The 57,671-nt window shown below is 53.6% G+C and carries 44 protein-coding genes (2 of these 44 cut by a window edge); 17 read left to right on the top strand and 27 right to left on the bottom strand.

The annotated features are described in order from the left end of the window. The 3 genes in view from FH603_RS07610 to FH603_RS07600 are tightly spaced (at most 11 nt apart) and all read right to left on the bottom strand, a layout consistent with a single transcriptional unit that may run on beyond the window. Nucleotides 1-458, bottom strand: partial view of a TIGR02757 family protein gene (locus tag FH603_RS07610; RefSeq protein ID WP_186736868.1) — the 5' portion only. The gene continues 370 nt to the left of window position 1, outside the view; 458 of the gene's 828 nt are visible here — the first part of the coding sequence; its start codon is at nucleotides 456-458; the stop codon falls past the left edge of the window. Nucleotides 459-460: 2 nt separating this feature from the next. Further along, on the bottom strand, nucleotides 461-679 hold the full coding sequence (locus tag FH603_RS07605; RefSeq protein ID WP_186736867.1) for a hypothetical protein: 219 nt from the start codon (nucleotides 677-679) through the stop codon (nucleotides 461-463). Nucleotides 680-690: 11 nt separating this feature from the next. After that, a complete protein-coding gene (locus tag FH603_RS07600) occupies nucleotides 691-1,854 on the bottom strand; it encodes a septal ring lytic transglycosylase RlpA family protein (RefSeq protein ID WP_186736866.1) in 1,164 nt (387 codons plus the stop codon). Between the two features lie 157 nt (nucleotides 1,855-2,011). Here FH603_RS07600 and kdsB point away from each other — a divergent pair, with 157 nt between their 5' ends. Further along, nucleotides 2,012-2,752: a 3-deoxy-manno-octulosonate cytidylyltransferase gene (kdsB, locus tag FH603_RS07595; protein WP_186736865.1), complete on the top strand. Its 741-nt coding sequence runs from the start codon at nucleotides 2,012-2,014 to the stop codon at nucleotides 2,750-2,752. Nucleotides 2,753-3,000: 248 nt separating this feature from the next. Then, the gene (porX, locus tag FH603_RS07590) at nucleotides 3,001-4,575 is read left to right on the top strand and encodes a T9SS response regulator signal transducer PorX (RefSeq protein ID WP_186736864.1); all 1,575 of its coding nucleotides are present in this window, start codon (nucleotides 3,001-3,003) and stop codon (nucleotides 4,573-4,575) included. Nucleotides 4,576-4,691: 116 nt separating this feature from the next. Here porX and FH603_RS07585 read toward each other — a convergent pair whose 3' ends face one another. The 3 genes from FH603_RS07585 to galK form a co-directional block, all read right to left on the bottom strand. Then, nucleotides 4,692-5,372, bottom strand: a complete 681-nt coding sequence (locus FH603_RS07585; protein WP_186736863.1) for a cell division ATP-binding protein FtsE — start codon at nucleotides 5,370-5,372, stop codon at nucleotides 4,692-4,694. 133 nt (nucleotides 5,373-5,505) lie between these two features. Continuing rightward, the gene (fsa, locus tag FH603_RS07580; RefSeq protein WP_186736862.1) at nucleotides 5,506-6,174 is read right to left on the bottom strand and encodes a fructose-6-phosphate aldolase; all 669 of its coding nucleotides are present in this window, start codon (nucleotides 6,172-6,174) and stop codon (nucleotides 5,506-5,508) included. A gap of 87 nt (nucleotides 6,175-6,261) precedes the next feature. Then, nucleotides 6,262-7,425 (bottom strand): galactokinase, encoded by a 1,164-nt coding sequence (gene galK / locus FH603_RS07575; protein ID WP_186736861.1) that lies wholly within the window; start codon nucleotides 7,423-7,425, stop codon nucleotides 6,262-6,264. A gap of 254 nt (nucleotides 7,426-7,679) precedes the next feature. On the opposite strand from galK, the gene FH603_RS07570 reads away from it, so the two are divergent. The 3 genes from FH603_RS07570 (at nucleotide 7,680) to FH603_RS07560 (ending at nucleotide 9,792) form a co-directional block, all read left to right on the top strand. Further along, complete coding sequence (locus FH603_RS07570; RefSeq protein WP_342355212.1) at nucleotides 7,680-8,417, top strand: tetratricopeptide repeat protein; 738 nt, start codon at nucleotides 7,680-7,682, stop codon at nucleotides 8,415-8,417. A gap of 179 nt (nucleotides 8,418-8,596) precedes the next feature. Beyond that, nucleotides 8,597-8,953, top strand: coding sequence for a transmembrane 220 family protein (locus FH603_RS07565; RefSeq protein ID WP_186736859.1), 357 nt, complete (start codon nucleotides 8,597-8,599; stop codon nucleotides 8,951-8,953). Then, a complete protein-coding gene (locus FH603_RS07560) occupies nucleotides 8,950-9,792 on the top strand; it encodes a hydroxymethylglutaryl-CoA lyase (protein ID WP_186736858.1) in 843 nt (280 codons plus the stop codon). Before FH603_RS07565 ends, FH603_RS07560 begins: the two co-directional genes overlap by 4 nt. A 225-nt stretch (nucleotides 9,793-10,017) precedes the next feature. On the opposite strand, the gene FH603_RS07555 is transcribed toward FH603_RS07560, so the two are convergent. Beyond that, nucleotides 10,018-10,542 (bottom strand): DUF7935 family protein, encoded by a 525-nt coding sequence (locus FH603_RS07555; RefSeq protein ID WP_186736857.1) that lies wholly within the window; start codon nucleotides 10,540-10,542, stop codon nucleotides 10,018-10,020. A gap of 77 nt (nucleotides 10,543-10,619) precedes the next feature. Here FH603_RS07555 and FH603_RS07550 point away from each other — a divergent pair, with 77 nt between their 5' ends. Together FH603_RS07550 and FH603_RS07545 are read left to right on the top strand one after the other, a co-directional pair. Then, a complete protein-coding gene (locus tag FH603_RS07550) occupies nucleotides 10,620-10,895 on the top strand; it encodes an iron-sulfur cluster assembly accessory protein (protein ID WP_186736856.1) in 276 nt (91 codons plus the stop codon). Nucleotides 10,896-11,040: 145 nt separating this feature from the next. Continuing rightward, nucleotides 11,041-14,922, top strand: coding sequence for a sensor histidine kinase (locus FH603_RS07545; protein WP_186736855.1), 3,882 nt, complete (start codon nucleotides 11,041-11,043; stop codon nucleotides 14,920-14,922). A 96-nt stretch (nucleotides 14,923-15,018) separates the two neighbouring features. Here FH603_RS07545 and FH603_RS07540 read toward each other — a convergent pair whose 3' ends face one another. After that, nucleotides 15,019-15,666, bottom strand: a complete 648-nt coding sequence (locus tag FH603_RS07540) for an NUMOD4 domain-containing protein (RefSeq protein ID WP_186736854.1) — start codon at nucleotides 15,664-15,666, stop codon at nucleotides 15,019-15,021. 329 nt (nucleotides 15,667-15,995) lie between these two features. On the opposite strand from FH603_RS07540, the gene FH603_RS07535 reads away from it, so the two are divergent. Both FH603_RS07535 and FH603_RS07530 read left to right on the top strand, forming a co-directional pair. Beyond that, nucleotides 15,996-16,370, top strand: coding sequence for a CoA-binding protein (locus FH603_RS07535; RefSeq protein ID WP_186736853.1), 375 nt, complete (start codon nucleotides 15,996-15,998; stop codon nucleotides 16,368-16,370). Nucleotides 16,371-16,392: 22 nt separating this feature from the next. After that, nucleotides 16,393-17,124, top strand: a complete 732-nt coding sequence (locus tag FH603_RS07530) for a sulfite exporter TauE/SafE family protein (protein WP_186736852.1) — start codon at nucleotides 16,393-16,395, stop codon at nucleotides 17,122-17,124. 35 nt (nucleotides 17,125-17,159) lie between these two features. Here FH603_RS07530 and FH603_RS07525 read toward each other — a convergent pair whose 3' ends face one another. The 9 genes from FH603_RS07525 to FH603_RS07485 all read right to left on the bottom strand — a co-directional run bounded on the left by FH603_RS07525 (nucleotide 17,160) and on the right by FH603_RS07485 (nucleotide 30,900). Further along, nucleotides 17,160-17,564 (bottom strand): MaoC family dehydratase, encoded by a 405-nt coding sequence (locus FH603_RS07525; protein WP_186736851.1) that lies wholly within the window; start codon nucleotides 17,562-17,564, stop codon nucleotides 17,160-17,162. Between the two features lie 72 nt (nucleotides 17,565-17,636). After that, a complete protein-coding gene (locus FH603_RS07520) occupies nucleotides 17,637-18,695 on the bottom strand; it encodes a 3-oxoacyl-ACP synthase III family protein (protein ID WP_186736850.1) in 1,059 nt (352 codons plus the stop codon). Nucleotides 18,696-18,874: 179 nt separating this feature from the next. Next, complete coding sequence (locus FH603_RS07515) at nucleotides 18,875-19,390, bottom strand: hypothetical protein (RefSeq protein ID WP_186736849.1); 516 nt, start codon at nucleotides 19,388-19,390, stop codon at nucleotides 18,875-18,877. A gap of 31 nt (nucleotides 19,391-19,421) precedes the next feature. Beyond that, nucleotides 19,422-20,882, bottom strand: coding sequence for a SusD/RagB family nutrient-binding outer membrane lipoprotein (locus tag FH603_RS07510; protein ID WP_186736848.1), 1,461 nt, complete (start codon nucleotides 20,880-20,882; stop codon nucleotides 19,422-19,424). A gap of 26 nt (nucleotides 20,883-20,908) precedes the next feature. Next, nucleotides 20,909-24,061, bottom strand: coding sequence for a SusC/RagA family TonB-linked outer membrane protein (locus tag FH603_RS07505; protein WP_186736847.1), 3,153 nt, complete (start codon nucleotides 24,059-24,061; stop codon nucleotides 20,909-20,911). 479 nt (nucleotides 24,062-24,540) lie between these two features. After that, a complete protein-coding gene (locus FH603_RS07500) occupies nucleotides 24,541-25,563 on the bottom strand; it encodes a nucleoside hydrolase (RefSeq protein WP_186736846.1) in 1,023 nt (340 codons plus the stop codon). 177 nt (nucleotides 25,564-25,740) lie between these two features. Then, a complete protein-coding gene (locus FH603_RS07495; RefSeq protein ID WP_186736845.1) occupies nucleotides 25,741-26,223 on the bottom strand; it encodes a DUF4843 domain-containing protein in 483 nt (160 codons plus the stop codon). A gap of 67 nt (nucleotides 26,224-26,290) precedes the next feature. Beyond that, a complete protein-coding gene (locus FH603_RS07490) occupies nucleotides 26,291-27,778 on the bottom strand; it encodes a RagB/SusD family nutrient uptake outer membrane protein (RefSeq protein ID WP_186736844.1) in 1,488 nt (495 codons plus the stop codon). Between the two features lie 23 nt (nucleotides 27,779-27,801). Further along, on the bottom strand, nucleotides 27,802-30,900 hold the full coding sequence (locus FH603_RS07485) for a SusC/RagA family TonB-linked outer membrane protein (protein WP_186736843.1): 3,099 nt from the start codon (nucleotides 30,898-30,900) through the stop codon (nucleotides 27,802-27,804). Between the two features lie 143 nt (nucleotides 30,901-31,043). Here FH603_RS07485 and FH603_RS07480 point away from each other — a divergent pair, with 143 nt between their 5' ends. Next, entirely contained in the window at nucleotides 31,044-32,387 is a 1,344-nt protein-coding gene (locus FH603_RS07480; protein ID WP_235985441.1) for an amidohydrolase, read from the top strand. A 102-nt stretch (nucleotides 32,388-32,489) separates the two neighbouring features. On the opposite strand, the gene FH603_RS07475 is transcribed toward FH603_RS07480, so the two are convergent. Both FH603_RS07475 and FH603_RS07470 read right to left on the bottom strand, forming a co-directional pair. Next, nucleotides 32,490-33,326 carry an SDR family oxidoreductase gene (locus tag FH603_RS07475; protein ID WP_235985440.1) on the bottom strand — a complete coding sequence of 279 codons (837 nt, stop codon included), beginning with the start codon at nucleotides 33,324-33,326 and terminating at the stop codon, nucleotides 32,490-32,492. A 231-nt stretch (nucleotides 33,327-33,557) separates the two neighbouring features. Continuing rightward, nucleotides 33,558-36,806, bottom strand: coding sequence for a WD40/YVTN/BNR-like repeat-containing protein (locus FH603_RS07470; protein WP_186736841.1), 3,249 nt, complete (start codon nucleotides 36,804-36,806; stop codon nucleotides 33,558-33,560). A 298-nt stretch (nucleotides 36,807-37,104) separates the two neighbouring features. On the opposite strand from FH603_RS07470, the gene FH603_RS07465 reads away from it, so the two are divergent. Both FH603_RS07465 and FH603_RS07460 read left to right on the top strand, forming a co-directional pair. Next, the gene (locus FH603_RS07465) at nucleotides 37,105-37,416 is read left to right on the top strand and encodes a nucleotidyltransferase family protein (protein WP_186736840.1); all 312 of its coding nucleotides are present in this window, start codon (nucleotides 37,105-37,107) and stop codon (nucleotides 37,414-37,416) included. Beyond that, complete coding sequence (locus tag FH603_RS07460; protein WP_186736839.1) at nucleotides 37,410-38,330, top strand: pirin family protein; 921 nt, start codon at nucleotides 37,410-37,412, stop codon at nucleotides 38,328-38,330. The genes FH603_RS07465 and FH603_RS07460 overlap by 7 nt, the downstream gene beginning before the upstream one ends. Before the next feature lie 6 nt (nucleotides 38,331-38,336). Here FH603_RS07460 and FH603_RS07455 read toward each other — a convergent pair whose 3' ends face one another. The 8 genes from FH603_RS07455 to FH603_RS07420 form a co-directional block, all read right to left on the bottom strand. Next, complete coding sequence (locus FH603_RS07455; RefSeq protein ID WP_186736838.1) at nucleotides 38,337-38,855, bottom strand: heme-degrading domain-containing protein; 519 nt, start codon at nucleotides 38,853-38,855, stop codon at nucleotides 38,337-38,339. Nucleotides 38,856-39,058: 203 nt separating this feature from the next. Continuing rightward, nucleotides 39,059-39,505, bottom strand: coding sequence for a VOC family protein (locus tag FH603_RS07450; RefSeq protein ID WP_186736837.1), 447 nt, complete (start codon nucleotides 39,503-39,505; stop codon nucleotides 39,059-39,061). 52 nt (nucleotides 39,506-39,557) lie between these two features. Beyond that, complete coding sequence (locus tag FH603_RS07445; protein ID WP_186736836.1) at nucleotides 39,558-40,337, bottom strand: heme ABC transporter ATP-binding protein; 780 nt, start codon at nucleotides 40,335-40,337, stop codon at nucleotides 39,558-39,560. Continuing rightward, nucleotides 40,330-41,397, bottom strand: coding sequence for a FecCD family ABC transporter permease (locus tag FH603_RS07440; protein WP_186736835.1), 1,068 nt, complete (start codon nucleotides 41,395-41,397; stop codon nucleotides 40,330-40,332). Before FH603_RS07440 ends, FH603_RS07445 begins: the two co-directional genes overlap by 8 nt. Further along, nucleotides 41,397-42,266, bottom strand: coding sequence for a heme/hemin ABC transporter substrate-binding protein (locus tag FH603_RS07435; protein WP_186736834.1), 870 nt, complete (start codon nucleotides 42,264-42,266; stop codon nucleotides 41,397-41,399). The genes FH603_RS07440 and FH603_RS07435 overlap by 1 nt, the downstream gene beginning before the upstream one ends. 302 nt (nucleotides 42,267-42,568) lie before the next feature. Beyond that, complete coding sequence (locus FH603_RS07430) at nucleotides 42,569-44,911, bottom strand: TonB-dependent receptor (protein ID WP_186736833.1); 2,343 nt, start codon at nucleotides 44,909-44,911, stop codon at nucleotides 42,569-42,571. A gap of 96 nt (nucleotides 44,912-45,007) precedes the next feature. Continuing rightward, complete coding sequence (locus tag FH603_RS07425) at nucleotides 45,008-45,547, bottom strand: hypothetical protein (protein WP_186736832.1); 540 nt, start codon at nucleotides 45,545-45,547, stop codon at nucleotides 45,008-45,010. 3 nt (nucleotides 45,548-45,550) lie between these two features. Then, nucleotides 45,551-48,619, bottom strand: a complete 3,069-nt coding sequence (locus tag FH603_RS07420; RefSeq protein ID WP_186736831.1) for a VPS10 domain-containing protein — start codon at nucleotides 48,617-48,619, stop codon at nucleotides 45,551-45,553. Between the two features lie 426 nt (nucleotides 48,620-49,045). Here FH603_RS07420 and FH603_RS07415 point away from each other — a divergent pair, with 426 nt between their 5' ends. From FH603_RS07415 to FH603_RS07395, 5 genes are all read left to right on the top strand, one after another. Continuing rightward, complete coding sequence (locus FH603_RS07415) at nucleotides 49,046-51,460, top strand: TonB-dependent receptor plug domain-containing protein (RefSeq protein WP_186736830.1); 2,415 nt, start codon at nucleotides 49,046-49,048, stop codon at nucleotides 51,458-51,460. 99 nt (nucleotides 51,461-51,559) lie between these two features. Continuing rightward, nucleotides 51,560-54,790: a WD40/YVTN/BNR-like repeat-containing protein gene (locus FH603_RS07410; protein WP_186736829.1), complete on the top strand. Its 3,231-nt coding sequence runs from the start codon at nucleotides 51,560-51,562 to the stop codon at nucleotides 54,788-54,790. Between the two features lie 108 nt (nucleotides 54,791-54,898). After that, complete coding sequence (locus FH603_RS07405) at nucleotides 54,899-55,954, top strand: PepSY-associated TM helix domain-containing protein (RefSeq protein WP_186736828.1); 1,056 nt, start codon at nucleotides 54,899-54,901, stop codon at nucleotides 55,952-55,954. Nucleotides 55,955-56,184: 230 nt separating this feature from the next. Then, the gene (locus tag FH603_RS07400) at nucleotides 56,185-57,447 is read left to right on the top strand and encodes an efflux RND transporter periplasmic adaptor subunit (protein ID WP_186736827.1); all 1,263 of its coding nucleotides are present in this window, start codon (nucleotides 56,185-56,187) and stop codon (nucleotides 57,445-57,447) included. 56 nt (nucleotides 57,448-57,503) lie between these two features. Then, on the top strand, nucleotides 57,504-57,671 hold the start of the coding sequence (locus FH603_RS07395; RefSeq protein ID WP_186736826.1) for a TolC family protein. 1,302 nt of this gene lie beyond the right edge of the window; only the first 168 of its 1,470 coding nucleotides appear in the window; its start codon is at nucleotides 57,504-57,506; the stop codon falls past the right edge of the window.

The following is a 57,671-nucleotide window of genomic DNA, read 5'->3' as shown; positions in this document are numbered from 1 at the left end:
GACTCGACCGTCTCTGGCCTGTCAGACCCTGTCTCAGCAAAGCCGCTATCGGGCGATACCAGAAAGGCATCTTCCAGCGAGTCGTTTGTCTGGTAATACTGGCGGAAGAAGTGCAGAAAATACAGCGCGTCTGTTGTGTTGAAGGTGCGGTGTTTGAAGGCGAGGAAACGCTTAAGATCGCTCTCCTGGTGGTTTCGGACGAAATCGTATGGCGCTCCGTCCATGTGTTCGATCAGCTCAGCCGCCTTTCTCAGAATCACCGGCCGTTGTCCCCAGGCCAGCACTGCCGACCAGAACCCCATAATTTCGATGTCCTGTTTCTGACTGAACCGATGCGGGATGCTGATGGGGTCACGCTCAATAAATGAAGGCCGATTGTAAAAATCGGCCTTTGTATCCAGAAACTCGTGTATCAACTCCTGGGAAGTACCCGGTAGGAGGTTTCGTTCCTGCGTCATTTTTATCGGCTCTCTCCTCCACTGACGACCCAAGCCATGGCCCGGGAAACGCCGGAGAAAACGGCCAGAATCGCCGACATAACGAAGGTAAACACCGCAATGAACGGGTAGGCCAGTGTAAACATGACCGCAAAGGTTTTGTAGCCCGGCGATGCCTTCATGCGGGCATCACGCTCCTGATGACGTCGGGCAATACGCGCTTCTTTCGTTTCTTTTTCCATAACGGGGTTTCTTACCGAACAATGTAACTGACCTCAGCCCGGAAACGCCGGTCGTCGGGCGAAAGTTTCGCGAAGGCCTGCGCCGAGAGTTTGACCAGGATCTTATCGTTGACCCCGGTGTCGGGCAACCGACCAATGACCTTCACCCATAAACTCTGATTGTTGAACTCGTTACGCACCTGAACCAGGGTGCCGATGGGTGCTGTACGGTGAAGAGCCAGGTACTTGCCGGACCCGTCGGCTCCTTCGATCATCTCCGCCACGCCACTGCTCGATACCCGCCGGCCGCGTGTGGGCATGGGCGCGTCATTGCCGGGGCGCGGCAACTCAATGACTTCTACATCGGCGGGTTTGGTCGAAGCCGGGGGCGGTGTGGCCGTCGGAGTAGTGGTCCGCTCCGGCGTGACCGGCGTTTCGGTCCGGCGGTTTTCGGCTACCGGCTCATCGGGGGTGCGGGGCGCGGGCCGATTTGGTTTTGAGTCGGAGCGGCTGGTCGATGCGGGTTTTGTTTCAGCTGGCCTGGCGGGCGCTGGCCGTTCCGGCGCATCGGATTTAGCCACGGCAGGCGCTGGCGTGGGAATGCGGTCCTGGTACGCTTTTTCAGATACGATCAGGGCCTGCCCAATGAGTACGTTATCGTTAGACAGGTTATTCCATTTACGCACATCGGCCTGTGGAACCCCATAACGAACGGCTAAGCTATAGAGTGTCTGACCCGGTTCAACCACGTGGATACCGGCCCGCGCCGGGTCTTCGGCTTTTTTTGCCCGTGCTGCTGCGGGGGCATTGGCCGAATTATTGATCTTGGCTTCCCGGTCGACCTGTTTCTCTTCCTTGCGAATGGCTTTATCGATCGCTTTTACTTCTTTTCGGCTGAGGGCTCCGGCAGGAATTGGAATTCGAACGACCTGATCGTAGCGCATCGACTCGCCAAGGTTGGGGTTAGCCGCTTTCAGATCGGCTACCGAACGGCCGTAGCGTCGGGCAATAGAATAGAGTGTCTGCCCTTGATCAACACGGTGAAGGATAAATCGTTTGCCATCTTTTTTCTCGATACCGATAGAGTCGGCAACGGGCGCGGAGTCAGGTGTTGGTAACCGGAGAGGAGCCGGTGAGGCATGAGCAAAGCCACTTAACAAAAGCAGAGAAGCGGGTAGAATCAAATAATTTTTCATGGGTTGTTGCAGACGCAAAAGGGTGGGATGTTTCCCGACCTGCCACCTGTTCGAGGCTTATTATGTAAAATTAGGGTAAAATACGGCTGCTTTTTCCCAAAACGGTTTTTCATTGCTTTCCGTTTACTTTACAGCCTCAAATCAACTTTCAGTAAAAGTGGTTATTCTCGGAATCATTCCTGCCCGCTACGCATCGACGCGATTTCCGGCAAAGGCACTGGTCGACATCAACGGTAAAAGTATGATTCAGCGTGTCGTTGAGCAGGCCCGACAGGCTCTTTCGCTCAGCCGCGTAGTGGTCGCTACCGATGATGAACGAATCCGGGCGCATGTTGCCGATTTCGGGGGCGAGGTGGTCATGACCTCTTTGCATCACCAGAGTGGTACCGATCGCTGTCAGGAAGCCCTGCAACAATTAGGGGTTCAGGCTGATTATGTCGTTAATATCCAGGGTGATGAACCCTTCATACAGCCGCGCCAGATCGACATGCTGACGTCGGTGCTGGACGGGGTAACGGAACTGGCAACGCTTGTTAAAGTCATCGACGACCCGCAGACGCTACAAAATCCGAACACCCCGAAAGTTGTACTAAGCGCTACCGGCGAAGCGTTGTATTTTAGTCGGCAGCCAATTCCGTATCTGCGTGGCCAGCCGCTTGACGCCTGGTTAGCCAGTCATACCTATTACAAACACATTGGTTTGTATGCCTACCGGACCGATGTATTGGCACAACTCACCCAACTGCCGCCCTCGCTCCTCGAAAAAGCCGAAAGTCTGGAACAGTTACGCTGGCTCGAAAATGGCTATCGAATTCGTACCGTCATAACCGACTTGGACAGCCACGGCATCGATACGCCCGAAGATCTGGAAACAGTCAAGCAGTTGGTCAGTCGGTGAGTTGGTTAGTCAGTCAGTTGATCAGTTGGTGAGTCGGTGAGTCGGTTAGTCAGTCAGTTGGGTTTTGCGTCCGCCACTGACTGACTCACCAACTCACTAACTGATCAACTGACTTCCTTGTTAAAAAAGCTTAAATCCGAACCGTCCGAACAGAAGCGGACGTTTGCTGTTTAACTAACAGCGGTTTTTCTGTTTGTCTGGCCGCTGGGTATCGTGGCAGACTGGTACATTTTCCCAATAGAGAACTTATGCAAAATTATTCGATACTATGGGCCGACGATGAGATCGATCTCCTGAAGCCCCACATTCTGTTTCTGAAAAATAAGGGGTACGATGTCACCTCTGTCAACAGCGGAGCCGATGCGCTCGATGAAGTTGAGCAGACGAACTACGACGTTGTATTTCTTGATGAGATGATGCCCGGCATGACCGGTTTGGAAACCCTGGCTCAGATCAAACAGCTGCGGCCGAACCTGCCGGTGGTCATGATCACCAAGAGTGAGGAAGAGCATATCATGGAAGAAGCCATCGGCTCCAAAATCGCCGATTACCTCATCAAGCCCCTCAACCCCAACCAGATCCTGTTGTCGGTTAAGAAAATCCTGGATAACAAACGGCTCGTAACCGAGCGGACCAACATTGGCTATCAGCAGGATTTCCGGAATATCTCAATGCAGTATAACGACCGCATGACGTATGAGGAATGGGCCGATGTATACAAGAAACTCATCTATTGGGAGCTGGAACTCGATACCTCGCAGGATAAAAGTATGCTGGAGGTGATGAACATGCAGAAAAGCGAAGCCAATGCGACCTTCTGCAAGTTCGTGATCGACAATTACGAAGACTGGCTGAACGATCCCAAGATGGACAGCCCGATCATGTCGCACCAGCTGATGCGTAAGAAAGTGTTCCCGCTATTGAACCAGAATGGGGGAAGTGGCGAAGCACCGCTTTTCTTCCTGCTCATCGATAACCTGCGGTATGACCAGTGGAAGATAATTGAACCGCTGCTGTCGGAATACTTCACGGTAGAAGAAGAGTCATCGTACTACTCTATTTTGCCAACGACAACGGGTTTTGCACGAAATGCCATCTTTTCCGGTATGATGCCGAGCGAAATGGAACGCAAGCACCCCGACCTGTGGGTCAACGATGATAGCGAAGATGAAGGGCTGAACAACCACGAAGACGAATTCCTGCGTCGGCAACTCGAACAGAGCCGCCTGAACGTGAAAATGTCGTACCATAAGATTCTGAATGTGGGCCAGGGGAAGTCGCTTGTCGATAACTTCAACAACCTGCTACAGAACCAGCTGAACGTGGTTGTGTATAACTTTGTGGATATGTTGAGCCATGCCCGTACGGATATGGCGATGATCAAGGAACTGGCTCCTGACGAGTCGGCTTACCGGTCAATTACGCGGTCGTGGTTCCTGCACTCGCCCCTGCTGGAATTCATCCAGAAGGTGGCTGCCAAAGGGGGACGGCTCATTGTTACGACCGACCACGGTATGATCCGGGTGCAGAAACCAGCCAAGATTGTTGGTTACCGCGAAACGAATACGAATCTGCGTTACAAACAGGGTAAGAACTTAGGGTTCGATGATAATCACCTGTTTGTTGGTCGTAAGCCGGAGCGGTTGTTCCTGCCTAAGCCGCACGTGTCGACTGCGTATGTCTTTACCCTTGAAGACTACTTCTTCGCTTATCCAAACAATTACAATTACTACGTCAATCACTACCGAAACACCTTCCAGCACGGGGGCGTGTCGCTCGAAGAGATGGTTATTCCGTTCTCGTACCTGAAAGCGAAAGTATAGGAGGAGGGAGTAAAGGGAGGAGGGGGACGAAGGGGAAGAGGGGGAGGACGCTGGTCCAATCCCTCTTCCCCTTCGTCCCCCTCCTCCCTTTACTCCCTTTTACCCCTCCTTCCTTTTTACCCGACCAATTCTATCACCTGCCCATCCTGACAGCGCAGGACACGGGCCGGGTACTTGTTAAGAAGGTCGTAGTTATGGGTTGCCATCAGAACGGCAGTGCCCGCATTGTTGATGGCCTGGAATACTTTCATGATCTGATCCGATACGGCTGGATCGAGATTGCCCGTCGGTTCGTCGGCGATCAGAATCTGGGGTTCGTTTAGCATAGCGCGGGCCACAACAACCCGCTGCTGCTCACCGCCCGATAGCTGATGGGGCATCTTTTTCTGAGCCGTTCCCAGCCCTACCTGCATCAGCACATCGGCGATGCGGTTATTCATTTCGGTTCTGTCTTTCCAGCCCGTCGCTTTCAGAACGAACTTTAAATTGTCTTCAACGGTACGATCGAAGAACAGCTGAAAATCCTGGAAAACAATGCCGATTTTCCGGCGCAGTTGCGGCACGTCGCGGGGCTTGAGCGCATCGAGCGGATAGCCCGCCACGTACCCTTTCCCGTTCCGAAGCCATAAGTCGGCATAGAGGGTTTTAAGCAGCGATGTTTTACCACTGCCTGTAGGCCCAATCAGATAAGCAAAATCACCCTTATTGATCTGAAATGACACATCACCCAGGACTAGTTTCTGGCCCTGATAGATATCGGCGTGTTCGAGAGTAAGAACGGGTTCGCTGGAGAACATGAATAAACTGGATAAGGTGAAAAGGAGTCAAAAGTCGTAAAAGTCACAAGTCATAAATCATAAGTAGTTAATATTCAGGTGTTTGCTTGTATTGACTACTTACGACTTATGACTTCTACGACTTATGACTTCTTTACTGTTTCACCGGCAGGTTTGCTTTCTCGTGGTCGGCCAGAAATTTGGCCAGGCCACTGTCGGTGAGGGGGTGATTGAGTAATGATTTGATAACGCTCAGTGGAGCTGTAATAACATCAGCACCAATTTCGGCACACTGAATAACGTGCATTGGATGGCGCACCGATGCGGCCAGTACCTCGGTCGCATATCCGTAATTCGTGAAGATCGTTACGATCTGCTCGATCAGCGCCATACCGTCGGTCGAAATATCGTCCAGACGGCCTACGAAAGGGGATACGTAGGTAGCTCCCGCTTTGGCCGCCAGCAAGGCCTGCCCGGCCGAAAAAATCAGGGTGCAGTTGGTACGGATGCCTTTTTCGGAGAAATATTTGATGGCTTTAACCCCATCGCCGGTCATTGGCACCTTCACCACGATGTTTTCATCGAGTTCGGCCAGCTCTTCGCCTTCAATGATCATTTCGTCGAACTTGATCGAAATGACCTCCGCGCTGATGTCGCCGTCTACGATCTCACAAATCTGCTTGTAATGGCGCATAACGTTATCCTTACCCGTGATGCCTTCTTTAGCCATCAGCGAAGGGTTCGTTGTTACGCCATCGAGGATACCCATATCCTGAGCCTCGCGAATGTCGGCCAGATTAGCCGTGTCAATAAAAAATTTCATGGTCGAATTAAGTTAATAAATGGAGGGACTGCAACGCCAGACAATGGCTTGTAAACATAGAATCTGTCTAACGGCTAAGCGGAGATTTTAGTGAACAGTTGGGTTAATCAAGTGGGTCCCGTCCTCAATTTTACAGACGTGAATGTACGTATCTTTGCCAGTAGTGGCCTTATATTGTTTCGTGATGACTGCCATAAACGCGTCCAGGGCATCTTCACGCACCAGGTTGATGGTGCACCCGCCAAAGCCGCCCCCCATCATGCGGGCACCCAGCACACCCGGCTGCCGACGGGCTATACCGACGAGGGTGTCCAGCTCGGGGCAACTCACTTCGTACCACTGGCTCAACCCTTCATGTGAGCCGTACATCAGTTGGCCAAAGGTAGCGAGGTCATCGGCTTCAAGGGCGGCTACCCCATCGAGCAGACGCTGGTTTTCCTGGACTACATAGGCGCAGCGACGGTAGATCAGGGGTTGGGTGTCGCGCAGATGCAGGTCCAGCATGGCCATGGTCACGTCGCGCAGGCTGTTGATTTCAGGATAGAATATTTTCAGGAATCGAACGCCGGATTCGCACTCGGCCCGGCGCGTGTTATACTCCGAAGTTACCAGGGAGTGCTTCACCTGACTGTCGCAAAGGACGATGCGGATATTATCCATACTGAACGGGGCGTACTCATAATCGAGTGACCGGCAGTCGAGCTTGATCACGTGCCCGGCGCGCCCCATCATGCTGGCAAACATGTCCATGATGCCGACTTTAGCGCCCACGAAATCGTTCTCGGCTTTTTGGGAGAGCTTCAGCAGGGTAAGCCGGTCCAAACCGGTCTGGTAAAGTTCGTTGAGCGCAAAGCCAACGCCGTTCTCCAGCGCTGCTGATGAGGACAGGCCGGCTCCTATCGGGATAGTCCCGCCGAAGACGCAGTTGAAGCCCCCCAACTGATGGCCTGCCAGCCGAAACTGAGCCACGACGCCAAGGATATAGTCGGCCCAGGTATGAGTTGGAACGAGGTTGCCGAGCGAACTGGTATGGGTTTCGTTAAGGTCGTGGGCAATGAGGTGAATCGCATCGTCGGTACGTACGCCAACGGCCAGGTAAATCGCTTTGTCGATGGCAGCCGGAAGTACAAATCCCTCGTTGTAGTCGGTATGTTCACCAATGAGATTGACGCGACCGGGGGAGCAGATGAGTAAGGGGGTAGTTTGAAACGCATCCTCGTAGGATGCAGTCAATTGAGTAAGCAGGTCCATGAGAGAGGTCAGGAATTTAGCGGACCGATACAGCTAACATGCACAAACCGCTAAAAAGAACGGCGGGGCGGCCTACGCCAATTCGCCGGAACCGGCCTAAAATAAAAAATGGCAAACCAATGTCTCACCGCTACGACCACCTACCCTTGCTTCGGTCAAGACCTGGGGGATTCAGCAGGAGCTGGTAGCACCGATTTGCCAATGCAAAGTTACGTAAATGTTAGCCAAACGACCAAATTTCGCCCGTACCTTTGATGGGAAAACAAAAAACCATGAAGCGTTACACATTCATTTTCTGTTGTATTTTATTCATTATCAGCGCCTGCCAATCGTCAGATCAGTATGTAGCACAAGGAAGAACTTACTTAAAAGAAGGTAAATTTAGAGAAGCTGTACAGGTTTTGAACCAGGCCGTGGAGGCCGATGACGATAATGTGGAAGCCTTCAACTCGCGGGGAGTGGCTTACTTCGAACTCAAAGATTACGCTAATGCCGCCCTGGATTACAACCAGGCTATCAAACTGGCTCCTGACTTTTACCGGCCCTATTATAACCGGGGCCTGCTCAAAGTAGCCCAGAATGACCTGACCGGCGCATTGAAAGATTATTCTGACGCCATCCGTCTGGCTCCTGACACCAGCCGACGAATTACGGCCGAGATTTACCTGAACCGGGGACAGTTGTTTGCCGCACAAGATCAGATTCAGCCGGCATTGACCGATTTTGCGCAGGCGATCTCATTGGACCCTAAAAATGCGCTTGCTCTTTATAATCGAGGTAACCTCCACTTTCAGCAGAAACGGCTGGCTGAAGCAACAGCCGATTTTAAACTGGCTGTTCAGGCGAACCCGTCCTTTGGTAAGGCTTTTTATGGGTTGGGACTTTCCCAACTGCTCCAGAACGAGCGCGAAGGTGGTTGCCTGAGTCTGAAACAGGCGCGTAACCTGGGTTATGCCGATGCCACAAACGCCGTTGCTGAGTATTGCGACTGAAAAAACGGGTTAGTCGTAACAGTCGTAAGTCGTAACAGTCGTAAGTCGTAGAAGTCACAAGTCGTAGAAGTCATAAGTAGCTAATGCCTGTTCACGACTTACGACTTCTACGACTTACGACCAATACGACTCCTACGACTTACGACCAATACAACTCCTCAACCAACTCTTTTTCACCCATGCGCAAAACGCTGTCTCTCATTTTTGGCTTACTGTTTGTCCTGTTTGCCGCTTTTCAATATAACGACCCTGATCCGGAAGTGTGGATCCCTATATACGGGTTTGCCGCTGTAGCCTGCCTGATGGCTTATGCAGGACTGGCGCGCTGGTGGTTTCTGGCTGGTATGGCTGTGCTTTACGTAGCGGCAGCGGTGTACCAGTGGCCACCCGTTTTTGAAGGATTTCTGTTTAGCGAAGTCGGTATGCGGAGCATGAATATCGAGATGGCCCGCGAAGCCGGCGGCCTGGGTATTTGTGCGGCTGTCATGATCGTGCTGGCCGTGTTGTCTCGTCAGCCGCAACCCATCCGGCGATGAAACTCATCGAATGCCCGCGCGACGCGATGCAGGGTCTGCCGCATTTTGTGCCGACAGATCTTAAAATCCGGTACCTCAATGTGTTGCTGCGGGTTGGCTTCCACACGCTTGACTTCGGTAGTTTTGTTTCGCCCAAAGCTATTCCGCAGTTGCGCGATACGGCGGAGGTGCTGGCCGGGCTGGACCTCTCCCGAACCAATACCAAACTGCTGGCTATTGTAGCCAACCTACGCGGGGCCGAAGAAGCTATCCAGTTTCCGGCTATCCAGTACCTGGGTTTTCCGCTGTCCGTTTCCGAAACGTTTCAGCAGCGCAACACGAACAAGTCCGTGGCGCAGGCGTTCGATGACGTGGCGGCTATTCAGAGTCTGTGTGTTCAGGCGGAGAAAGAGCTGGTCGTTTATCTGTCTATGGGGTTCGGTAATCCCTACGGTGATCCATACAGCCCTGAACGGGTGGTCGATTTCAGCGACCGGCTGGTGCAGCTGGGAGTTCGCATCATTGCGCCATCCGACACGGTTGGGACATCGACACCCGACGCCATCGAAACGCTGTTCACGTCCCTGATCAGCGCGTTTCCGGCGGTCGAGTTTGGCGCGCATCTGCACACCCGGCCCGGCGAAACCGCTGACAAGGTACGGGCGGCTATTCGGGCGGGAGTTCAGCGCATTGATGGCGCTTTACGTGGTTTCGGTGGTTGTCCTATGGCCGCCGATGAATTGACCGGTAACTTACCTACAGAAGAAATAATCAGGACGCTTTCCGAAGCGGGTCTTACCCCGCCTGTCAATCAGGAAGCGTTTCAAAAGGCAATGACCCTGTCGGCAGCTGTGTTTTGAAGGGAGTCGTGGAAGGTGTAGGAGTCGTAAGGTGTAGAAGTCGTAAGGTGTAGAAGTCGTAAGGTGTAGAAGTCGTAAGGTGTAGAAGTCGTAAGGTGTAGAAGTCGTAAGAGTCGTAGGTCGTAGAAGTCGTAAGTGGCTGACGCGAGAGCAACAAGCCCGCGTCAGCCACTTACGACTTCTACGACCTACGACTCTTACGACTTCTACACCTTACGACTGCTCTTACATAAACATTGCCTGAATTTCTTCCTTCAAGGCTTTGAGCGCGTCGGTGGTGGGGAGCTTGTCTTTTTCGATGATTCGCTCGAAAATGCGTTTCGATAGTTCGAGGGCGGGTGCGTCGGGGCGGGTGCTGCCCGAGGCCTGGTTGATGAGCGTCATCACCTCGTTCATGGCCCCCTGAACCTGATCCCACACTGCCTGGCTCATGTAGACCTGCTGCGAGAGGTTATGATTATACTCGTCCCGGATTTCCTGTAACAATCGCTGCTGAAACTCCAGTACGGTGGTTGAACTGCCACCCAGCCGCAGCAAAAGATTGTTGGGGCTGATGCGTTCCAGGAATAATACCATCCGCTCGTAGGCCTGCAATCGCACCGGCACGACGGCTTCGGTATACCGATTTTTAACCTCGTAACGATGTCGGTCGGCCTCGCGCTCCAACAACAATTTGACGGTCAGATACATGCCATACAGGACCAGACCTGCTGGTACGATCAACTTCAGGAAATCACTTAACAGCTCCATAGCGGGCGAATAATGTTGGGTAAAAATGGATAATTTTACAGTGAACCGTGTTTAGTACATACCGTTCACTTTTTTTTATGCTCGACAATCCCGTCCATGTCCGGTTAGAAGCCCGGCAACAGATCCTGGACACACTCCGCGCCAATAAAATTCCCGCCGAATATGGCCTGCGCGTAGGGGTGCGGGGTGGCGGTTGTGGATCGTCATGGTTACTAGGATTTGACATGCCCGGTCCGGCCGACGAAGTGTATAACGTTGACGGGGTTCGTGTCATTATCGACCGCAAACATTTACTCTACGTATTGGGAGCCGAAATTGGCTACGAAACGGGCGGTTACACGGTCGACAAATAGCGGGCTGACCAAGGCACGTTACCCGGCTTACCCATAACTACGCTCCACAATTCGTTGATCGCCAAATGGATTCTCTGGTCGGCAGGCCAAATCTGGCACGATTTTAGGTCCATTTGCCGTAACCTCCTCCTTTCAATCTGGTATTGTGAAGCATATTGAACGACATATTTTTCTGATGCTGGCTGCGCTCTCGGTCAGTCTGTCGGTGCTTTGCTACTTTGTTCTGGAACGAAATGCCCCCAGTGCTACCGATGAACAGTATATAAATACCATCCAGGAACGCGTCAAGGCTGAAATGCGGATTAGTACGAAGGAGTTACACGATGTGGTGTCATTGCTCGTACAGAAGTCCAATCCTTCGTTCGTCGACTTAAGCCTCCCGACTCAATATCCTTACTTCGTATTCCGGAACGGCCAGTTACTGTTTTGGTCCGACCACCGGTTTATACCTGATTACAGCCAGATCGCTTCGGTAACCCATGCCCGGTTAGTAGATTTTGCGCAGGGCCAATATATTGTCAGTCACGAACGGGTGGTCAGGAATGCGGAGAATCTGGATGTGTTCTCGCTGGTTAATGTATACCGATCTTATCAGAACAACAATGTATATCTTAAATCAGGCTATAACAGTTCGTTGTTTGCGCTGGACCCGGCAGCCATTACGGATCAGCGTAAAAATACATTTCAGGCTATTTACGATAATACACCGGTATTTCTGTTCTCCGTTGTTCCACCCAAAGTCGACGCTTACCGGGATCACTCGATACCTGTCAATACCGTTATACTAGCGTCGCTGGGTATTGTTTTTCTTGGACTCTACGTGTTGCAGTCGATAGCACTGTTAAAACGCAGGCGGGCCTATGAATGGGGGTTTTTCTGGCTGGCGGCCTACCTCATTCTCCTGAGGGGACTGATGCTGTATTTTGGTGTGCCTTTTCTATTCGTTGAATCTGATCTGTTCAACTCCAAATTCTACGCGTCGTCGATACTGGTACCATCCCTGGGCGACTTGCTGTTGAATACGGTTGTGCTAGCTGTGCTGGCCTTTTACTGGGTCAATCATTACTACCGCAGCCAGAGTTACGGCTTTCTGCTACGTTTGCCCGAATGGGTCAGGCCGATACTATCCGTCAGTTGTGTTGTGCTGAGTTATGTGGTGTTCAACCGCTGCTACGATGAATTGAACAACATCTACGAGAAGTCGCAGTTTACCCTCGATATTACACTCAATATCCGGTTCTCGCTGTTGAAAATAGTGTGTCTGCTGGTCTTTGTCGCAATAGCCTTTGTCTATTTCCTGTTCACTCACCTGTTATCGAGCCTCTTCCTGCGGTACAATAAACTGGAAAAGCCAGGCCGGGGTGTGTTACTGATTTTGCTGGGTACAGGTGTAGCCGCTGGACTCTTTACCCTGCTCGACTGGCCGTTGGAATGCATTTTGTTGCTCAACGGACTTTATTTTCTCCTGACCTACATCGGCCGGTTTACAAAGACGCTCTACACGTTCCGCTACAAAACGTCTATTTACCTGTTTATGGCGGCTTTCATCTTTGCCGTAACGACGGCTTATGTCGTTTACAATCAGGAAATCAGGAAACAACTGGCTTATGAGCGGGAGTTTGGTGAACAACTGCTGGCCGAAAACGATGAGTTTGGCGAATTCCTGATGAGTAAAGCGCAGGAGTCCATTACGGAGGATACCGAAATTGCCCGTACCCTACAATCGGACACGCTGCTGGTACGAGAGCGGATTCAGCAACGGGTCAAAATGCTGCACCTGGATAAGTATGTCGATAAGTACGACATCGATGTGTCATCCTTCCGGGCTAACGGACGGCCCCTCGACGTGAGTCAGAACGCCATAACGCTGACAACCCTCAGCAATCGGTACCGTCGGCCTAACTTCCGGACAAAATATCCGGGGGTGTTTTTTATCAATGAAGTCGGCAATCAGTTCATCAAGCAATATGTATGCTTCATTGCCATTCACCAGCCACGCCCTATCGTGTCGCCTGCGGCTACCAGACCCGACACAATCGGCTTTGTGGTGCTCGATCTGCGGCTGCGCAGTGAGCGTCCAACGAGTGTATATCCCGAGTTGCTGGTCGATACCAAGTTCAGCCAGAACCCAAACGCACTGGAGTACAGTTACGCCATTTTCAACGGGCAACCTCCCCGGTCGCAGCGACCCGCTCAGCCAGTCGTCGATACAACAACGGGCCTGAGTGGATTACGGCACCGGTTGCTTTTCAGTACGGGGAGTTATAACTACGAGCGGAAAATGCCGCCCTCCTTGCTGGCCGATCCGGCGATTTTTCTCGATGGGGTGTCGGCATATGGGTATCAGCATGTAGCGCAGCGGGGGCGCGATGGGCGGATCGTCGTCGTTTCATCGGCCGAGTACCCATTCCGGAATATCTTTTCCAATTTCTCGTTTCTATACCTGCTGCTCGTTCTGACTGTCATTCTGGTTATTAGCGGCTACGCCATCAAGTACGGGTTCTCTCAGTTCAGCGTCAATTATTCGACCCGTATTCAGATCCTGCTAAACGTTGCGTTCTTCCTGCCGCTGCTTCTGGTCATTGTTATTATCCTGAGCGTCATCAGCTCCAACTACATTACGAATCAGGAGAATACTTATATCAGCAATACCCGGAATATTGCCGCCAACTTTCTGACGTATATGGATGAACACATAGAAGCCAAAAAGCGCAGTAAGGCCTCAATGGAGGAGGAGTTGAGTAAGATTGCCCGCGATGCCGACATCGACATCAATTTATTCGACACCCAGGGGCGGCTCTACACCTCTACCCGCCCGCTGATGTATGAGAATGGGCATCTGTCCAAGCGTATCAATCCCGAAGCCTATATCCGGGTTATCGAGGATAAGGAAAATCAAATCCTGCTCAACGAATCCCTCGGCAACAAACAGTATCGAACGGCTTATGCCGGCATAAAATCGTATGATGGGCGCCTGCTGGGCATTCTCAGCATTCCGTACTTCTACGCCGGACCCGAACTCGACCGGCAGATTATTGAAGTAATTGCATCGGCCCTGAGCATCTTCACCGGTCTGTTTTTGTTCTTTTTGATTCTGTCCTATTTTGCCTCGAACATACTCACCAAGCCGCTGCGTTTGCTAACGCAGAAGATCAGTAAGACCAACCTCGACCGGCCAAATGACCCGCTGCCGTGGCGTTCCGATGATGAGATCGGGTTGTTGATTCGGGAATATAACCGGATGCTGGTCAACCTGGAAGAAAGCAAGAAGGCCCTCGCCCAGAACGAAAAACAGTCGGCCTGGCGGGAGATGGCCAAGCAGGTTGCCCACGAAATCAAGAATCCGCTGACGCCCATGAAACTAACGCTTCAGCATTTACAGCGAACCTTTCCCAAGGGCAACGCTACCGACGGTGGTTCGGGCGGAAGCAACGAAGTGGCCCGCAATCGGGTCATTCAGCGCACCTTCGACTCGCTGCTGGACCAGATCGACAACCTGAGCGATATTGCCACATCGTTCTCCGATTTTGCCAAGATGCCTCTGCCTCGAAATGAAGTATTTGAGGTAACCGGTGTGTTGAACAAAGCGGCCGATCTGTATGCCGACGATACCCGAATCACCCTGCAACGGCAGATCGCAACTGGACCGGTAATGGTTATCGGCGATCGTCAACTGATGGGTCGCATCCTGACTAACTTGCTCATCAACGGTATTCAGTCGGTGCCCCTGGGCCGAAAACCGTCGATCAATCTAAAGCTTTACACCCGGGATGAGGAAGTCCAGATCGAGATTCACGACAACGGCTCGGGTATTCCCGAAGCCATTCGAACGAAGGTATTCCTGCCTAATTTCAGTACCAAGCGGGGTGGGTCGGGGTTGGGATTGGCTATCGCCAAGCGCGGAGTCGAACATGCCGGGGGTAGTATCTGGTTCGAAACGGTCGATAACGTTGGCACATCTTTTTTCCTGTCGCTGCCCTTGTCCAGTGTGACCGTGCCGTCCGGAGAGAAACCCGTTAACCAGTAGGACAACTCAATTTTCGCAGGATGCAAGCTGTTGGTCAGGCTATAAACAAATCAGCCGGTCGGGAGTCCCAACCGGCTGAACGTACAGTCTCAAACATCACTCAAAAAAAGGGGTAGCCACGAAACCGCTCGGTTTTTCCCGAAAGGGTTCATCGTCGATCGTTACGTGTTTCCAGTTCTCTCCCGACCGAATACGGTTCAGTTGTGTATGTGTAATACCAAACTGCTTGGCTATCATCTTCAGCCGGTTCTTGTCGTTACGCAGTAGTTTCTTAATGATCTTTACCTTGCTCTCCGTCAACTTATAATTGCGGGTTCGCTGGGCAATCGGGCGATTTTTTAGATTGGGATTGTTCCTGTTGTGCTCAATCATTTCATCCTTCGTGGCCCACTGCAGGTTACTGAAGATGTTGTTCAGCTTATCGTGGTCTGTATGAATCACGAAGGTTTGTTCGGATTGTTGACGAGTCACAAAATACTCGGCCACTAGTTTGTGAACATAGCGGTTAAGTGTTTTGCCACCCGACCGAATGTTGAGTGAACGATAACCCTGAATGACAGATCCTTTTATTAACGTACCATCTGACTTGGCAGCCGCTGCGCCTGATTTGGCGGTTGCTGCAGACTGGAAACTACGGAGACGACCATAGTTGGAAATATCATAGCGAGGTGGATTTTCGATGCCCTCAAACACAATCGGTGTCCATTTCTCATGCCAAAAGCTCTGGTTTTTCTTGTCCATCATGGGCCGAAAGAATTATGTGTTCGATTTATTATTGGAAATATACTTGCTGTGAAGTGATAGTCTGTTTAACTATTCCTTAACAAAGGTAAAACAAAATAGTTAGAGGATATTGCACAAAAAATTGTAAAAACAGATGTAGTCGCTTTGATACATAGATACATAGCCCCAAAAAACGTAAATCGCCTTGAAAAGGCCTACTAAAAAGATGACTTTTGTTGGATTAAAATTCAACAACCCTCTCCTGAGCCGAAGAAACTGGTACACGCACTACGTTGTTAGTACACTTGACTGCGGTAAAAAGCGGTAGTTTGTCATCAACATCGACGTATATGGATAGTATTCAACAGAAAAAAACGCTCATTATTGGTGCCACCGAAAACCGGGGACGTTATGCCAACCGGGCTGCATACAGTTTACTGCAACGTGGCCATGCCATTGAGCTATTGGGACTGCGCAACGGAAACATCGAAGGGCAACCCATTAAGACGGGACAACCGCCCCTGACGAATATCGATACCGTAACGATGTATGTTGGTCCCAAAAATCAACCTGATCTTTATGCGTACATACGCCAACTGAAGCCCCGGCGTGTCATTTTCAACCCTGGTGCCGAAAATCCGGAGTTTGCCCGACAATTACGGAGCGACGGCATTGAGCCTATTGATGCCTGTACACTCGTTATGCTTTCGGTAGGAACCTACTAATCAGTCACCGCCTATTTACTGTATGGATTACCCATTTATTTTTCTGATCTGCCTCTTCGCGGTTGGTTTTGTGTATGCATCCGTCGGACATGGTGGGGCCAGTGGGTATTTGGCTACGATGGCGCTGTTCGGGGTCGCGCCGATGTTGCTGAAACCATCGGCGCTCTTGTTGAATCTGTTTGTCTCAACAGTTTCCTTCATCCAGTTTTATAGGGCGGGTTATTTTAAATGGGAGAAATTCTGGCCGTTTGCCGTGGCCAGCGTACCGCTGGCATTCCTTGGCGCTAAAATTCCGTTGAGTGATACGCTCTACCGGCAGCTGCTGGCGGCCTGCCTGTTGCTGGTGGTTGTCCGGCTCGTCTGGACCATCCGTGGCCAGGAGGAGGAGACCAGGTCGGTACCCCTGGGTGCAGGTCTGGTGACGGGCGGGGTCATTGGCTTGCTGTCCGGCATGATCGGTATTGGGGGGGGGATCATTCTAAGCCCGTTGATGCTGCTGTTGCGCTGGGCACGGCTGAAGGAGGTTGCCGCCACCTCCGCGCTGTTTATTTTTGTCAACTCCCTGTCGGGCCTGTTCGGGTTGCTGAGTAAGGGCTACGCGCCCGACCCGTCGCTGTATAGCTGGATTGCAGCCGCTTTCGCTGGTGGACTACTGGGTGGCTATTTTGGAAGCCATCGCTTTGCCGTGCCCACGCTGCGGTATCTGCTGGCAATTGGGGTAGGGGTAGCCTGCGTGAAGCTCATCCTCACCTGACACGGACTGTCGGTAGATGTCGGCGACGAACAATCTCACACAAACATCTCTTTGTGAAGCACAACGCCCGTCCCGCGCAGGGTCGCTTTGCCGGTGGCAGGGTCGATTACCGTACAGGTGATTTCGGCCGTGTGGCGTCTGGTATCGATGCTTTTACACTCGAAACGGGCTTCATAGTCCGTGTCGGGATACATGGGCCGGACAAATTCCAGTAACTGCGACAGATGTACGCCCCCCGTCCCTCCAAAATTTCGGCCAAATACCCGCGCAAATACGCTTGCGCTCAGCATGCCATGCATGATGGGCCGTTTAAAAGGCGTGGTGGCCGCATAGTCCGCATCCAGGTGAAGCGGGTTGTCGTCGCCGGTCAGTTCCGCAAACGTGTTGACATTCTCCTGTGAGAAATGATAGCGGTAAGTAAATGTATCTCCAACTTCCATGCGTGCTATGAGTAAAAAGAGAAAGACGAAAGTACTGATTCACGCCTGCACTCACCCGATCGTTCGGTAAATTTACCAGCGAATCAGCGCCGACGCCCAGGTAAAGCCACTGCCGAACGCAGCCAGGCAAAGTAGCTGTCCTTCCTGAATTTTACCCGCTTCCCAAAGTTCGCTGAGGGCAATAGGAACCGAAGCTGAAGTGGTATTGCCGTAGTGCTGAATATTGTTCCAGAGCTTTTCGTCGGGAATGTTCATCGTGCGCTGTACGTACTCCAGAATACGTAGGTTGGCCTGGTGCAAGACAAACAGGTCGATGCTATCGGTTGTAAGGCGGTTGGCGCAGGCAGCTTCGCGGATAACGGCCGGAAACTTCTCGAATGCTTTCTTGATGACCAGAAATCCTTTAAATACACCTGTGTACAAATACCCCGGCTCAAACGGGCCATCGTTCTTATGCACGAAATCGTTTTCGGCGTTGAGGTACTGCGGTTTGTATTTTTTGAAATGATACTTACCGTGGCTGCCTGGATTGATGATCGATAATTCTTCGGCATGGGTACCGTCGGCATGCAGGTGGGTCGACAGAATGCCCTGGTCGGGCTGGCTGGCTGGCTGTAGCACGACGGCACCGGCACCATCGGCAAAGAGCATGGCCACATCACGGCCACGCGCCGAAAAATCGAGGTTACACGACTGGCGCTCGGCCCCCACAACCAGAATATTGCGGTAGGTGCCGGTTTTGATGAACTTGTCGGCTACCGACAGGGCGTACAGAAATCCTGAACACTGATTGCGGATATCGAGGGCACCAATTTCGGTCTGGGTGATTTCCAGTTCGCGCTGCAACAACACGCCACAACCCGGAACTAAATAATCGGCGCTCATGGTGGCAAACACAATGAAATCGATTTCGTTGGGTGTGATGCCCGCCCGTTCAATAGCGATGCGGGCGGCAATGGCCCCCATCGTCGTAGGCGTTTCTTCACCTGCTTTGGCAAACCGCCGTTCGCGGATGCCGGTACGCTCTTCAATCCAGGCACTGCTCACGTCCATTCCGGGGGCGATCTCCTCGTTGGGAACAATCCGGTCGGGCAGGTAATGGCCAACACCGGCAATTCGGGAATTCATCATCAATAGCGGATCAGGTGTACAAGTCAATTAGTAGGGTATGCACTGGTAAAAAGGCAAACCTCAGCATCCCCGTACTTTACTGATAAGATAACCGTTTTATTCGCTTTTTGTCCATTCATTACGTAAAGAAAAAGCCCTCCGATTGCTCAGAGGGCTTTTTGTCTGTACGATCAGGATCGTTAAGCCAGAACACGCGCTCGTACCTGCTGCGTAACAATCTGGGTGTTATCATCCAGCGTGACAAGGAAGATAAAAGCGATCTCGCGGGGAGCCAACCCGGCGGCAGTCGGCGTGGCCGGCACCGTTGGGAACTTGGTCCGGAAGGCAGCCAGCGACATTGTGAATGTAGCCGTTGTTCCGTTACCCGCAATAGGGGCTGTGTTGATCTTGGCCGCAGCCGTGTTCAGCGATGCTGCGTTGACCCCCGTACCGCCCCCTGCTACGGTGGTGATTTCCCTAATGGTCCGTCCTGTACTGGCTGGAATCGAGAGGGTAAACGTGATCGTTGGCGCTGCTCCGGCCTGAGAAACCTCAATGAACGGGTTACCACCGTAGGTTACTGCGTTCGAAAACGTTACCGGAACTGCCGGGCGGTTGTCCCGAACGAGCGGCCCGTATTGAAGGTCGTCCTTACAGGAAACAGAAGCTACTGCCAGGGTTGCCAGTAGAAATCCTTTTATGAATGTGAGTTTCATGCGATTTGCTGGAATAAAGTGAGTGTGGTGACTAGTCGACATCCCACCAGACTTTTACGTTGGACTGGGGAGCTGGATTTTCGAAGTTGGGGTTCCGTTCGTTCTCTGTCGAGATATAAACAGCTCGAACCGGACGTGTTGCATCGATACCAGCTGCATTCTGGGCGGGTAACTGCGTTGGGTAACCCGTCCGGCGCCAGTCGTTCCACAGTTCCAGACCATTCCCGGTGAAGGCAATGTATTTCTGGGTAATGATCTGTTCCAGTTTCTGGGCATCGGTACCTGTCAAGGTAGCCACACTGGGGTTGGCGGCCAGGTAGGCATCGATCTGAGCCGGTGTCTGACCGGCCAGGGCCATCGACGCCTGGATACCTTCGGTATAGAGCGCTTGTGGGTCACCGGCAGTCTTCAGCGTCAGAGCCGACTCGGCCAGAATGAACGCCCGCTGGAAATTAGTCAGTAATCGCACTGGTCCTTCGCCATTGGCACCCGTTACATACGGGCCGTAGCGCGACCAGGTGGCTACGGCCGGCAGGGTACCCCGCTCGCCGTTATCGCGCGTTACATAGTTAGCCGCAGGCTTCGTGAAGAACGTTGCCAAACGGGGGTCTTTCAGGTTCTGCAACAGGTTCAGGTAGCGGGTGCTCAGAATAATATCATCTCGGAACGAGCTAACCACCGTGTATTCATAACGGGGGTCGCGGCTACCAACCGACGCACCAAAGGTAACGTTGAGGTCGTCGGCGTTCGACTTAATGTACTGACCTGACGTGATTACCTGATCGATCACCTGTTTGGCCAACGCGGGCTCTTTCCGGCTGATGGTGTTGGCTAATTTCAGGAGCAAGGTATTGCCCGCCTGACGCCATTTTACGAGGTTACCCTTATAAATCACATCGTCGTTGCCCGGTACCGTCGTGGACGTTTTATCGAGATCGGCCAATCCTTCGCGCACCAGGTCAAACAGACTCTGAATGTTTTGTGCCTGGTTGCCTTTGTAAATATCCTCCTGTTTATCAACGCGGGGTTGCGGAGCCGCTTCGCCCTGCAATGCCTGCGAGTAGGGGATATCGCCCCAAACATCGGTTGTCATGGCAAAGTCGTAGGCCTTCATGATCTTGGCAATACCCGTATAGGCGGGTGAGTTGGAGGCCGTAGCGATGGTGATGATCTGCTGCGCATTCACCAGTGCACCGCCATACAGCTCAAACCGCCACTGGTTGCCAAAATCGGCACCATTGGTCTGGTAGATGTCGTAGGTAGCCGGGCTGTTGGCGGCTCCGGCCAGCTGCTGCATGATCGTCGACGCAAAGCGATTCAGTTCATTGGCATTGGCAAAAGCAGTACCAACCTGAACGGTTGGCAGTAACACCGAAGGCGGTACAACCGTGGGGTTGTTAGGCGTTACGTTGACATCAAGGTATTTGGAGCAGCTTCCTAAACTGGCCAGTAATGGCAGCATCAGAACAGCACTTCTATATATGGTCTTCATGGAATCGATCAATAGAAAATAGGTAATTAGAAAGTAAGCCGCACGTTGACACCGTAGTTACGCGTGTTAGGCGGACCGCTCAGGTCGAGGCCCTGAATGTTACCGGCACCCTGCGTGTTCACCTCAGGATCGGCGTAGTAATTAGGCGCGTAGAAGTACAGGTTCCGACCACTCACCCCAACCGAGATGCCACCGAACGGCGTATGTCCGATAATGCTCTTGGGTAGTGTGTAATTCAGGGCTACCTCCCGCAGGCGGTAAACCGTTGCATCAAATACCGATGCTTCTGACGCCAGTCCACCCAGCCCCTGCCAGTAGCCCTGCGCTGACAGCTGGATGTTATTTGGCCTGAATGTGCCGTCGGCGTTCTGGATAACACCCGGCAGGATGCGTGGCTGATCGCGGTCGATGCCTGTTACCGATAACGACCCCGTACTGCGGTAATCGACGGCAGCGAATGAGAACAACTGGCCACCCTGACGGGTATCGACCAGCGCCGACAGCGTGAAACCTTTATACGAGAATGTGTTGGTCAGACCCGCTGTCCAGTTCGAATTGGGGTTCGATAGGGGCTGGCCAGCAATAACCGGGGCAAACTGGCCCGAGGTTGGATTGATGATCAACTGACCTACGTATTGACCCGATGCGTCGTACGTTGCCTTGTTGTTGATGTCGGTATTCTGAACCCGTGGGTTCGCCGAACTAACAATAACGCCGTATGGCTGACCCTGCACGATCGACGGCGTAATACCAATGAAGCCATCACCGGTTATACCTGACTGAAGAACACCCGGTGCAATCGAAACAACCTTGTTCCGGATGCGGGTGAAGTTCAGGTTGACATCCCATTTGAAGCCGTTTGACCGGATTGGCGTTGCTGACAGGACCAGTTCAATACCCCGGTTCTGCAACTCACCCACGTTGGTCGTCCGCGTGTCGTAACCCGATGATGGGGATACCGAAACGTTGAAGATCTGATTGGTAGAGCGGGTGTTGAAGTAGGCTGCATCAATGCTCAGGCGGTTGTTGAAGAAACCAAGGTTCAGACCCACCTCCGTCGAGGTCACAAATTCAGGTGTCAGCCCTTGGTTACCAATCCGGCTGTCAATGGCGAAACCCGGAACACTGCTGCCACCGAAGGATACGGGGAAGTTGACCGCGGCTACGTTATTCCCGAACGATGACTTCGTATACACCGAGTTCAGCAGATATGGATCAGCGTCGCGGCCTACCCGGGCAACGCTGGCCCGAACCTTAGCATACGAGAGTACATCCGACTGGACCTTGAACGCATCGGTAGGTACGAAACTGACTGAGGCCGCTGGATAGAAGTAGGTGTTGTTAGCAACGGGTAAGGTCGACGATTGGTCAGCGCGGCCTGATAACTCCAGGAACAGGTAGTTATTATAGGCCAGCGACAATTGGGCGTAGTTACCCACCAGACGGCGCACCTGGCTCGACTCGGCCGACTGGGTGAATACGGCTGCGTTCGACACGTTGGGGAATCCCGGAATCGTTAGCTGTTCGCCATAGACCGATGCGTTCTGGAATTTGCGCTGGTTGATGTTATTGCCCAACAACAGATTTGCACTCAACCCTTCCAGAAACACTTTATTGATTTTAGCATTGATCAGCAGGTCTCCGTTGAGTTCCGAACGGAAGAAGTTATTCTGAATGACTTCACCCTGTGGTGCCCGAACCGCACCAATATTACTGATACCTTTCCGACGGTCAGTGTACGTATCGCCTGTTACCCGGTAGGTGACGTTCAGCCATTTGGTGACGTCGTACCCGAGGGTGAAGTTACCGAAGAAACGGTCGACCTGGCTGTCGAGGGTCGTGTTCTGCAACGACCAGTTTGGGTTGTTGGCCGTGGTCAGGAAGTAAATACTTTGTCCGCTTGCGTTCTGGAATGGCTCATTCGGCAGGTCGTAGCTCCGCGGAATCCGCGAAATTTGACCGTAAGCGCTACCGCCGTTACCGAGGGCCGCGCCCCGCTGAACCGTCTGTACGTAGGTACCCGTTCCGGAGATGCTCAGTCCGTTGTTAAGTTTGGCACCACCACCCAATTGTACGTTTGAACGGGTAAATTTGGAGTTGTCGGTAATACCCTGCTGGCTTGTGTTGCCCAGTGAGATATTGAAATTGCGCGTCGCATCACCGCCCGAAATGTTGGCCGTATTTTGCAGAACAGACCCCTGGCGGAAGAAATCCCGCACGTTGTTAGGATACGCCTGATAGGGCCGGGTTTCGCCCTGTAGGTTCGTGATGGAAGTTGGGCCACCAACGAACGGTAAACCCCAGGAGTTGGTCGAGTTGTTGACGTAAAGGTTGTTGGAACCCTGGCCGTAATCGTTCTGAAACGGGGGTATGCCGTAAACATTCTGCACGTTATATGACGAGGTAACCGTCACCTCCGTCTTGTTATTATTACCCTTACCATTTTTAGTGGTGATAATAATAGCACCGGCCGACGCCCGCGAACCATAAAGAACAGCCGCAGCGGGTCCTTTCAAAATATTGATCGACTCAATACTCTCGGGGTTGACGTCGGCGAGACGGTTTGCCGATTGGGCCTGGAACAGGGTGTTACCTGTCACGTTTACATCGTTGCTGAAGATAATACCATCCACCACAATCAGGGGTTGGTTGCTACCGTTGAACGACGTGATACCCCGGATGTTGATGTTCGTTGATGCACCCGGCGCACCACTCTGCCCGTTGATCTGAACCCCGGCCAACTTACCCTGTAAGGCGTTCAGCAGGTTTGGCTCCGACTTCTGAGCGATTAGCGCACCGCCAACTTCCTGTGTTGAGTAACCTAGCGACCGTTTATCCCGTTCGATGCCTTGAGCCGTAATTACAACCTCATCCAGGCTTTGAGCGCCTGCTGTAAGCTTCACATTGATCGTCGCCTGGCTCCCTACCGGAAACTCCTGACTCGCAAACCCGATAAAACTAAATACCAACCGATTATCGGGCTGTACGCTAAGGCGGTATCGACCGTCAGCGTCAGTTATGGTTCCCCGATTCGTTCCTTTTACCTGCACACTCACACCCGGAAGTGTGGTGCCGTCATCTGATGAAGTGACCTGGCCGCTTACCGTCACATCCTGCCCCGAAGCGGGCAGGCAAAACAGTAGTGACAGAAACCAGATGCCCAATAAAATTTTGTGCATAAGTGAGTAAAGATTATAAAAGTTGTAAACACCCATAAAATGAGTCGACAAAGATAAGCGTGTAGATGATGTTTTTATTAAATATATCTAAGAAAATTATGTATATTTTTCAGTAAATAGAATAAATAGGCTTTAAAAATTATGGACGTAAAATAAGTGACTCCTTTTGGGAAAGCACCTTATATGGGTTATTTATGATACTTTTTGAGTAAAAATACGGATAATACTAGGAAGTAATCTACTAATAGCGTTGTGTTTGGGTAAAAAAATATAAGTAATAATACGAGTGAAAACTTTCCAAGTGAGTCACAAAGCTGAAAGAATTATGGTGTATATTATTTATCTTAAAAGGTTACTTAAATTGAGTGAAATATCGAGCGACCAAATAATATATTGTATTGCTGAAGTGTCGGAGCCAGCGTAAAGAAACATATTGGTCTGTATTTTGCCCGGCGATGGCCCTGTTTTATTGCTATACACTATCGATTCATGAGTGAAAGCTTAGCGAAAAAGTCAGTAAACATCAGGCTGGTATCGATTCGGGTATAGACCCGGATGGGACGCCCAGCGGGAGAATACTCATAGGCCCCTAGTGAATTGATTTTGGGTGCCAGCCTGATGACATACTCGCTCGATGAAGGATCAGCCTCAAAGGACGATTGCAATGCCGTTAGTAAAACAAGCGGGCTATCACCCAGAATATAGGTTTCGCCGATGTTCAGTTTGTATTGGGTAAGTCTGGTCATCAGGCTCTCAAGGGCATTGCACAGGTAGGCGCCTGTTTTTCCTTGTGGCCTGATCTGAACCTGAAGTTGGGAATAGGGTAGCAGAGCCTGCCGATAAGCATTTCGGGGCACCTGCCAGATAGGCATGCTGGTTTTATTGAAGACGACGCGGGCGGCTGCAATATCGATGTTGAGGTTATACTCCGGGTTTGTATAGTTGGGTGGTGGCAGCGCCAGATCGGGATATTCGGGGCCGCCAATCCAGACCAGCGTTAGTTTGTCGGCGATCTGCGGAGCCTTCAAAATAGCCGAGGCTATTTCGGTGAGCCCGGCCCCGCACAACACATATAAGGGTAGTTGCGTATCCGTGCGCATTGCTTCCTTTATGATTACGTTTACCGCTTCACTGGCAACGGGTATGCTGTCATTTGGCATTGCTTTATTAGAGCCGGCAACTATAGGAATATTTGTCTTTATGGCCATGACCTGAACGAGTTCGCGGGCTTTCCGGGCGGCATTATCGGCCTGCATGGCGGAGTTGTCGAAACCATCGCCTGCTTTAAGATGGGAGCCAATTATTGCGCTGATCTCGACCGACGGGGATAACAACAGATGAGCCAGCTGAAACAGCCCGTCGGGATCGCCACTGAAGTCGTTGTCGACGATCACCCGCATGCGGGGCGTAACAATTGCTTTTCCGGGCATAGGCTGTCCGGATGAAGCGATCGGCTCCATGAGCGAGCAAAGCAAAAAAATAAAGCAGATATAGTTTGTCATCGGTAAAAGAGGGAGTTATTGACAGAGTGGTAATGGAGGACTTGACAACAACGAGTAAAAGTAGAAAGTAAGCTATGGGTCTCCCCGTTTGTCGTACAAAAAAAACCTTCCGATACGCCGTATTAACAACGAGCATCGGAAGGTTTCACACGGCAGGTTACCCCGCATTACGCAGAATTATTGCCGGATAGAGTATCCAATCCGTTTGTAGTTCTGGCTTGGTTTAAAGTCAGCGCTGGTACTGTCAATGACAAGTACTACGTTAGCCAGGGTGGCAGTTGCGCTTGTAGCTCTGGCCACCATCATCGTCAGCGTCCCTGTACTCATACCAGCAGGAATCACGACACTGCCACCATTGGCGAGGGTATAGCTACTGGTGGGTGCTGTGGTGCTGGTTGGATCAGGAAATACCTGTACCGTCAGGTCGCTGCTGCGTTGCCGGCCAACCAGGTTAACCTGAGCCGTTACGGTAGCGTTGGCCGTTACGCTGTTCCCGCTCGAAATGATCGGGTAGGTACGGCCAACGGCGTTACTGTTCAAAACCGCTGGCTGAAACTCAATCAGTGTTTGATCATCAAACACCTTATCAATACTGTTATCGCAGGCGTAGACCGCAAACAGGGCCAAGGTGCATAAAACTAAAGTTGCTATTTTTTTCATTAAGGCAGTTGTTTAAACAGGGCGGGTACCAGTCAATTGTGCACTGGCTAAAGCCTGCCCTGCCCGATTAATAACCGAAGTTTTGCTGTATGCTCTTATTGGTCGACAACTCATTGACTGGAATAGGCGCCAGAATACGGTTATCCGTGTAGACAAGGCCACCACCCTGTGCGGCAGCTTTCACTACATTCTGTCCCGTACGCTTCAGGTCGAACCAGCGGTGACCTTCAAAACCGAACTCCAAACGCTCCTGCCGCATAATTTCAGCCAGCAGAGGTGCACCGGTTACTGTAGAGGCAGGTAAACCACACCGTTGCCGAATCACATTCAGATCGGCCAGGGCCTCAGTCGTGTTGCCAAGGTTATAGTTGGCCTCGGCCCGGTTCAGGTACAATTCGGAGACCCGGATAACAGGTATGTTATCCAAGTTGATCGTTCCGTTTCTACCCAGAAACTTGGTACATTCAATGAACGCGGCTCCCCGGCCGGCTGTACCCAATTCGTACAACTGACGACGGATATCGAGGACGGTTCCGGTAGCACTTTTCTCGGCTTCCAGGTCGTTGATAAACGCTGTTGTTGGCACCAGGTCACCAAAACCACCCGTAGCGGTACGGTCGCCCGTTCTAACCAACGTCGTGTAGGTCGTTTGGAGGGACGTATTAACGCCTATGTTTTCGGCTACGATGTACTGGATTTCAAACAACGACTCGGGATTCTGCGGGGCACGCCAGCCACCAACGTAAGACGCATTAGGCGACAGTTTGATTGTGCCGGCAATGGCATCGGTCGCGTATTTTACTGCCGTTGCATAGTCTTTGTTGTAAAGAGCAACGCGCGAGAACAGCGCCTGCGCGGCTTGCCGGTTTCCGTAGGCAGGTGCATTGGCATTCGTGCGGCTGAAGGAAGCAATGGAACTCTGCAGATCAGCGTAAATCTGCTTGTACACATCGGCAACGGCTGGACGAGCCGGCAGCGTAATCTTGCTTTGATCGGCTACGCCAACCAGCAGTAATGGTACACCACCCCGGTCCTGGGTAGCCACCGCAACGCCTGGATCGTAGGCGTAGATGCGCGACAGGTCATGGTAAAGCAATGCCCGCAGAAAGTAGGCCTGGCCCTGTAGCCGGTTGCGCTGTGCTGTATCGGCGAAGGCAACACCCCCAATATTATCCAGAATCAGATTAGCCTGGTTTATGGCGAAGTAAGCCGATTGCCAGGTAGCCCCTGCTGCTGTAGCCGTACCAAAGGTGTTATTCTGGATGTTCCTGTTTTCGTTGGCTAACCGACCCGATTTGTTAGTGAACTGAGCATTGTCACTCAATGCTTCGGATACGGCCAGCATATCACGGCCGTAAAGTACTACGTTTTGCAGTCGGTCGTAAATGCCATTTACGGCAGCATCGACGCCCTCGGCAGTTGTCAGCGCTATCTGCGAATCACCCTGCGAGCGGGGCGTAACTTCGAGAAATTCACTGTTTTTACAGGCGGTAACGGCCAGCAGGCTGACGGTTAACAGACTGGTTGATAAAATTATAGATTTTAGTGTACGCATAGCGTGTATGATCGAAGTCTTGATTAGAACGTTACGTTAACACCGGCCTGATAGGTCTTTGAGTTTGGTACCAGTCCACTGTTACCCGAACCGAAGTTGAGGAATTCAGGGTCATAGCTGGTCCATTTGGTAACAGTGATCAGGTTAGCGGCCTGAATATAGATACGCGCTTTAGACGCTTTTATCCGGCTGCTGATGGCGGCTGGCACGTCGTAATTCAGTGTTATCTGCTTCAACCGAAGGTACGAAGCATCTTCCAGGGTACGGGTACCGCCCAGACCACTAACGCTGTTTGGCTCAACGTTAGCGTTATAAGCCCGGGGTACATCCGTAATGTCACCTGCTTTCTGCCAGCGACGATCGTAGGTGCTTTGTAAGGCGTTGAAGTTACGCCCTGCATTCTCAGCCAGGAAAGACGTCTGCGTGTTGAACGACCGCCGACCGTAGTCGAACTGGATCAGGAAGTCGAGCGACAAACCACCGTATACAATGGTGTTGTTGAAGCCACCGTAGAACTTAGGTAATTCGGTGCCGAAATACTTCTGGTCGCGGGGTATCAGGGGGCGGTACGTAATGTTACCAGCATAATCATAGAACATGGCCCGGCCCGTAGCGGGGTTCACACCGGCATAATCGGTGGTGTACTGCGGCTGTAGCGGTCTGCCCAGAATTGCATTCCGGCCTACGCCATAGAAATCAGTATAGGTTAACAGAATCGTGCTGTCCGGATTGTTCAGCGGTACGATACCCGGATACAGCTTGGTGACCTTGTTCTGAATCGTGGTGATGTTGAACGACGATTTCCACTGAAACTGGCCCGCCCGCACGTTCACAGTATTCAATTCAACTTCTAACCCGCGGTTCTGTACTTCGCCCGCGTTCCGGGAGATAGACGAGTAACCACTCGTGAAAGGTAGGTTGAAAGGCAGCAACAGATCTTTACTGGTCCGTTGGAACACATCGACCGAGCCGGTGATGCGGTTGCCGAAGAAACCAAAGTCCAAACCAATGTTGGCGGTCTGGTTAGTTTCCCACTTCAGGTCGGGGTTAGCCAACTGCGAAGGGGCAAAACCGGCCGCGCCATTGTAGTCAAATCCAGGATTCACTAAACCCAGACCGGGGAAGTTAGCAGCATTAAAGAGCGAGCCCAATTGGTCGTTACCCGTAGTACCAAACGAAGCCCGAAGTTTCAGGTCGCTCACGTACCGGCCACCTTTCAGGAAGCTTTCTTCAGAAATCAGCCACGCTCCCGAAATCGAGGGGAAGAAACCGAAGCGATTGTTGGCACCGAAACGACTCGAACCGTCCAGACGACCAATGAGGCTAAGATCATACTTTTTGTTGAAATTGTATTTCAAATTACCGAATACCGATCCTTTCCGGTAACCCGTCCAGGTACCGCCAATGCTCACGGGTAAAGCAGCCGCGCTGGCATATTTAAAATCCGGCGTTGGTACGTTCGTGATGTTCGTCAACAGGTTCTCATTAATGTCGGACCTGTACTCGGCACCCAGCAGAAGGCCGAAATCACTTTTACCGATCTCTTTGTTATAGTTCGCCGTTACGTTGGTCAGGAAGTTTTTGTTTTCATTAAACTGATCCTGTACCCGTCCCCGAACGTTTATACCGTCGGCGGTGCGTGGGTCGGAGAAGTTTCTACCCCGAACCGAGCGGTAATCAAGGCTAACAAATGGCCGGATGGTCAGATTGTCCGTTACTTTGTAGTTCAGGGCTAAACTACCCACAAACTGGTTAATGTCAGCCCGGATCGTGTTCAACTCACTGACCTGAATGATATTCTGGTTGAGAATACCCGGAATGCCACCCAGTGCGGGTGTTCCGTTATAACTGCCATCGGCGTTGTAAATGGCTACACTTGGCAAAATAAGGGGCGACGAAAATGCAGCAGCTCCCAGGAACGAACCCCCGTTGGGACCACCAAATTGGCCGTTCGACGTGATCGTACTCAGTTTAAGCGTCTGGTCGATGCTCAGTTTACTGTTAATCTGGTGTGTAAGCGTGCTATTCAGGGTGCCTCGTTTGAAGTTAACGTTTATGACGTTAGCACTCTGTGTATAGTAGGAACCGGACACATAAAATCGGGTCTTCTCATTACCCCCGTTCATGCCTATTTCGTAGTTATCCGTTTGGCCCTGTCTGAATGCAGCCTTCTGCCAGTCGTAGGTTGGTAACGCTGCAATGTCTGCGTCAGTTAGGCTTGTTGGCAGACGCAGGGTCGAGAGTACCGACGACCGGGCCACGTCAGCGGCTGTTCCGGCATTGACCAGGTTCTCGGTCCGAAGCTGAATCCACTCCTGTGTATTCAGTACATCAAGTTGTTTGATAGGATCAGCAATGCCCTTAAAGTAATTGAAAGTGATCTGCGTTTTACCGGCCTTACCACGCTTGGTCGTGACGAGCACAACGCCGTTTGCTGCCTGCGAACCGTAAATCGAAGCGGCAGCGGCATCCTTCAGAATCTCGATCGACTCAATATCGCTCGGGTTCAAAAACGAGAGTGGGTTACTGCTGGTGAAGCTGGAGTTGTTGGACGTGTTTAACTGAACGCCGTCAACGACGTAGAGGGGATCGCTACCCGCCGAAATAGAACCAACGCCACGGATACGAATCTGAATAGCGCCACCCGGTACCCCGTTAGCTGATGTTACCTGTACACCCGCTGCCCGACCGGCCAGTGCTTTATCAAAACTACCCACTGGCAGGTTGGATACGGCCGCCCCCGAAACCTTGGAGCTTGCTCCTGTAAATTCACGCCGGTTAACCGTTCCACCGTAACCCGTAACAACTACTTCGCCGAGATTGGTAGCGTCTGCTTGCAGGGTGATATTAACCGTTGACCTGTTTCCAATCGCAACTTCCTGGCTTGAGAAGCCAATAAAGCTAAATACCAACCGACTATTAGCTGATGCGCTCACGCGGTAATTCCCGTTTGCATCGGTGGTTGCACCGCGAGTTGTACCCTTTACCTGTACGCTCACACCCGGCAGGGCGGAGCCATCGTCCGACGAAGTAACCCGGCCACTAACTGCTACATCCTGCGCCAGGGCTGGCAGGCAGAAAAGCAGTATGAGTAACCAACTTCCTAATAGAAGTTTTCTCATAAAGGTTTGTTGATAGAATTGTTTTGTGGAAAATTAATAAAGAGCGACAAAACTATAGAATGTTGCAATTAAACCAACAAATTATTCGGACTAAATTGTAAATTGCTCTCTAAATGTATCTACAGCTATTATTGCATAATTTGATGAAAACTAGTAAAAACTACTTAGCAGCCATTTTTTCGGGGGTTTTGTTCGCACCAGCCGCTTTTGGACAGGGACCTGTTCTAAACGTGCGGATGGATAAAGCCGCTGAGGGCCTCGAGAAAAAAGTTGTTTCCTGGCGCCGGGATTTTCATCAGCACCCTGAACTGGGCAACCGCGAGTTCCAGACCGCAGCCAAAATTGCCGCCCACCTGCAGGCGCTTGGCATCGAGGTGAAAACGGGGGTCGGCAAAACGGGAGTCGTCGGGTTGCTGAAAGGGGGGAAGCCCGGACCGGTCGTGGCGCTACGTGCCGACATGGATGGGCTGCCCGTAACCGAACGTGTCGATCTGCCCTTTAAATCCGAAGCGAAAACCGAATATAACGGCCAGCAAACTGGTATCATGCACGCCTGCGGCCACGACACCCACGTCGCTATCCTGATGGGCGTCGCCGAAGTGCTGGCGTCGGTAAAAAGCGATCTGCACGGTACCGTGAAATTCATATTCCAGCCTGCCGAAGAAGGGGCACCCGTTGGCGAAGAGGGGGGTGCCTATCTGATGGTGAAAGAAGGGGTTCTGGAAAACCCTAAAGTAGATGCCATATTCGGTCTGCATATCAACTCCCAAACCGAAGTTGGTACCATCAAGTACCGCCCCGGTGCTACGATGGCCGCTGTCGACCAGTTTTCCATCAAACTAAAAGGAAAGCAAACCCATGGTGCATCACCCTGGTCGGGTGTCGACCCTATCGTTACCTCGGCGCAGGTGGTCATGGGATTGCAAACCATCGTTAGCCGGAATCTGCCCCTGACGGAGAATGCCGCTGTTGTGACGGTAGGCGCTATCCACGGCGGTATCCGGCAGAACATCATTCCCGAAGAGGTGAACATGATTGGTACAATCCGCTCGCTGGATGCAGACATGCAGAAAACCATCCACCGTCGAATTAGTGAAGTAGCTACCAATATTGCCGAAAGTGCCGGTGCTAAAGCCGATGTCAAGATCGACATTATGTACCCTATTACGTACAATGACCCCAAACTCACCGATCAAATGATCGGTTCGCTCGAAGCGGTGGCTGGCAAGAACAATGTCAAGATCACACCCGCTCAGACGGGTGCCGAAGACTTCTCGTTCTACCAGCAGAAAGTGCCCGGCTTCTTCTACTTCCTGGGCGGTATGACCAAAGGCACAAAGGTTGAAGACGCAGCCCCACACCATACGCCTGATTTCAAAATCGATGAGAGTTGTTTTGTGCTGGGCATGAAATCACTCTGCCACCTGACCGTCGATTATATGGAGCAGGCTGGAAAGACCAGAACAGCCGCCGTTAGCGGTAAGTAAGCAGAGCCTAAGTTCCACAGGAGGGTATACAGAGCACAGCGGTAGTCGCTTGTTCGTATACCCTTCTTTCTTTTGTAGGAAACGTCAGCACTGCCATCCTGATCAGGCACCTGCCCGGTTGCGCAGAATGCGGGACAGTAATCCCGGCAGAAAGCGTTTGAGGTAAATGCCATAAGTTTCGGGTCCGCCGATGTAGACCTCTTCTTTCTGTTTCGATACCGCCCGCAGCAACTGCCGGGCAAAGGCGTCAGGAGCCATCCCCCTCGCTTGGTTTTCGTCCATTTTTCCGTGAACCTGTCCACCGGCACCAAGGGCGTGGAGCGAAATAGGCGTTCGTATATAGCCTGGGCAAACAATGGTTACCCGGAGCCCGGCTTCATGAGTTTCGGCCCGAAGTGCGTCGAAAAAGCCATGCAGGGCATGCTTGCTGGCGCAGTAACCGGAACGTTGCTTCGTGCCGATCTTACCCGCTACACTACTCGTGACCACAATATGCCCGCTTCCCTGCGCCAGCATCAGCGGCAGAACGGCTTTTGTGAGGGCGACAACACCAAAGAAGTTGACATCCATCAATTGCCGGTAAACCGACAGATCGGTATCGGCAACCTGGCTCCGTTGGGTAATGCCCGCATTCTGGAATATATAGTCGATCCGGCCAAACCGTTGCCGAACCGTTTCGACATGAGCGGCCAAACCTGTAGTATCGGTCATATCCAGGGGCAGCACCAGCACATCCGATGCGGGCAGGCCAGTCAGGTCGGCTACGCGTTGAAGTTCATCGGCCCGGCGAGCCGATAGAACGAGTCTGGCACCCTGGCTGGCCAGCGCCAGCGCTATGGCCTCACCTATGCCCGATGAGGCACCGGTGATCCAGATAACGGACGAAGAAAATGAATGTGCCAGACAGGTAGGGGGTAAGCAATGATGAGCGGAGTTCAAAGGCGAAAGGTAATCAGTCGGCCAGATGTTCCCAACTATTGCCTGTTACTCAGAACCTTATTCAACACAAAAAGCGCCCCGGTTCAGAGGACGCTTTTCTTGAGGTAGCCTGGCCTGGCCGGGTGTATCCTGGACGGCCACATCCGGGTGATAATCATTTTATATTTATTTACTACCCGGACGTGGCCGTCCAGGATACACCCGGCCAGGCCAAGCAGAACATCCAGGCTATTACTGCTTCGGCATTGCCGTTGCTACGTCTGGCACCGTGATCTTGTCAACCTGTAGCTGGCGACACTGGTTGTTGAACTTCACGATGTCGTTCTGGATCAGCATATTCATGCCGGTCTTAAGTGGTTGCCAGATCGCGTTAAGCTCCGATACGCGCTCCTGCTGACCGGCGGTGACATAGGGCGTGTTCACGTCCATTTCTCCTTTCAGGAAGATGTAATCGGCGCTTAGCTTATTCTCGAAATTGATCACGTCATCGTTCGACTGCGACTTAGGCTGAATCACCTTCTCTTCCCATTGCTTGATCTTTTTCGAGATGGCCCGGCCTTCATCGGCCAGAGGCTTCATGTTCGGCTTGTCATCGATGAGGTCGACCAGATCGTTGATCTGCTTCTGGGCTTTCCGCATCCGGTTTACCCCCTCATGAATTTCTTTCACCCCTTCCTCGATGGCGATCAGTGTTTTCTGCTGCTGCTCATACTCGGCGGGCGTGGTGCTGAGCCGGGGATCGGGCAGGATTTTGAACGCTACCGTCTTCGCCTGCTTGCCAAACTTTACCATAGCCTGATAGCTGCCGGGTGCCAGTTTGCGCCCGCTGTAGTTGCCTTCGATGAATACCTTCTCAATGGCGGGCAGCGTTTCGGCCCGCATGTCCCACACAAACCGGTTCAGGCCCGGCCGAACGGTCAGCGTTGGCTCCGGCGATGGCCCGCCCGGAAAGGCCACGAACTTCTTATCTTTTTTGCTGCTGAAGCTGCGGATGTGCGCACCCTGCTCCGACAGGATTTCCAGGGTCAGCGTGGCGCTGGTATCGACCTTGGCGGGCAACTGGTAGTACATCACCACGCCGGTTGAGGGGTTGGTACCCGCAAACCCATTACGACCGGAGCTACTGGCGGCATTTTCATCGTCTTCTTCGTCAATGACCTTGTCCAGCGCGCTGCCGCCCGATACGCGGTATGTATCGTCGGGTTTGTAAACCAGCAGACTGTCTCTGTTTGCTTTTTCGTCGTACTGACGGATAGGGCCAAGGTCGTCCAGAATCCAGAACGACCGACCGGCGGTGGCTGCGATCAGATCGCCCTGGTGTACTTTCAGGTCGGTAACAGGGCTAACGGGCAGGTTAAGCTGCATGGGCTTCCAGTTGCTGCCGCCGTTGTAGGATACGTAAACTCCCGTTTCGGTACCGGCATACAGCAGTCCTTTGCGCTCGGGATCTTCGCGGACGGTACGGGTGAAAGCACCGTAGGGAATACCCGTCACGATTTTGGTCCACGTCTTGCCGTAATCGGTGGTTTTGTAGATCGCCGGGGCGAAGTCGTTGACTTTGTAGCGCGTGGTGGCTATGTAGGCCGTGGCTTTGTCGTGGGGCGATACCTCGATGGAGTTGATCAGCGTCTCGGGCAAACCGGCGGGGGTAACGTTGGTCCAGGTGGCACCCCCGTCGCGGGTGATGTGCACAAGTCCGTCGTCGCTGCCGGTCCAGAGCACCCCTTTTTCGCTGGGCGATTCGAGGACGTAGGTGATGGTCGCGTAGTTCTCGCCCCCCGCTCCTTCGTTGGTATAGGGCGCACCGCCCCAGCCCAGTTTGGTGGAGTCGTGGCGGGTCAGGTCGGGCGAAACGATCGTCCAGCTTTTGCCCATATCGATGGTTTTGAACAACCGGTTGCCGGCATGGTAAAACGCCTTCGGTTCGTGTTTCGACCAGATGATGGGCGCGTTCCAGTTGAAGCGGTATTTCATCGTCTTGGCCTGCAATGCCTGGTACTGAATGGGCGACACCATGATGGGTTTGCCTTCGTGGGTCTGCTGGTCGAGCACTTCGATCGTGCCCTGGTAGCTGCCGCCCATCACGTAGCGCGGATCGTCGGGGTTGAAGGCCATGAAGGCACTCTCGCCACCCGCCGATGCTTCCCAGTCTTTATCCGTAATGCCGCTGCCGGTGGTCGACCGGCTGGTGATCATCACCGACGTGTTGTCCTGCTGGCCCGCGTAGATACGGTACGGAAACTGGTTGTCGGCGTTGATCCGGTAGAACTGCGCCGTGGGCTGATTGTTCTCCGACGACCATGATTTGCCGCCGTTGAACGATACGGCACCACCACCGTCATTACTCAGGAAGAGGTTTTTGTTGTTCTTCGGGCTGATCCACAGGTTGTGGTGGTCGCCGTGCGAACCGGGAATCGTTGAGAAGGTCTTGCCGCCATCGATGGATTTTAGCACCGACGTGTTGAGGACATACACGACGTTTTCATCGACGGGATCGGCAAAGATCTCGATGTAATACCAGGCCCGCTGGATAGTACGGTGATCTTTACTCACCCGGTTCCAGCTCTTGCCCGCATCATCCGACAGGAAAACGCCCCCTTTGTCGGCATTCGAGTCGGATTCGATCACGGCATACACGCGGTTCGGATTCGCTTTGGACACCGAAATGCCCATTTTGCCCAACTCTTTGGGTAAGCCCTTTTCCAGCTTGGTCCAGGTTTCGCCCGCGTCGGTCGATTTATAGAGACCGCTGCCTTTACCGCCACTCTGCACCTGCCAGGGTAACCGGCGGTGTTCCCACATGGACGCGTACAGAATACGTGGGTTGGTCATGTCCATGCTCAGGTCGTTGCAGCCCGTGTTCTCATCCACGAACAGCACTTTTTTCCACGACTTACCACCATCGATAGTTTTGTAGATGCCCCGCTCGGCCGAGGGACCGTGTAACGCACCCTGTGCGGCTACGAACGCTACGTCGGGATTCTGGGGATGCACCCGAACGGCGGCAATGTGGCGGGTCAGGTCGAGACCGAGGTGCTGCCACGTTTTACCGGCGTCGGTCGATTTGTAGACACCATCGCCGTAGGAGGTCATCACCCCACGCGGGGCGTGTTCGCCCATGCCGACATAGACCACGGCCGGGTCGGATTCACACACACCGATCGCGCCCACCGACGAGGTTTTGAGTTGCCCGTCGGAGACGTTGTTCCAGGTCATGCCCGCATCTTCCGTTTTCCAGATGCCGCCCCCAACGGTACCCATGTAGTAGAGTTGCGGATCGCTGGTGACGCCGGACCCGGCTACCGAGCGACCACCGCGGAAGGGGCCGATGTTACGCCATTTTACCGGCTTGAAATAAGGGTCGTTGTTGGCTGCTCCCTCAACAACCGACGTCGACTGAGCCTTTGCCATTTTAGGCTTCTGGGCCAGCAAGGGTGTCGATAGTAGGATGGAGGAAAGAACAAGTAGGGTGTTTCGCATAGGAAGTCAGTTGTTGAATTCGTCCCGGCTAAGATAGCAGAAATCAGGCTTTGGGCCGTTGATTTGCCAATCTGCCAACGGAAGTAGTAGCATTCTGGAGTTAAGGCAAATAGGGAGTTGGTCTTTAAGCCCCGTAAGAGCGTTGCAACGTAGCGTTGGTTCCGCTACATTCACGTCATATTACCTTGACTTATATGCCGCGCTATAAGGAGTATGTTAAACAGTTGAGGTAGTTGTACAGGAAGAGATCAAAAGGCTGACCATTACGGATTGGATTCAAAGGCAACACCTTCGAAAAATGAATAGACTGACAACGTATACGCCAGATATTGTTAGGCTTTGTAAAATACACAAAGTGAAAAGCCTGTATGCTTTTGGTTCGGTTCTGACAAATGAATACGATGGCGACAGTGATATTGATCTGATCGTTGAGTTTGCCCCGATTGATGTTGCAGAGTACGCGGATAATTATTTTGATTTTAAATTTTCTCTACAGGATATTTTAAAAAGGCCAATCGATCTTCTGGAGGAAAAGGCGATCAAGAATCCATATTTTAGACAGTCCCTCAATCAACAACGGCAACTCGTTTATGGGCAATCAAGATGCTAGATCAAGTCATCACTGCCCACTCTGCGTCCATCGGTAATGGATTCGATGTAAAACGGATTTTACCGTATCGATTACGCCGGATGCTGGGGCCGTTCATCTTTATGGATCATGCAGGGCCGGTCAGCAAAACGCCCGACGAACTGGAGAAAATGGACGTCTTGCCGCACCCACACATTGGCCTGTCGACGGTGAGCTACCTCTTCGACGGGCAGGTGACCCACCGTGATAGCCTGGGTGTGCAACAGATCATCCGGCCCGGTGAGGTCAACTGGATGACAGCGGGGCGGGGTATTGCCCATTCCGAACGCTTCGAGGACCCGGCTATGCTCGCCAGCAACGCCTTCGAAATGGTGCAGACCTGGGTAGCGCTGCCCGAAGCGGCCGAAGAAAGCGCTCCTGCGTTTGTCAACTATCAACCCGACGAACTGCCTGTCTTCACCGATACGGGTGTCTGGATGCGGCTGATTGCTGGGGATGCCTACGGCCTTACCAACGGAGTCGCTACCCATTCGCCCCTGTTCTACGCGCATGTCGTGTTGCAGGCGGGTGCCCGTTTTGGCCCGCCAAGGGGCTTCCCTGAGCGGGGCGCTTACGTAGCCAAAGGCAGTGTGGAGGTGAATGGGCATACCTATGGCGTGGGGCAGTTGCTGGTGTTCAGCAAGGGCGTCGATCCGGTATTGACCGCCAAAGAACCCAGTACGTTAATGCTGCTGGGGGGCGAACCGCTGGGCGAACGCTTTATCTGGTGGAACTTCGTCTCGTCGAGCCGCGAGCGCATCGAGCAGGCCAAAGCCGACTGGCAGGCGGGTCGTATTCCCCTGCCGCCTAACGACAACGCCGAGTTTGTGCCCCTGCCCGCCGACGACCGTTCGCGTCCGGCTGGTTCCAACCCATCACCCCAGGCCTTGTCATAAGCTGACTTAATCGTCCATATTCTCGGCGGGGGGCAGGGCTAATTCGCTGATGGGTTTGTTGAGCCAGGCCGACAGCACCTCCACAATAATACCGTGGTCTTCTCGCATCGGCACGCCCGAGATGGTGATAGCACCGATGCAGGATGAGCCGCGCAGCCGAATGGGGAATCCACCGCCCGCAGCCGCGTTGTCGCGCAATGGAAGCCCCGCCTGCTCGGTCAGGGTGATCTGCTTTTCCTTCATCCTCAACCGTATGGCGTAGGAGCTTTGATGAAAGCGCTCCACGACATTGCGTTTCCGACGAATCCAGTCAATGTTGTCGGGGGTAGTGCCGGGCATGGCGTAGAAAAAGAGCGGGTGGCCGAAGAGTTGAATGTCGATGGCTACGGACTTACCCCGCGCTTCGACGGCTTCTTTCAGCCGCATGCCCAACTGCCAGGCCGTATCGAGGCTGAAGGTGTCAAACTGAAGCTGTTCTTCCTGAAGCGCCAGCAGCGCCAGATCGGTATCGATGGATGAATTCATGTGGTAAACATAGGCAAAACCAACGCATGAGCTTACCCGGTAACCGCAGGTTTTCGGTTAAAGTGTTTATGCGGCCCAGCGACACGAAGCGGGATTGGCATGGGCGGTTTCGTTGTTTTTAGCGTTCAATGAACAGAACGGCGTAGCCGCCCCTTCTGGCTTCATGGGCTGCCCGCTTTGCTTTCCAACTCAGGTAATGATGCTTAGGCCGATTCGAGGACGGCAATGTCGAGCCTGGTCATCTTCATCATGGCCTGCATAGCCCGTTTGGCTTTCTCCGGGTCTTTGTTGCCCAGCAACTCGCCCAGCCTGGACGGGACAATTTGCCACGACACACCAAACTTGTCTGTCAGCCAGCCGCACTGCCCTTTCTGACCACCTTCGGAAAGATTCTCCCAGTACTCGTCCAGTTCGGCTTGGGTGTCGCACGAAACGAAGAGCGAAATGCCGGGCGAAAACGTGAAATGAGGACCACCGTTTAGGGCGTAGAACTCCCGCCCGTCGAGCTGGAAGATGACCGACATGACCGGTCCAGTAGCTCCGGACCGGGTAACCCGGGTGATTTCAGAATTCTTAAAAATGGAGCAGTACAGGTTGGCGGCTTCTTCGGCCTGGTCGTTGTAGGTCAGGAATGTCGTGATGCTTGGCATGTTGTTTACTGGTTTTGTATAGTCAAATGTAAGGATGATACGGGCGAAGTGATTAGCAGATCATCACCCGCCGACCGGTTCCGGGATGCGTCAGGAAGTAGGGCCGAAGCTGAAATACCGCTTCGATAGCATCGGCTGTCAATACCTCGTCCGGACTACCCATACCGTGGATGCGTCCCTGGTCCATCAGGATTACCGTTCGGGCGTATTGTAGGGCCAGATTGATGTCGTGGACGATGACGAAGACGACCATGGTCTGCGACGCCAGCGTCTGGACCAGGCTCAGGATCTGGTGCTGGTAGAGGATGTCCAGTGCCGAAATAGGTTCGTCCAAGAAGAGGTACTTGACTGACTCATCGCCCGCCGGGCGGTGCAGTTGGGCCAGCACCCGCGCCAGATGGACTTTCTGCTTTTCGCCCTCCGACAGTGAGGCAAAAGCGCGGGTCTTGAACGTCAGCATCCCCACCGATGCGAGACAGTCGTCAGCAACATGCTTGTCCTGCGCCGTTGGGTTCAGGTCGAAATACGGATAGCGCCCCATCATCACGACGTCGGCCACGCTCAGGTCGAAGGGCAGCGACAGCAACTGCGAGAGCACTCCTTTTTGGCGAGCCTGCGTAGCCAGCGGAATAGACGGTAGCGGTCGGTCGCCGTACCAGACCTGGCCGTGTTGGGGCGTTTCGGTACCGGTCAGCAGTTTGAGTAGTGTGCTTTTGCCGGCCCCGTTCGGACCCAGCACCATCGTGAACTCGCCGGGCGTCAGGCGCAGTGATACGTCGTCGATGAGCGTCTTTTCGCCAATTCGGAACGACAGGTGTTCGGCCCTAAGCATAAAATCCTCCTTTTTGAAACGACCGCGCATTTCGTACCAGCAGCCAGATAAAAACCGGTGCGCCCACGAAAGCGGTGATGACGCCAATCGGAAATTCGGCGGGCGCTACCAGCCGCCGGGCGATGGTGTCGGCCAGCGTCAGCAGCGAGCCGCCCAGCAGCGCCGACGCCAGCACGAGAAAGCGATTGTCCGACGATTTCAGAAGCCGCAGCAAGTGCGGCACGACCAATCCCACAAAGGAGATCACGCCAACCATGGCCGTACCAATCGCCACCAGCAGGGTATTCAGCAGTAGCACCTGAATCTTGAGCCGGTCGATGTTGTAGCCCAGGTGCCGCACTTCGTCCTCGCCCAGAATCAGGATGTTCAGCGCCTTTGTGTACCGCAGCGAGAGCAGGATACCCACCGACGTAACGGGGAAGACGATAGCGAACTGAGTCCAGTCGGCACCGGAGAACGTGCCCAGGTTCCAGAACGTAATGGAACGGGCCTGCGGGTCGCGGGCGATGTAGGACAGAAAGCCCGTGCCGCCGGTTGCCAGCGCATTGATGGCGATACCGGCCAGAATCATGGTGGCCACGTTTACTTTCCCACTAGCCGACGCAATTCGGTAGACGACCAGCGTAGCGATGAACGCAAATGTAAACGCGACGCAGGGCAGCAGGAACAGGCCAAGCGCATCGGTGAAGGCCCAGTTGATGTTCTTGCCGAGGACAAAGACCAGTGCCGCCCCCAGGGCCGCGCCGGAACTGGTACCCACCAGTCCCGGCTCAACGATGGGATTACGGAACAGCGCCTGCATCAGCACCCCCGACACCGACAAGCCCGCGCCCACCGTCGCGCAAAGCAGCACGCGCGGTAGCCTGATCTGCAAAAACAGCCCCTGCGAAACCGGATCGACGGAAGCTGTCGACAATCCCAGACCGTTCAGCAGGATGTGGCCGATGTCATCGAACGACAGGTCGACGGCACCAATTCGCAGGGCCGCTACGATGGATAGCAGCAGCAGGAATGTAAGGATTCCGTACCAACTGGCTGGTGTTAACGAGGATAGTTTCATTACTGATGAATCAACTTCATGAGCATCTGCACGTTCTCGCCGGTTCGGGGACCGAGGTAAATGAGGTCATGCTCCTCAATGCGATAGATCCGCTTGTTCTTGCCCGCGGGCGTCAGCGCAATACCGGGCAGCGTCGCCAGCTTGTCGGCGTTGCCCATCCGGTCGTAGCCGAAATCGGTGACGAGGATAATGTCGGGCTGGGCTTTGCTGATGATTTCCGGGCTGAGGGGTTTCATGCCTTTGAGGGTATCCATGACGTTCTTGCCACCGGCCAGGTCGAGCATGTATGACGCCGTGCCTGCTTTGCCAATAACGAGGTAATTGTTGATCACGCGCCCGAAGTGGATAATGGCTACTTTGGGTGTGGTTTTGTACTGCTTCACGTCCTGCGCGGCTTTAGCGAGGTCGGCGTCCAGCTTCGTTTTCAGACTGTCGGCTTGTTTTTGCGCGCCAAACTGAGCGGCCAGCGTGTCCATCAGGGTTTTGGCTTCGGCAATAGTGTGGGCATCGGGGAATACCTTCATCGGTACGCCCACCTTTTCGAGTTGAAGCATCACTGCTTCGGGGGCTACGTTACCATCGTGGTACACGACCGTTGGTTTCAGGGCAATGATGCCTTCGGCGTTGAGCAGGCGGTGGTAGCCTACTTTGGTCAGCTTCTGAGCGGCCGCCGGATAGGTGCTCGACAGGTCGACGCCGACGAGTTGATCGCCCGCGCCGAGGGCGTAGATCATCTCGGTGAGCTGCTTGGCCACGCAGACAATACGCTGTTTGCCGGTAGCCTGCGTCTGGTCTTTTTGATTGGAGGTGCAGGCCCAACCGCCAGCAGTCAGGATGGTAATCAGGAGAAGTAATCGGGAAATTTTCACAAATGCGTTTGTTTACAAGATGATTGGAAATGAAACTTTTAGGTTTCGTCAGGGTGTACAAGTAGCCTGTAGGATAAATACGTCTATGAAGAGCAAACTTTTTTATGCCGTCGATTCAGCCCCGTAGGGGTGGTCTGTCAATAGAGGTTTGTGGCGATTCGTATGCGTTTTAGCCCTGTAGGAGCGACCTGCTTCTTTGGAAATCGCATCAGGTCGCCCCTGCAGGGGCTTGTCTCTCCACGCAGAATCTCTTCTATTGACAGGTCGCCCCTACAGGGCTGAATGCCACTGCTTGCACCCCGTTAAAACGTGTATTTCAGCATGGCACCGGAATAGAACGTAATCTTTGGGGCCGGGTTAAAGAACAGGGGGCGGTTGTTGGCCGGGTTGGGCAGGTTCAGGAAGACCAGCGACGAATAGGTGCTGCTCAGCATGTTGTCCGAACCAACATACACGTCCAGGTTAAAATGACTGCCCAGCGCGCTCCGGTAGCCCAGCTTGCTGTTGACGAGCGTATAAGCTTTGGCGTAGTGGTCGTTGGCCAGCGTGATGGGCATCTTGTCGACATACATCATCGTGGCGTTCAGGTAGAAGCCGGGCCGTACCTCCACGTCCAGACCCGCGTTCAGGAGGTTCGGTGCAATACCCGATTCCTTCTTTCCCGTGTACGTGATCGTCTTCGCATCGCTGTTATTGTCGCTTCTGTAATCTTTGTAATAGAAGTCGCTGTAGGTGTACGACACGAATGGACGGATGAGCGAGATCGCCCCCGCCACAGGCCGGTAGGCGTATTGAACGGCCAGTTCCAGCCCGTTATGCTGTACTTTCCCCGCGTTGGCCGTTAACGTATAGGCGGGTTGGGTAGCCGTGGCGGGGAAGTTCTGTGGGATGAGCTTATTGGTCACCGCCATCGTAAAGTACGCAATCTCGTAGGTAAGTGCTTTCGTCAATAGACTGCCTTTGCTGCCAATCTCGTAGCTGGTGCCCAACTCCGGGCGCAGGTTGTAGTTGACCACGCCGGTTTGTGCAATCACCACCTGGTTGGTGGCCGGGGCCGAGTAGCCCTCGCTCACGCTGGCATACAGCGATACGTTGTCGGCGACCTGATACGACAGCGCCCCACGGGGCGTCACAATGGGTTTGAACCGCTCGTAGCCCGACGCGTTCACGTACACGGGGGTGGTCGTGCTGGCCCGCATATCCGTGATGCCGTACTCGACGTAATTGATGCCCGCACCGGCCGACAGCGTCAGCCGGGGGGCCAGCTGAAGCGCGGCCTGCGCGAAGATGTTGTACTGCATGGCCTGAATTTCCAGGTCGGAGCGGAGCGCACCCAGAATGCCGTTCGTCAGCCCGTAGCCTTTCGCGTAGTTGAAGTTCTTCAGGAATTCGGCCCCGACGCTCAGGGCTGGCCGTAGGGCGCTGGCGTCGTTGGCGTAGGTAAAGACCGTCCGCCCGCCAAACTTGAACTTGTTGGTCTTGTTGACCCCGGCGGCAAACGGCTGGTCGATGATCTGGCCACCCACGAAGAGCGTCGTCTTGTTCGAAAAGTGGTCCGTGAACTGGTAGCTGTGGCTCACACCCACCCGCGCACTTTCCGTTTTGATATTGGCGTTGTTGCGCAGATACGCTACTTCGGCCGTGTCGGGGTGAACGATCAGGTTGAGGCTATCCACCTGACCCGACAGCAGATCGTAGGAGTTGGTGTAACCGACAAAGACCGACATCGACCGGGTCTGACTCAGATAGGTATCGCTGGTGATGCTCAGGAAGTCTTTTTTGGAACTACCGTGCAGCCGGAACCCCTCGTATTTCTGATGGCCGTAGTTGATGTTCAGGCTGGTGTTGTCGGTGCCGGTCTTGATCGACGTATTGGTCCGGAACAGCCCGTAGGAACCTGCCAGAACCTGTTGACTAATGCTCGTTTTGCCGATGGGCGCGCGCTCGGTGTAAAAGTTGACCACACCCCCCAATGCATTGCCGTAGGCGCTGGACCCAGGCCCTTTGAGTACCTCCACCCGGCTCAGGGTCGTGAAGTCGACATCGTCCAGAAAGGTAGTGCCGTCGCCATCGGTGAGCGGAATATCGTTCAGGTAGGCTTTGTACCCTACGCCGTTGAAATTCGTCTGGTTGCCATACCCCCGAATGACGATCCGGTTACCGGCGGCTACCGTCCGCATCTCCACTTTCACGCCGGGAATCAGGTTCACGAAGCTTTGTAGATGGATGCCGCTCGTTCGCTGGATGTCGCGGCTCGTCACCAGTCCGACCGCCCCCGCCGTGCGCTGGATGGTTTGGGGAGAGGCATAACCGGCTACGATGACTTCATTGAGGTCGGTGTTCGACGGTTCCAGTTCAACCGTCAGCGTGCGGGTGCTGGCCTTGATAGGCACCGTCTGGGTCTGGTAGCCAATGGCCGATATCTGGAGTTTGTCGCCTTCGCTAACGCTCAGGTCGAATTGGCCTTTGTCGTTGGCCGTGGTTCCCCGCGACGTACCGCTAACCAGCACCGTAGCGCCCACGATGGGCTGACTGTTGGTAGGGTCAACAATGCGGCCGGTTACCGCCACCTGCGCGTACAGAGATGAGCTTAGAAAGGCAAAGAAAAGAAGTAGACGGATAAACCGTACGGATATTGATTTCATAGAAGTTGCTGATTGGAGACATGAGGATTTGGCCGGAACGGCATAGCGGTCCGGGGTACTGGTTATGAAACCAGACCGAAAAAAACGAGCAGCAGTCTATGAATTGGGCGGAGGACTTGGTACTTCCAGGTACGGAAGCGAAGGGCGGGGGGTGTTGTAGGAAAAGGAACGTTGCAAATCGGGTAGCCTGCCCGGTGTCAGGTGGTCGAATGGTGATGCGGACGACGGGTTGATGAGGCTGATCCACTTGAGCCGCTTCGTTCGGGTGTTGGATCGCCGGTAGGGGTGGGCTGAGTCTTTGTAGAGCCAGGCCGCCTGTTTTTTTAGCTGGGTTTCGGCTTTGTCCCGAAAACCGTAGATGTATACCGTATCCGACCGGACGTCGCGGTGCAGCACATCCACCATTTCGCCCTGCCACTCAAACTCCCGCTCATCGACAATATAGGCCGTTTCGGTGGTGAGATCGGTTTTGGCGACGGCGATAAAAATCAGCTCATCGGCCGCAAAGTAAGTCTGGTGCGTAAAGGCCCATTTGGCCAGCAGTTCGAGACCATAGTAGTAGCCGTAAACGCCCGTCAGGGTTAGTAACGTAGCGATTACGGCTAGCTTGCCTATGTTTCTGCGAAGGATCAACACGACTTATAATCCGATGCTTTTGACCGTTTTTGTTTTCAAAATAGTATCCAGTTCGGCCATCTGCCTGTCGAGGTCAGCCGACAGTTCTTCGTAAACTTTATACGATGCGTCGGTTGGTTTGGCATCGCCACTTTCCACGCTGCGCCAGAGGGCCGCGAGCCGGTTGTTGAGCTTGATGGGGAAGTTCAGCGGGTCCTGCCCGCTCTGATTTCGAATCTGGTACAGGTTTTCCTCGATGATGCTCAGTTGTTCTTTCAGCTTTTTGTTGGCCGGGCTGTCGGGCTGCTTCGTCAGTTTTTCTTTCACGGCCCGGATCTGGACCACCGCGTCGTTGGCTTTGCTGGTCTGGTCGCGCAGCTTCATCGCCATCTTGAACTGTTCCTGCACGTCGGCAGTCGTGACGTCTTTCAGGCGCGGGTCGAGCCGGATTTCGAACGGCTGGGTGCTCGACTGCCCGCCCACCGTGAGCCGCACCTGATATTGGCCCGGCAAGGCCAGTGGCCCCGAGGTTGGCCGCGCGCCCCACATGATCAGACCCTTGAAATAGGTAGAACCGGGATAGCGCAGGTCCCACTCGTAGCGGTTCAGGCCAGCGGCCGTTGTGGGGAGCTTTATAACGGGTTTACCGGGCTCCGAGTCATCGTCCTCATCGACTTTTGGATAGGTCGGTTTGTTGCCGGTAAAGGATTGGATAACCGTTCCCGATGCGTCCAGAATCTCGATTTTTACACTGTCGGCCTTTTTAGCGAGGTAGTACTGGAATACGGCAGGCTGAACCCGCCGAACGGCATAGTAGGGCTTGAACAGGTGAACGGGCCTACTGGCCAGATCGGGCGTGAACTCCCGAACGGGAGCCACATCGTCCAGCACGTAGACCGACCGGCCGTGGGTGCCAATAACTACGTCTTTTTCCGTCACCTGAATGTCGGCTATCTGGGTGTCGGGTAGTTTCAGCTGCAACGGCTGCCAACTGGCACCATCGGTGAACGACACATACACGCCATGTTCCATACCGGCATAGAGCAGACCGGGTTTGGTAATGTCTTCCCGGATGGTATGCGCGTAATCGTCGGCGCGGAGACCGGTGATGATCTTCGTCCAGGTCTTGCCGTAGTCATCCGTTTTCCAGAGGTAGGGCGTGCGGTCGTCCATCTGATAGCGTTTGGCGGCTACGTAAGCGGTGCCGGGTTTGTGGCGCGAGGCTTCGATGATGCTTACCCGCGTGTGTCTGGGCATATCGGGCGGGGTAATTTTCTGCCACGTTTTGCCGTGATCGCGGGTAATGTGGATCAGGCCATCGTCTGAACCGGCCCAGATCGTGTTGACGTCGTGGTAGGAGGGGGCCAGTGCAAACACGGTGGCATAGATTTCGGGGCCGTTCATGTCCATCGTGATCACACCGCCCGTTTTGCCCAGCGTCGCGGTGTCGGCCAGGGTTAGGTCCGGGCTGATCTTTTCCCAGCTCTGGCCTTCGTTAGTCGACACCCAGACGTGCTGGGAGCAGACATACAGCCGACTCGGATCTTTAGGCGAAAAAACAATGGGGTAGGTCCACTGCCAGCGTTCGGGCAGGGCGCTGGCGGGTTCGCCGGAGAAAAAGCGCGGGTACACCTGCACATCCCGGGTCTGGCCCGTTGCGCGGTTGTACCGGGTTAACAACGCGCCCTGGCTGCCAGCATAAAAAATATCGGGGTTCTTTGGGTCCTGAGCAATATAGCCGCTTTCGCCACCACCCACTTCGTAGGTCCATTCGCCTTTTTTGAGGCTGTTACCCTGCGCGAGTTTGTTGCCCCATCCTTCGCTGGCCATGGCCACGGTCGAGTTGTCCTGCTGGGCCCCGGCCACGTGGTACGGAAAATCGTTGGTGACGGTAATGTGATACAGCTGCGCGGTCGGGAAGTTCTCGTCGGTCCAGGTTTTGCCGCCGTTGACCGATACGGTACCGCCCCCGTCGTTGGATGAGATCATGCGGGTTGAGTCGGCGGGGTCGATCCAGAGATCGTGGTTGTCGCCGTGGGGAACCTTGAGTGATTTGTTGAATTTCACCCCGCCATCCGTCGATTTGAAAAAGTCGACGTTGAGGCAATAGACGCCGTTTTTGTCGAGCGGGTCCGCATAAATGCGGGAGTAATAGAAGGCCCGCTGGCGCAGCTTCCGTTCGTCGTTGACGTGTTTCCAGGTCATCCCGGCATCATCGGAGCGGTAGACACCCCCGTCTTCAGCTTCTACGATGGCCCACACCCGGTTAGGGTCGACCGGCGAAACGGTCACGCCGATTTTCCCGACGGTCCCTTTCGGCATACCCGGCTTCCGCGTCAGTTCGGTCCAGGTATCGCCCCCGTTGGTCGACTTGAAGAGCCCCGAGGCACCACCGCCCCCCCACATTTTCCAGGGTTTTCTATATACCTGCCAGATCGAGGCATAGAGTACGTTGGGATTCTTGCGGTCAATGATGATATCGACCGCCCCCGCCTGATCGCCTTTGTAGAGGACTTTCTTCCAGGTCGTGCCGCCGTCGGTCGTGCGAAAAACACCCCGCTCTTCGTTTGGGCCGTAGGGGTGTCCCAGGGCCGCTACGTATACGATGTTCGGGTTGGTGGGATGAACCCGTACCCGGGCAATAGCCTGGGTGTTCTTCAAGCCAATGTTGGTCCATTTCTTGCCGGCGTCGGTCGATTTATAGATGCCGTCGCCCTGCATGATGTTACCCCGGAGCTGGGTTTCGCCGGTTCCGATGTAAACGATATCCGGGTTCGATTCGGCCACGGCTACGGCCCCGACCGACGAACTGCTTAGTTGTCCATCCGTGACGGGTGACCAGTTGAGTCCCCCATCTGTTGTTTTCCAGAGTCCCCCGCCTACAGCCCCGAAGTAATACTCCAGTTTTCGGCTGGGCGAACCAGCGGCTCCCAATGAGCGGCCACCCCGGGTGGGGCCGACGTTTCGCCAGGCCATACCTTTAAATACGGGATTGATGGCCGTGTCTGGCCGCGTTGATTGTTGCGCCCGTAGCTGGCCCGTGATGAACAAACAGCAGAAGGCGGCCACGTAGACCAGGGATAAATGTTTCATGAAAAACAAGGGGATGTAACAATGCAATGATTCATTATTGTCCTGAAAAGAGTTTATCCCGCAACGGGTGGGCGTTGATCATAGAACCACTGGGATAATGGGCAAACTTAGGTAGCCATTAGTCCATTTCACAGAAAAAGATCAGGAAATATATTCTGATATAATCTCTGCGTGCCCTATTATTTATATAATTATTCTCTTAATGCCACTTCTTTATTTCTTGTTTTAACTTATTGGCGAAATAAAAATCAGCTTATTCTGGGCTTGTTTAGGGAGAATTTAGGGATGCTGTATAGCTTTGTATCTATAAAACAGGTGAAATTCAGAGCTTAGCTGACGGTTACACGTATATACTACATAAAGCCAGTAGGAAATATAAAATTTCCAGGAGGTATCGGCTCTGCTACCCTTTCTTTATAAACACGTATGAAGCAACCTCTCCTTCTTTTCTTCTTCCTGTTTTCCTTTGGTACATACGCTCAGTCGGTTGTTGTTCGGGATAAAAGCTCGCTACAGTTAATCGAAAATGTAGAAATCAGAAGCGATCTTCCTCAGGCTGCTTCGATTCGGTTCTCCGATCGCTCCGGCAAGGCCGACCTGTCGGCGTTTGCCAGCACCGACAAGCTGGTTTTCCGACGCGTGGGCTACCAGACAGTCGCTTATACGTTGGATCAACTGCGGTCTATGAACTTTACGGTAGCTATGGCCGAGAAGCAGTTGGAGTTGAACGAGGTGGTAGTAGCCGCTAACCGCAGCGCGGAGCCGCGATCTCACGTGGCGCAGCCAATCCGGGTTTTTACCCGCAACGAACTTCGGTTCCTGAACCAGCCAACCATGGCCGAGGTGTTGCAGCAAAGCGGTCAGGTGCTGGTGCAAAAGAGCCAGTTGGGTGGGGGAAGTCCTATTCTTCGTGGGTTTGAAGCGAATAAAGTGCTGATCGTTGTCGACGGCGTACGGATGAACAACGCCATTTTTCGGGGCGGCCACTTGCAGAATATCCTGACCATCGACAATGCGGTGGTCGAACGAATGGAAGTAGCGCTGGGCCCCGGTTCGGTGGTATATGGCAGCGATGCGTTGGGTGGCGTTATTTACGTACAAACGCTGTCGCCGAAGCTCAGCGCTTCGGGAGCGACGACGGTCAATGCCAATGGCTTCGTTCGCTACAGCAGTGCCATGAACGAGAAAACGGCCCATGCCGACTGGACTGTCGGGTTTCGGAAATGGGCACTAACCACCAGCCTCACAGCTTCCGATTTTGGCGATCTGCGCCAGGGCAGGCAGCGTAACGCCGACATCGGCCAGTTAGGACTACGGCCTTTTTATGCCGGATTTGAAAACAATACCGACGTTCAGATTCGTAATCCAGACCCCAGCGTTCAGGTGTCGTCAGGTTACAAACAGATCGACCTGTTGCAGAAAGTGCTGTTTCAGCCGAACGACAGGACGCAGCATTTGCTGAACATACAATTCTCGACTACCAACGATATTCCCCGCTATGACCGGCTTACCGAAGTCGATGCGAAAGGTAACCTAAGCCATGCCCAATGGTATTATGGGCCGCAAAAACGCCTGTTAACGTCGTATGGGCTTACCAAACAATTTACAGCGGGCGTTGCTGATGAGCTGAGGGTCATTGCCGCTTATCAGTCCATCGAGGAAAGCCGGCATAACCGCCGGTTCGGGAATTATGGCTTGCAGAACCGTACCGAGCAGGTGGGTGTCTGGACCCTGAATGCCGACCTGAAGAAAAAGCTGGCCGAGAACCATACGCTGCGCTATGGGCTGGAAGCGACCTATAACGACGTTCAGTCGACGGCGTACCGGGAAAACCGGCAGACCGGAAAAGTCGACCCGCTGGACACGCGCTACCCCGATGGAGGGGCCAACACGCAGTCGCTGGCGGGCTACCTGTCAGGCACGGTCGATGTGAGCACTCGCTCAACGCTAACCTACGGAGGGCGCTACGCCTGGAACCGGTTATACGCTACATTCAACGACAAAACATTCTTCCCCTTCCCCTACAATGATATCACCCAGCAGTCCGGCGCGCTGACGGGTAGCCTGGGCTGGCTAACCCGCCTGCCCGGCAGCTGGCAGCTGGCAGCCTCGCTGTCGTCGGGCTATCGGGTGCCAAACGTCGACGACCTGGCCAAGGTGTTTGAATCGGTGGCGGGTACGCTCGTTGTTCCCAACCCAACCCTGAAGCCTGAGCGAACGTATACGCTCGATGCCGGTATTCGCAAACAGCTTGCCGAGCGGGTTTCGCTGGAAGTGGAAGGGTTCTACACGGTTTACAAGAATGCCATCACTACCCAGCCGGTCACCCTGAACGGGCAGACGCAAATTGACTATAATGGCCGGTCAAGCCGGATCGTTACGCAGAAAAATTCGCAGCAGGCGCGGCTGTACGGGTTCAACGCCCAGCTCTCGGCCGACCTGACCCAGGCATTGACGTTATTTGGAACGGTGACGTATACACGGGGCCGTATCCTGACCGACACGACCGGGTATCCGCTCGACCATATCCCACCAATCTACGGGAAGGGTGGTCTTCGGCTGACGATTACAAAATTTCGGGCCGAGGCCAATGTACTGTTCAATGGCTGGAAACGCCTGAAAGACTATAATCTGGTTGGCGAGGACAATATCGTCTATGCAACGCCGAACGGAATGCCGAGCTGGCAAACGATCAATCTGCGGGCCAGCTACCAGCTAAACCGGCACGTGCAGATGCAGGCCGCCCTGGAGAATATACTGGACCGAAGCTACCGGGTTTTCGCGTCGGGCATCAGCGCACCGGGCCGCAACCTGGTGCTCACCCTGCGCGGGACGTTGTAAGTGAACCGGATCCTGATAAATAGCCGGGGTCTATCTCTGTTCTGTTACATTGCATCAATTTGAACTAATCAACTATTTCCTAATCAACTGCCTAATTCTATGATCGACCGGAGATTTGCTGTTTGTATAAGTGCCCTGTTGCTGATAGGGTTGCTCCCTTCAACCTCCCTGGCGCAGCGAAAAGCTAAAGCCGTAGCTAAACTTAACACAGCCCAGGCATCTGACAGCCTGTTCAACGCCCTGCGCTGGCGTAATATTGGTCCGTTTCGGGGTGGCCGGTCGCTGGCTGTTGCCGGCCACGTGAGCCACCCGCTGACCTACTACTTTGGGGCAACGGGCGGTGGCGTCTGGAAAACCAACGATGGTGGAGCCAACTGGACAATGATATCTGACAGCACCTTTAAATCCAGTTCGGTGGGGGCGATTGCCGTGGCACCTTCCGACCCTAACGTTGTTTACGTCGGGATGGGGGAGGCCGATATCCGCAGCAACATCTCGAATGGCGACGGTATCTATAAATCGACCGATGCCGGTAAAAGCTGGAAACACATGGGCCTTAAAATGGCCGATGCCGTCAGTGCCATCGAAGTCCATCCAACCAATCCTGACGTGGCTTACGTCGCGGCTTTGGGTAATCCGTTCGCTCCAAACAAGGAGCGGGGGGTATTTCGTACCAATGACGGTGGCAGGACGTGGAAGCCTGTTCTGACGAAGAATGACAGCACCGGTGCCATCGTCGTGAAACTCGATCCAAACAACCCATCGATCGTATACGCGTCGATGTGGCAGGCCTACCGAAACAGCTACACCATGAGCAGTGGCGGACCCGGTTGCGGCCTGTTCAAGTCGATGGATGGGGGCGATACCTGGACGAATCTGAGCAATAAACCCGGGATGCCAAAAGGAATGCTGGGTAAGATCGGTATTACGGTGTCGCCCGCCAACTCGAACCGGCTCTATGCCATGGTCGAGAATGCCAAAGGTGGCCTGTATCGCTCCGACGATGCCGGGGAGTCCTGGCAGTTGATCAATGAAGACAAAAACCTCTGGCAGCGCCCCTGGTACTATATGATGCTGGCCGCCGATCCGCAGGATGAGAACGGGCTGATCGTACTGAACGTAAACGCCCAGAAATCGTATGATGGCGGAAAGACGTTCAAGACCATCGATGTACACCACGGCGACACCCATGATATCTGGTGGAACCCCAAGAATCCGCTGAACTTCATCATTGCCGACGACGGCGGTGCCGAGATAACCTATAACGGGGGCGCTACGTTTTCGGACGTCGATATTCCAACATCGCAATTTTATCACGTAGCAGTCGATAACGATTTTCCCTACAACCTCTACGGTGCCCAGCAGGATAACTCCTCTATCCGGATTGCGAGCCGCACCACAGAGTATTCCATTGGCAAAGGTGCCTGGTACCCGGTAGCCGGTGGTGAATCGGGCTATATCACCCCCGACCCGGCCAACCCGCTCGTTACTTTCGGAGGGAGCTACGATGGATTGATCACCCGACACGACAAAGCAACGGATCAGGATCAGCGTATCAATGTCTATCCGGAATATTTCATGGGTGCCCCCTCGTCGGCCCGGAAATATCGCTTCCAGTGGACGTACCCGATCGTTTTCTCGCCCCACGACAACAAAACGCTGTACATCACCTCGCAACACCTGCACCGCAGTCTGGATTATGGTCATTCCTGGGAAGACATCAGTCCTGACCTGACCCGCAACGATCCCAAGACGCAGGGCGACGTGGGTGGTATGATCACCAAAGACAATACCGGCGCCGAAACCTTCCCGACGATCTTTACCTTCGCCGAATCGCCCACGGAGAAGAACGTGTTCTGGACCGGTTCCGACGATGGGGTGATGCACATCAGCCGCGACGCCGGTAAAAGCTGGCAGAACATTACGCCACCCGCATCGATGCTGCCCGAAATGGCGATCATGAGCATCGTGCACCCCTCCGACCACACGGCGGGCAAAGCGTATCTGGCGGCCAAGCGGTACATGTCCGGCGACCGTAAACCGTATCTGTTCAAAACGACCGACTACGGCAAAACCTGGACGAGCATCACGGCGGGTATCCCGGCCGACGAACATTGTCATGTGGTGCGGGAAGACCCGAATAAGCCGGGCCTGCTGTATGCCGGTACCGAGCGCGGGGTCTATGTGTCGTTCAACGACGGCGGGTCATGGCAGAAACTGAGCATGAACATGCCAATCACCCCCGTTCGCGACTTGCAGATTCATAAGCGGGAGAAGGATCTGGTGGTGGCTACGCACGGACTGGCGTTCTGGATCATGGACGACATCACCCCGCTCCACGAATTGATGGACCTGAAACAGGGCGGCAAATCGGTGGCGGCCATGCACCTCTACAAGCCTCGCCACGCCTACCGCATGGAAGGCGGTGCCGGGAACCCACGACGGGGTATGGCTACGGATGAAGGCGAAAACGCTCAGAACGGGGTCATCACCCGCTACTACCTGAAAAATAAACCCGCTAAAGAACTGAAGCTGCTTTACATGACGGCGACCGGTGATACCATCATCACCTATTCGAGTAGCAAGGATAAGAAAGGGCAGCCGCTCAAAATTGCCAAAGAATTCTACCAGGATGAGAAACAGGCCCGGCCCGGTGTGATTAATGCTCAACCGGGTATGAACGTCTTCGTCTGGGACATGCGCTATCCGGATGCCACGGCGGTCGACGGAACGAACGTCATGTGGACGGGTCGCGGTACGGGGGCAAAAGTGGTACCCGGCCTCTACAAAGTGCGGATGCTGCTGGGCGATTCGTTGATCTCCGAACAACCGATCGAAATTCGGAAAGACCCACGGCTGGCAATTACGGCGGCTGAGTACCAGGCACAGTTCGACCTGATGCAGAAGATCAATAGTAAACTGTCGGAGACGCACAAAGCCATTAACCAGCTTCGTCAGGTGAGAACCCAGATCAACGGCTATACGAACAGTGTTAAAGACCCGAAGGTGGCCGAGAAGTTCAAGAACGCGTCCAAGCCGATGCTCGACGAACTGGACAAGATCGAGTCGACGCTGATGCAGCCCAAGTCGAAAGCCCAGCAGGATGCTCTGGCGTATCCTATCCGCCTGAACGACAAGATGGCGGGTGTGGCATCGGTGGTGTCTTCGGCCGATACTAAACCCACCAAATCATCGTATACGGCTTACGACGATCTGGCCAAGCAGATCGATACGGCACTCAATAAGTTGAAAGAGGTTGTCAACACCCAGGTGCCGACGTTTAACCGAATGGTAACGGAGCAACAGATTCCGGCTATCATTCTGAATTGATTTAGTAAGCAGGCTTTCTTTGACAGGATTACAGGATTGAACAGGATTTATTGTTTTAATACAACTTGTTCGATCCTGTAATCCTGTCAAAAAACTTTATATCCCTTCATGCTCTCCGACAAAACCATATACCGCCTACACCGGATTCTGGGCCTGGTAGGCGGCCTTTTCATCTTACTGCTTACCGTTACCGGGTCGATTCTGGTCATTGAAAAACAGATCGATGCGTTGCTGAACCCAAATCTGGCCCAGGTAAACCCTACAGGCCAGCGCCAGCCGTACGACCGGTTGATGGCTACCATCCATCGCCAGTATCCGGCGGGGCAACTGCGAAGCCTTCAGTTTTCGGAGACAGACAGGCAAGAGCCCGTCCGGGCCGACTTGATGGACAACGGGATTCGGTTATGGGTAACCATGAACCCCTATACGGGAGCAATCGTTGGCGTCCGGAATGCCGATACAACCCTGATTCGGCGGGCGCGTGAACTTCACGAGAATCTGTTGCTGGAGCCCGTAGGTGGGTTCATTATGGGGCTGGCAGGTATCTGTCTGCTTGGGTCGGTACTGACCGGAACCTGGTATTACCGCCGGTCGCTGCTGAGCGTTTTTAAAATCGGTGTCCGGTGGAACAAGTCTCCGCGCCTTGTCTATGCCGACATTCACAAATGGCTGGGCGTAGTGGCGTTGCTGTTTATGCTCCTGATGAGCGCCACGGGTATATTTTTTCATTGGGAACAGATTGAACGGAGATTCGGAGACGAGAAAACGGACCGGAGTCCGATCGCACCCATCGTGTTGACTGCCATTCCGGTCGATTCATCGCTGGCTGTAGCGAAAGCAACCCTTGCCGATTTCCAGCCGCAGCGCATCGATTTTCCGAAGCCAGGCGACACCACGCTGGTAATTCGGGGTAACCTGCCGGGCAGTATCCGAATGCTAGGGAAGTTCAATGTCTCTGCGACGATCGATGCCCGAAACGGGCATTACGTAAGCGGGATGGACGCTCGTGACGCCGGTCTGGAATACATCGCTGAACACATTTTTGAGGAGTTACACTTTGGCCGTTATGGAGGCTGGGTGTCTCAGGTTATCTACATCCTGCTGGCACTGGCAACAGCCGTTGTAACGGTAACGGGGCTGTTCCTGTGGTATTTGAAGAAGTAGATACAGTAGCACACAGACGACACAGACTGCCGTTGCCGGAAAATCTATAGTTGTATTAGTTTTATGCCGCATCGATCCGGTGCGATTTATATTACAGCTGGTAACTAACCGCACAAACTGTGCGGAATCGCACGTATGTTCCTAGCGATTTTTTCATTAACTAATTGAAGATCAGTTGCTTGTTGCCTGGCACGGCATTGGCAGATTCATAGGTAAACTCCTCTGAATCTATGGATCGTGAATTGGCTCCTGAACTCGTTACCCAAACACGCCGAAAACGTGGGTTAGTAATCATACTGACGGTAGCTGCACTGGTCGGTGCGCTGGTGGGGTTGCGAAGCTGGCTGCAAACGTCCATCGACGCCGACAAGGTCCGCATCGTTACCGCTACTGTGGGGCCGGTAGAGAATACACTCAACGCCACCGGCGAAATAATCCCCGCCTACGAACTCATGATTACCAGCCCGGTTCGGGCTAGTATCCGGCGCGTACTGCTTACGCCCGGTACCCGCGTGCGGCCCGGTCAGGCCATTCTCGAACTCGACAAATCCATAACCCAGATCGATTACCAGAAAGCCGCCGATCAGCTGGCCCTCCGCCGGAACGGAATCGATCAGCTACGGCTTAAGCTGAACAAGAATCTTTACGATGCTGATATCAACGATCAGATCAAACTGCTTAACATCAACAAGCTACATGCCGAACTTGACGATGCGCGTCGGCTACTGACGGTAGGCGGTAAAACGCAGGAGGATGTTACCCGTGCCGAGAATGCACTCCGCATTGCTGAACTGGAAAAAAGACAGCTTGAAAATGAACTGGCCTATAACCGGCAGTCAATGGGAGCCAGTTTGCAGGAGTCGCAGTTGCAGGCGCAGATCGAAGCGACCAACCTGAGTGTGCTGGACCGAAAACTCAAACAGGCCGATATCCTGACCGACCGGGCGGGCGTACTGACCTGGGTGAATGAGCGCGTGGGAGCAGCGGTGAACGAAGGCGAAATGCTCGCTAAACTGGCCGATCTGGGCAGCTTCCGGGTAGAGGGTTCCTGTTCGGACACCTATGCCGACCAACTCAAGACAGGACTGCCGGTGATCGTGCGTATCAACGAAACAGACCTGCGTGGCCAGATCGCACAGGTGAAACCAACGGTTCAGAACGGGATTGTGCAGTTTACGATTGAACTGGCCGATAACAGGCACCCATCGTTACGCCCCAATCAGAAAGTTGAAGTGTTCGTAGTGACCAACCGCCGTGCCCGTGCCGTGCGGGTGCCCAATGGCCCCGCCTTCAAAGGTAAACGGCAGCAATCCATTTTTGTGGTGGACGGCAACAGCGTAGCGCATCGGCGGACGGTGTCGACTGGTCTGTCCAACTTCGATTGGGTCGAAGTCAAAAGCGGGCTGCAACCAGGTGAGCGCGTCATTCTGACCGATCTCAGTGACTATGAACACCTGGATCAACTCACCATTACACCTACGCCGAAGCCATGATCCGGAAAACTGCACACAGGGTCTGGACACAAGGCAGATGGACCGCCCGTTGCCCGATGACACCTTACATTCGCATACTGCTGGCCTTCCTGCTGGCTGGTTCGGCCAGCCTCGAGCTTAGCGCCCAACCGCTGACGCTGACCCTGGACGAAGTGGTGCAACTAGCCCGCGAACAGTCTATTGCCGGTAAACAGGCGGCTACCTTGCAGAAGACCAACTACTGG

The organism is Spirosoma utsteinense (assembly GCF_014282275.1).
In the GTDB taxonomy this organism is placed as follows: domain Bacteria; phylum Bacteroidota; class Bacteroidia; order Cytophagales; family Spirosomataceae; genus Spirosoma; species Spirosoma utsteinense.
The sequence above is the reverse complement of the archived record's forward strand: the minus strand, read 5'-3'. Positions and strand labels throughout refer to the sequence as shown.

Bases quoted from the DNA above. Each gene is read 5' to 3' on its own strand.
- porX (WP_186736864.1), top strand. From the start codon at position 3,001: ATGCAAAATTATTCGATACTATGGGCCGACGATGAGATCGATCTCCTG.
- FH603_RS07410 (WP_186736829.1), top strand. From the start codon at position 51,560: ATGATCGACCGGAGATTTGCTGTTTGTATAAGTGCCCTGTTGCTGATA.
- FH603_RS07535 (WP_186736853.1), top strand. From the start codon at position 15,996: ATGGATAGTATTCAACAGAAAAAAACGCTCATTATTGGTGCCACCGAA.
- FH603_RS07495 (WP_186736845.1), bottom strand. From the start codon at position 26,223: ATGAAAAAAATAGCAACTTTAGTTTTATGCACCTTGGCCCTGTTTGCG.
- FH603_RS07490 (WP_186736844.1), bottom strand. From the start codon at position 27,778: ATGCGTACACTAAAATCTATAATTTTATCAACCAGTCTGTTAACCGTC.
- FH603_RS07405 (WP_186736828.1), top strand. From the start codon at position 54,899: ATGCTCTCCGACAAAACCATATACCGCCTACACCGGATTCTGGGCCTG.
- galK (WP_186736861.1), bottom strand. From the start codon at position 7,425: ATGGACCTGCTTACTCAATTGACTGCATCCTACGAGGATGCGTTTCAA.
- FH603_RS07540 (WP_186736854.1), bottom strand. From the start codon at position 15,666: ATGATGGACAAGAAAAACCAGAGCTTTTGGCATGAGAAATGGACACCG.
- FH603_RS07415 (WP_186736830.1), top strand. From the start codon at position 49,046: ATGAAGCAACCTCTCCTTCTTTTCTTCTTCCTGTTTTCCTTTGGTACA.
- FH603_RS07585 (WP_186736863.1), bottom strand. From the start codon at position 5,372: ATGTTCTCCAGCGAACCCGTTCTTACTCTCGAACACGCCGATATCTAT.
- FH603_RS07530 (WP_186736852.1), top strand. From the start codon at position 16,393: ATGGATTACCCATTTATTTTTCTGATCTGCCTCTTCGCGGTTGGTTTT.
- FH603_RS07460 (WP_186736839.1), top strand. From the start codon at position 37,410: ATGCTAGATCAAGTCATCACTGCCCACTCTGCGTCCATCGGTAATGGA.
- FH603_RS07420 (WP_186736831.1), bottom strand. From the start codon at position 48,619: ATGAAACATTTATCCCTGGTCTACGTGGCCGCCTTCTGCTGTTTGTTC.
- FH603_RS07485 (WP_186736843.1), bottom strand. From the start codon at position 30,900: ATGAGAAAACTTCTATTAGGAAGTTGGTTACTCATACTGCTTTTCTGC.
- FH603_RS07515 (WP_186736849.1), bottom strand. From the start codon at position 19,390: ATGAAACTCACATTCATAAAAGGATTTCTACTGGCAACCCTGGCAGTA.
- FH603_RS07600 (WP_186736866.1), bottom strand. From the start codon at position 1,854: ATGAAAAATTATTTGATTCTACCCGCTTCTCTGCTTTTGTTAAGTGGC.
- fsa (WP_186736862.1), bottom strand. From the start codon at position 6,174: ATGAAATTTTTTATTGACACGGCTAATCTGGCCGACATTCGCGAGGCT.
- FH603_RS07465 (WP_186736840.1), top strand. From the start codon at position 37,105: ATGAATAGACTGACAACGTATACGCCAGATATTGTTAGGCTTTGTAAA.
- FH603_RS07470 (WP_186736841.1), bottom strand. From the start codon at position 36,806: ATGCGAAACACCCTACTTGTTCTTTCCTCCATCCTACTATCGACACCC.
- FH603_RS07510 (WP_186736848.1), bottom strand. From the start codon at position 20,882: ATGAAGACCATATATAGAAGTGCTGTTCTGATGCTGCCATTACTGGCC.
- FH603_RS07550 (WP_186736856.1), top strand. From the start codon at position 10,620: ATGCTCGACAATCCCGTCCATGTCCGGTTAGAAGCCCGGCAACAGATC.
- FH603_RS07455 (WP_186736838.1), bottom strand. From the start codon at position 38,855: ATGAATTCATCCATCGATACCGATCTGGCGCTGCTGGCGCTTCAGGAA.
- FH603_RS07450 (WP_186736837.1), bottom strand. From the start codon at position 39,505: ATGCCAAGCATCACGACATTCCTGACCTACAACGACCAGGCCGAAGAA.
- FH603_RS07525 (WP_186736851.1), bottom strand. From the start codon at position 17,564: ATGGAAGTTGGAGATACATTTACTTACCGCTATCATTTCTCACAGGAG.
- FH603_RS07570 (WP_342355212.1), top strand. From the start codon at position 7,680: ATGGGAAAACAAAAAACCATGAAGCGTTACACATTCATTTTCTGTTGT.
- FH603_RS07445 (WP_186736836.1), bottom strand. From the start codon at position 40,337: ATGCTTAGGGCCGAACACCTGTCGTTCCGAATTGGCGAAAAGACGCTC.
- FH603_RS07560 (WP_186736858.1), top strand. From the start codon at position 8,950: ATGAAACTCATCGAATGCCCGCGCGACGCGATGCAGGGTCTGCCGCAT.
- FH603_RS07400 (WP_186736827.1), top strand. From the start codon at position 56,185: ATGGATCGTGAATTGGCTCCTGAACTCGTTACCCAAACACGCCGAAAA.
- FH603_RS07520 (WP_186736850.1), bottom strand. From the start codon at position 18,695: ATGATGAATTCCCGAATTGCCGGTGTTGGCCATTACCTGCCCGACCGG.
- FH603_RS07430 (WP_186736833.1), bottom strand. From the start codon at position 44,911: ATGAAATCAATATCCGTACGGTTTATCCGTCTACTTCTTTTCTTTGCC.
- FH603_RS07605 (WP_186736867.1), bottom strand. From the start codon at position 679: ATGGAAAAAGAAACGAAAGAAGCGCGTATTGCCCGACGTCATCAGGAG.
- FH603_RS07440 (WP_186736835.1), bottom strand. From the start codon at position 41,397: ATGAAACTATCCTCGTTAACACCAGCCAGTTGGTACGGAATCCTTACA.
- FH603_RS07480 (WP_235985441.1), top strand. From the start codon at position 31,044: ATGAAAACTAGTAAAAACTACTTAGCAGCCATTTTTTCGGGGGTTTTG.
- FH603_RS07555 (WP_186736857.1), bottom strand. From the start codon at position 10,542: ATGGAGCTGTTAAGTGATTTCCTGAAGTTGATCGTACCAGCAGGTCTG.
- FH603_RS07505 (WP_186736847.1), bottom strand. From the start codon at position 24,061: ATGCACAAAATTTTATTGGGCATCTGGTTTCTGTCACTACTGTTTTGC.
- FH603_RS07500 (WP_186736846.1), bottom strand. From the start codon at position 25,563: ATGACAAACTATATCTGCTTTATTTTTTTGCTTTGCTCGCTCATGGAG.
- FH603_RS07565 (WP_186736859.1), top strand. From the start codon at position 8,597: ATGCGCAAAACGCTGTCTCTCATTTTTGGCTTACTGTTTGTCCTGTTT.